38 protein-coding genes and 2 pseudogenes (1 of these 40 cut by a window edge) are annotated in these 57,671 nt (G+C 58.3%); 20 read left to right on the forward strand and 20 right to left on the reverse strand.

All coding sequences use genetic code 11. From position 1 onward, the window contains the following. Nucleotides 1-466 precede the first annotated feature (466 nt). A complete protein-coding gene (locus tag IPK17_RS08320; protein WP_343417223.1) occupies nt 467-4,789 on the reverse strand; it encodes a flippase in 4,323 nt (1,440 codons plus the stop codon). A gap of 216 nt (nt 4,790-5,005) precedes the next feature. On the opposite strand from IPK17_RS08320, the gene IPK17_RS08325 reads away from it, so the two are divergent. Then, nucleotides 5,006-6,067 (forward strand): M42 family metallopeptidase, encoded by a 1,062-nt coding sequence (locus tag IPK17_RS08325; RefSeq protein ID WP_343417224.1) that lies wholly within the window; start codon nt 5,006-5,008, stop codon nt 6,065-6,067. 139 nt (nt 6,068-6,206) lie between these two features. Here the strand turns inward: IPK17_RS08325 and fbp are convergent, their stop codons facing one another. Together fbp and aroE are read right to left on the reverse strand one after the other, a co-directional pair. Beyond that, a complete protein-coding gene (gene fbp, locus IPK17_RS08330; protein WP_343417225.1) occupies nt 6,207-7,268 on the reverse strand; it encodes a class 1 fructose-bisphosphatase in 1,062 nt (353 codons plus the stop codon). Nucleotides 7,269-7,673: 405 nt separating this feature from the next. Beyond that, nucleotides 7,674-8,525: a shikimate dehydrogenase gene (gene aroE, locus IPK17_RS08335; RefSeq protein WP_343417226.1), complete on the reverse strand. Its 852-nt coding sequence runs from the start codon at nt 8,523-8,525 to the stop codon at nt 7,674-7,676. A gap of 281 nt (nt 8,526-8,806) precedes the next feature. Here aroE and IPK17_RS08340 point away from each other — a divergent pair, with 281 nt between their 5' ends. From IPK17_RS08340 to IPK17_RS08350, 3 genes are all read left to right on the forward strand, one after another. Then, nucleotides 8,807-9,526, forward strand: a complete 720-nt coding sequence (locus IPK17_RS08340) for an ABC transporter ATP-binding protein (RefSeq protein ID WP_343417227.1) — start codon at nt 8,807-8,809, stop codon at nt 9,524-9,526. After that, nucleotides 9,523-9,981, forward strand: a complete 459-nt coding sequence (locus IPK17_RS08345; protein WP_343417228.1) for a HEAT repeat domain-containing protein — start codon at nt 9,523-9,525, stop codon at nt 9,979-9,981. Before IPK17_RS08340 ends, IPK17_RS08345 begins: the two co-directional genes overlap by 4 nt. A gap of 499 nt (nt 9,982-10,480) precedes the next feature. After that, nucleotides 10,481-12,895, forward strand: coding sequence for an FtsX-like permease family protein (locus IPK17_RS08350; RefSeq protein ID WP_343417229.1), 2,415 nt, complete (start codon nt 10,481-10,483; stop codon nt 12,893-12,895). A 342-nt stretch (nt 12,896-13,237) separates the two neighbouring features. On the opposite strand, the pseudogene IPK17_RS08360 reads toward IPK17_RS08350, so the two are convergent. The 5 genes and pseudogenes from IPK17_RS08360 to IPK17_RS08380 form a co-directional block, all read right to left on the reverse strand. Next, nucleotides 13,238-13,862, reverse strand: a pseudogene (locus tag IPK17_RS08360) (DsbA family oxidoreductase). An 89-nt stretch (nt 13,863-13,951) separates the two neighbouring features. After that, nucleotides 13,952-14,467 carry a dehydroquinate synthase/iron-containing alcohol dehydrogenase family protein gene (locus IPK17_RS08365; protein WP_343417294.1) on the reverse strand — a complete coding sequence of 172 codons (516 nt, stop codon included), beginning with the start codon at nt 14,465-14,467 and terminating at the stop codon, nt 13,952-13,954. After that, a pseudogene (locus tag IPK17_RS08370) lies at nt 14,373-15,095 on the reverse strand (iron-containing alcohol dehydrogenase); the annotation flags it as partial. The pseudogene IPK17_RS08370 and the gene IPK17_RS08365, both read right to left, overlap by 95 nt. Nucleotides 15,096-15,812: 717 nt before the next feature. After that, entirely contained in the window at nt 15,813-17,255 is a 1,443-nt protein-coding gene (locus tag IPK17_RS08375; RefSeq protein WP_343417232.1) for a DUF4139 domain-containing protein, read from the reverse strand. A 320-nt stretch (nt 17,256-17,575) separates the two neighbouring features. Next, complete coding sequence (locus tag IPK17_RS08380) at nt 17,576-19,012, reverse strand: DUF4139 domain-containing protein (RefSeq protein WP_343417233.1); 1,437 nt, start codon at nt 19,010-19,012, stop codon at nt 17,576-17,578. A 203-nt stretch (nt 19,013-19,215) separates the two neighbouring features. On the opposite strand from IPK17_RS08380, the gene IPK17_RS08385 reads away from it, so the two are divergent. Then, nucleotides 19,216-19,485, forward strand: coding sequence for a hypothetical protein (locus IPK17_RS08385; protein WP_343417234.1), 270 nt, complete (start codon nt 19,216-19,218; stop codon nt 19,483-19,485). Between the two features lie 25 nt (nt 19,486-19,510). On the opposite strand, the gene IPK17_RS08390 is transcribed toward IPK17_RS08385, so the two are convergent. Beyond that, the gene (locus IPK17_RS08390; RefSeq protein WP_343417235.1) at nt 19,511-20,725 is read right to left on the reverse strand and encodes an aminotransferase class V-fold PLP-dependent enzyme; all 1,215 of its coding nucleotides are present in this window, start codon (nt 20,723-20,725) and stop codon (nt 19,511-19,513) included. Nucleotides 20,726-21,086: 361 nt separating this feature from the next. Here IPK17_RS08390 and IPK17_RS08395 point away from each other — a divergent pair, with 361 nt between their 5' ends. Next, complete coding sequence (locus IPK17_RS08395) at nt 21,087-24,656, forward strand: CBM96 family carbohydrate-binding protein (RefSeq protein ID WP_343417236.1); 3,570 nt, start codon at nt 21,087-21,089, stop codon at nt 24,654-24,656. 88 nt (nt 24,657-24,744) lie between these two features. Here IPK17_RS08395 and IPK17_RS08400 read toward each other — a convergent pair whose 3' ends face one another. After that, complete coding sequence (locus IPK17_RS08400) at nt 24,745-25,509, reverse strand: hypothetical protein (protein ID WP_343417237.1); 765 nt, start codon at nt 25,507-25,509, stop codon at nt 24,745-24,747. 485 nt (nt 25,510-25,994) lie between these two features. Between IPK17_RS08400 and IPK17_RS08405 the strand changes: the two genes are divergently transcribed. From IPK17_RS08405 to IPK17_RS08430, 6 genes are all read left to right on the forward strand, one after another. Continuing rightward, nucleotides 25,995-28,295 carry a glycosyltransferase gene (locus tag IPK17_RS08405; RefSeq protein WP_343417238.1) on the forward strand — a complete coding sequence of 767 codons (2,301 nt, stop codon included), beginning with the start codon at nt 25,995-25,997 and terminating at the stop codon, nt 28,293-28,295. A gap of 118 nt (nt 28,296-28,413) precedes the next feature. Next, on the forward strand, nt 28,414-30,027 hold the full coding sequence (locus IPK17_RS08410; protein WP_343417239.1) for an ArnT family glycosyltransferase: 1,614 nt from the start codon (nt 28,414-28,416) through the stop codon (nt 30,025-30,027). A 77-nt stretch (nt 30,028-30,104) separates the two neighbouring features. Beyond that, on the forward strand, nt 30,105-31,427 hold the full coding sequence (locus IPK17_RS08415; RefSeq protein ID WP_343417240.1) for an alkaline phosphatase family protein: 1,323 nt from the start codon (nt 30,105-30,107) through the stop codon (nt 31,425-31,427). Further along, nucleotides 31,424-33,070 carry a hypothetical protein gene (locus IPK17_RS08420; protein WP_343417241.1) on the forward strand — a complete coding sequence of 549 codons (1,647 nt, stop codon included), beginning with the start codon at nt 31,424-31,426 and terminating at the stop codon, nt 33,068-33,070. The genes IPK17_RS08415 and IPK17_RS08420 overlap by 4 nt, the downstream gene beginning before the upstream one ends. An 84-nt stretch (nt 33,071-33,154) precedes the next feature. Next, a complete protein-coding gene (locus IPK17_RS08425) occupies nt 33,155-34,291 on the forward strand; it encodes an endo-1,3-alpha-glucanase family glycosylhydrolase (protein ID WP_343417242.1) in 1,137 nt (378 codons plus the stop codon). Between the two features lie 44 nt (nt 34,292-34,335). Beyond that, a complete protein-coding gene (locus tag IPK17_RS08430) occupies nt 34,336-35,487 on the forward strand; it encodes a DUF3179 domain-containing (seleno)protein (RefSeq protein WP_343417243.1) in 1,152 nt (383 codons plus the stop codon). On the opposite strand, the gene IPK17_RS08435 is transcribed toward IPK17_RS08430, so the two are convergent. Beyond that, complete coding sequence (locus tag IPK17_RS08435; RefSeq protein ID WP_343417244.1) at nt 35,484-38,714, reverse strand: winged helix-turn-helix domain-containing protein; 3,231 nt, start codon at nt 38,712-38,714, stop codon at nt 35,484-35,486. The genes IPK17_RS08430 and IPK17_RS08435 overlap by 4 nt on opposite strands. A 542-nt stretch (nt 38,715-39,256) precedes the next feature. On the opposite strand from IPK17_RS08435, the gene IPK17_RS08440 reads away from it, so the two are divergent. Then, nucleotides 39,257-39,763 carry an FHA domain-containing protein gene (locus IPK17_RS08440; protein WP_343417245.1) on the forward strand — a complete coding sequence of 169 codons (507 nt, stop codon included), beginning with the start codon at nt 39,257-39,259 and terminating at the stop codon, nt 39,761-39,763. 64 nt (nt 39,764-39,827) lie between these two features. Here IPK17_RS08440 and IPK17_RS08445 read toward each other — a convergent pair whose 3' ends face one another. The 5 genes from IPK17_RS08445 to IPK17_RS08465 all read right to left on the reverse strand — a co-directional run bounded on the left by IPK17_RS08445 (nt 39,828) and on the right by IPK17_RS08465 (nt 46,006). Further along, complete coding sequence (locus IPK17_RS08445) at nt 39,828-40,664, reverse strand: pentapeptide repeat-containing protein (RefSeq protein WP_343417295.1); 837 nt, start codon at nt 40,662-40,664, stop codon at nt 39,828-39,830. A 1,799-nt stretch (nt 40,665-42,463) separates the two neighbouring features. Continuing rightward, entirely contained in the window at nt 42,464-43,657 is a 1,194-nt protein-coding gene (locus IPK17_RS08450) for a vitamin K epoxide reductase family protein (RefSeq protein ID WP_343417246.1), read from the reverse strand. An 82-nt stretch (nt 43,658-43,739) separates the two neighbouring features. Next, nucleotides 43,740-44,138, reverse strand: a complete 399-nt coding sequence (locus IPK17_RS08455; RefSeq protein WP_343417247.1) for a NifB/NifX family molybdenum-iron cluster-binding protein — start codon at nt 44,136-44,138, stop codon at nt 43,740-43,742. Between the two features lie 134 nt (nt 44,139-44,272). Further along, the gene (locus IPK17_RS08460; RefSeq protein ID WP_343417248.1) at nt 44,273-45,418 is read right to left on the reverse strand and encodes an SH3 domain-containing protein; all 1,146 of its coding nucleotides are present in this window, start codon (nt 45,416-45,418) and stop codon (nt 44,273-44,275) included. A 15-nt stretch (nt 45,419-45,433) separates the two neighbouring features. Beyond that, the gene (locus IPK17_RS08465; protein ID WP_343417249.1) at nt 45,434-46,006 is read right to left on the reverse strand and encodes a helix-turn-helix domain-containing protein; all 573 of its coding nucleotides are present in this window, start codon (nt 46,004-46,006) and stop codon (nt 45,434-45,436) included. 743 nt (nt 46,007-46,749) lie between these two features. Here IPK17_RS08465 and IPK17_RS08470 point away from each other — a divergent pair. After that, a protein-coding gene (locus tag IPK17_RS08470) for an IS5 family transposase (RefSeq protein ID WP_343417250.1) occupies nt 46,750-47,546 on the forward strand; the annotation gives its coding sequence in 2 pieces (ribosomal slippage) (nt 46,750-47,107 and nt 47,107-47,546; 798 coding nt in all). A gap of 191 nt (nt 47,547-47,737) precedes the next feature. Here the strand turns inward: IPK17_RS08470 and IPK17_RS08475 are convergent. Together IPK17_RS08475 and IPK17_RS08480 are read right to left on the reverse strand one after the other, a co-directional pair. Then, the gene (locus IPK17_RS08475) at nt 47,738-48,187 is read right to left on the reverse strand and encodes a hypothetical protein (protein ID WP_343417251.1); all 450 of its coding nucleotides are present in this window, start codon (nt 48,185-48,187) and stop codon (nt 47,738-47,740) included. Nucleotides 48,188-48,285: 98 nt separating this feature from the next. Further along, nucleotides 48,286-50,286, reverse strand: coding sequence for a glycoside hydrolase 5 family protein (locus tag IPK17_RS08480; RefSeq protein ID WP_343417252.1), 2,001 nt, complete (start codon nt 50,284-50,286; stop codon nt 48,286-48,288). A gap of 213 nt (nt 50,287-50,499) precedes the next feature. Between IPK17_RS08480 and IPK17_RS08485 the strand changes: the two genes are divergently transcribed. From IPK17_RS08485 to IPK17_RS08495, 3 genes are all read left to right on the forward strand, one after another. Continuing rightward, nucleotides 50,500-50,964: a hypothetical protein gene (locus IPK17_RS08485; RefSeq protein WP_343417253.1), complete on the forward strand. Its 465-nt coding sequence runs from the start codon at nt 50,500-50,502 to the stop codon at nt 50,962-50,964. A 506-nt stretch (nt 50,965-51,470) separates the two neighbouring features. Further along, nucleotides 51,471-52,337: a hypothetical protein gene (locus IPK17_RS08490; RefSeq protein WP_343417254.1), complete on the forward strand. Its 867-nt coding sequence runs from the start codon at nt 51,471-51,473 to the stop codon at nt 52,335-52,337. 7 nt (nt 52,338-52,344) lie between these two features. Next, on the forward strand, nt 52,345-53,592 hold the full coding sequence (locus IPK17_RS08495; RefSeq protein WP_343417255.1) for a sensor histidine kinase: 1,248 nt from the start codon (nt 52,345-52,347) through the stop codon (nt 53,590-53,592). A 59-nt stretch (nt 53,593-53,651) separates the two neighbouring features. On the opposite strand, the gene IPK17_RS08500 is transcribed toward IPK17_RS08495, so the two are convergent. After that, complete coding sequence (locus IPK17_RS08500; RefSeq protein WP_343417256.1) at nt 53,652-54,884, reverse strand: family 8 glycosyl hydrolase; 1,233 nt, start codon at nt 54,882-54,884, stop codon at nt 53,652-53,654. Between the two features lie 289 nt (nt 54,885-55,173). Here IPK17_RS08500 and IPK17_RS08505 point away from each other — a divergent pair, with 289 nt between their 5' ends. Next, nucleotides 55,174-55,479 carry a hypothetical protein gene (locus IPK17_RS08505; RefSeq protein ID WP_343417257.1) on the forward strand — a complete coding sequence of 102 codons (306 nt, stop codon included), beginning with the start codon at nt 55,174-55,176 and terminating at the stop codon, nt 55,477-55,479. A 144-nt stretch (nt 55,480-55,623) separates the two neighbouring features. On the opposite strand, the gene IPK17_RS08510 is transcribed toward IPK17_RS08505, so the two are convergent. Further along, nucleotides 55,624-56,820 (reverse strand): SH3 domain-containing protein, encoded by a 1,197-nt coding sequence (locus tag IPK17_RS08510; protein WP_343417258.1) that lies wholly within the window; start codon nt 56,818-56,820, stop codon nt 55,624-55,626. A 420-nt stretch (nt 56,821-57,240) separates the two neighbouring features. Between IPK17_RS08510 and IPK17_RS08515 the strand changes: the two genes are divergently transcribed. Together IPK17_RS08515 and IPK17_RS08520 are read left to right on the forward strand one after the other, a co-directional pair. Next, entirely contained in the window at nt 57,241-57,540 is a 300-nt protein-coding gene (locus tag IPK17_RS08515; protein ID WP_343417259.1) for a hypothetical protein, read from the forward strand. Then, nucleotides 57,506-57,671 carry the start of a hypothetical protein gene (locus IPK17_RS08520; RefSeq protein ID WP_343417260.1) on the forward strand. 269 nt of this gene lie beyond the right edge of the window, so only the first 166 of its 435 coding nucleotides appear in the window; its start codon is at nt 57,506-57,508; its stop codon lies beyond the right edge, outside the window. Before IPK17_RS08515 ends, IPK17_RS08520 begins: the two co-directional genes overlap by 35 nt.

Below are 57,671 nucleotides of genomic sequence, written 5' to 3' on the forward strand. Positions count from 1 at the left end.
ACGGCGTCCGTTTTTGATTCCGACCCCACCCCGAATTCGGGGCGGGGAAACAACAGCACTTGCCAAACCGAACCGGTCTTCGTAGGGACGCAATGATGCAGTTTAACTAATGATCGCGGATATTGGCTGTAGGGGCGACCCTATGTGGTCGCCCATGAACGGGTGGGGACACTGCCCCTCCCCTACATTCGGGATCTCCGTACTCATAAGTTAAATTGCATAATTGCGTCCGCCGTATTTCAAGATCATCTTCCCTCAGGCCTCACCCCCAGCCCCTCTCCTAGAGGAGAGGGGAGACGGGCGGGGTGATTAAGTCCCCTCGCCCTTGGGAGAAGGGATTTAGGGGTGAGGCTAGACAAAATGCCAATTCTGAAACGGCCTCATGCCTTGTCCCTACAAGAACCTCTGTCATCACGTAACTACGCGCTTTCTGGACACGCGCTTTATCGCGTCCACCGGGGTGAGGTTACGAAAACCGCCGCCGCAGCCGCGCGGGGATGAGCGGCAGGAGCCGCGTTATCTCGTCGGCGTTGAGCGGACGCAGCACGATCAGCACCACCAGATACGCCAGCCCGCCCACCACCAGCGCCACCAGCGGCATAGTCGACCACAGCAGCCCCGTCACCAGCGCCATCACCAGCGCGGCGACGATGGGTCGCCAGAGCATGTCCAGCCAGTTCAGCCGCCCGACCGCGCCTTGCAGCAGCAGCGCGAACGGCACGAGCAGCACGGCTTCGCTGGCAATCGTGGTCAGCGCGGCGGCGCGGTAGCCGAATGGCGGAATCAGGATCAGGTTGGCGATGATGTTGAAGCCCACGCCGAGGACAAACGCGGTCGTGATGCGCTTCTGCAAATCCAGCGCTATCAGCACGTACTGCGTCAGGCTGTTCATCCAGCCGATGGGGATGCTCCAGATCATCAACTGCGTGGCGATGGCGCCATCGGGCAGATACTGCGCGCCGCCGAGCACGCCCGCGAGGAACTCCGCCGCGAACGTGAAGATCACGGCTGTGGGCAGCGCGACGCTCACCAGCAGCTTGATCGCCAGCGTGTACATACGTTTGAGCGACGCGCGATCCTCGTGCGCCTGCCGCGACATGACCGGGAGCAGCGCCTGCGTGAAGAACGACGGGATCACGTTGAGCGCCGACACCCACTTATACGCGACGCTGTACTGCCCGACCATCGTCGGGTTGTGGATCGCCTCGATCAGCACCACGTCGATCTGAAAGAAGATCGTCGCGAGAAAGTGGTTGAACATGAGCGGGTAGCTTGCGCCCAGCATCCGGCGCATGAGCGGCGGCTCGACGCGGCGCGTCATGCCCGCGTACATGGCGCGCCCATTCCACGCGAGGATCGCCAGCGTGATCACGTTGGTGGCGATGCTCACGCCCGCTAAACCGATGATCCCCCAGCCGAGCAGCAGCGCCACCAGCCCGAACACCGATTTGCAGATCGTCGCGACCGTCGCCACCGCCGCCGGGACTTCCGCGCGTTCGAACGCGTAGTAGAGCGAGGTCAAGCCCGTGCTCAGGCTGTTGGGCAGCAGGCCGATGTACAGCAGGCCGATGGCGACGACCGCGCTCATATCCAACGGCGGGCTGACCGTGCTCTGGCGCACGCCGAGGAAGCCGAGCAGCAGCGGCACGCCGAGCAGCGCCAGGCCGATGCGCAGCGCGCTCGTGTTGAAGAACAGGTAGCCCGCCTTCGACCGATCCCGCGCGACTTCGCGCGTCAGGTACAGGTTCAAGCCGAAGTTGGTGAAGATGTCGAACCAGATGAAGATCACGCCCGCGTAGAAGTACAACCCGGCGTCATTCGGGCCGAGAATGCGCAGCATGACCAGCGCGAAGGCCATGTCGATGCCGCGGTTGAACAGGTTGAGCAGAATCGGCGCGAGGCTGTTGCGGGCGATCCGCTGCACGCCTGATCCTTCGGACTCGCCGACGAAGCGCCGCCACAAGCCGATGCCCCCGATCAGCAGCAGGATGATCGCGCTGATGAAGGTGGCGAACAGCCCGATCTGGAAGCTGGCCGGGCTGTAGACGAGGCGGATCGTCCACGCGCCTTCGGACAGACGAACGAAGGGCAGCGCGTTCAGAAGAATCTCAACGGGGACGGCGTTTTCGGCGTTTTCGTCTGCACCCTGTGGACGAATGTAGGCGCGCCAACCGGGATCATAACTCTGGCTGATGACGAGCCATGACGGCTGATTCTGCGTCACATCAAGGAACAACTCACGCCCGGTATCGCTCGTGATCTCGACCGGGGTGTACCGGCGTTCCTGCACAAGCGGTTCAAAGCTGGTGCGCGGAAGCTCCCGCAGGAGATAAGCGCGCGGCAAAGCGTCGCCGTTCTCCCAGATGCGCACGGCGTCGTCTTCATACGCCAGCGTAAAGCCGGGGATCGTGCTCATGTCGGTCTGCTTGTAAGTGACGATGTAGCGCACATTAAGCAGATCGAGGTACGGCGAAGTCAACGCCTGCCCGGGATCAAACCAATCGCTGTAGGCCGTGTAGATCGGCGCGACGCGGTTATAGTCGCGCTGCACCTGCGGCGCGATCAGCTCCATGAAGTCCATGTAGGTCTTCGGGATGATGCTCTCGTAGCCGCGCACATCGTCCAGCCCATAGCGCAGCGTCATGTTGGCGTTCAGCAGATGCGACACCGCGTTGGTCGGGTCTTCGTAGGTGGTGTAGCGCCAGTCGCCCGGCTGCGCTTGCAGCCATTCGATGGCGGGCGGCGTGAAGTCGAGCCACGCCGGATCGCTCGCCGGGTTGAAGCCCCACGACGCGATCATGAGGTCAGCGGCGATGAAGAGGACGGCGAAAAGTTCAATAGGGCGGACAAACCTCACCCCTCGTTCCCCTCTCCTAGAGGAGAGGGGAGGCAGAGAGTCGCTTTGTAAGTCCCCTCGCCCTTGGGAGAGGGGATTTAGGGGTGAGGTTGATTTGGGGGTGAGGTTGTCTTCACTCAGTCCTTGAACCTCAGTCCTCAGTCCTGAGTTGTGGCGCTTTGCGCCCAACGCAAACACCGCCCCTGCGCCGACCAGCATGACCGCCAAAACGAGCACATTGACGAACTGCACGCTGAAGAACATGCGCGTGTCGCTGAAGGCCTTCGGCGCTTCCGCCAGCCCCCGCCACAGCGAGTCGAGCGCGGGTTCGATTTGCGGGTAGACGATGCGGCTGAGCAGCAGCCCTGCGCCAGTCAGCACGCCGAGCGCCAGCAGCGCGATCCCGACGCGCCGCGCCCATTTCGCCGCGACTCCGCTCAGCAGATCGTCCAACCCGAAACCCGCCAGCACGGCGACGCACAGCGTCAGCGCGAACACCCAGCGGAACGGCGAATGCAGTTGGCTGATGCCGGGGAAGCCGTAATACAGCAGCGCATACGTCGGCAGGCCGAACATGAACGTCAGCGCCACCAGCGCGAGCAGCGCGAAAGGCAGGACTGAGGGCTGAGGACTGAGGACTGAGCTGCTCCGGAGCGTGGATTCATCAGCAATAGCTGAGGAACCCGCGGACCGTTTTTGCCTCAGTCCTTGAACCTCAGTCCTCAGTCCTCTGCGACTCAGATGCCCTGCTCGGGTGATCACGGAGAAGGCCGCCAGCGCCAGCGGCAGAATGCCGACGTACAACGCGCTTTCGACGTAGTTCTTCAAGCCCCAGTCAATGCGCGTGAGCCGTTCCCCCGCCGCGCTGATCACGTCCTGCGCGGTCAGATCGACGTATTGATTGCTGAACACGTCGACGTAGCCATGCTGTGCGGGACTCCCGTAGAAGTTCGGCAGCAGGAACTGAATCACGTCGCGGGTTGGGTGCGCCCAATCGAGCACCTGCTGAAAGGACGCCGCCTCCGAGCGGAAATTGCCGCTGGCGGCCTCAAACGTCGGGATGAACTGCACCGCGCCCACCGCCACGCCGAGGATCACCATGCCGAGCAGCAGCAGCCCGCGCCCAACCACCAGACGGGCTCTTTCGTAGGGACGCGATTTATCGCGTCCGCTTGTTTTAGCCTCGCCCTCGTCGGGCTCTTGAAGCCCCTCTCCCTTGGGAGAGGGGTTGGGGGTGAGGTAGAGCCACAGCAGCCGCGCCGCCGCGTAATACGCCGCGATGATCAGCGTGTAGTAGGTGATCTCCACATGTCCGGCGAGGATTTCGCAGCCGAGCGCGACCGCGCCGACGATCAGCGCGAAGATCGGGCGTTTGCCGCGCACAATCCACTCGATCATCCACAGAATCAGCGGCAGCCACGCCGCCGCCGCGATGATCATCGGGAACACGGCGCTGATCACGAAGAAGGCGCTCAACTGGTAGATCACGCCCGCCGCCGCGCCGCCCGTCCGCCCCATGCCGAGGCCGAAGCGCGCAAACCCGTACATGAAGGCGCCCGCCAGCCACAACTGGATCACCGTGAACCAGCCGTAAGCAACGCTCAGCGGCAGCACATAGTAGAGCACGCTGAACGGGTACAGTGTCGACTGCTGCCCCGCGGCGAAGAAGGCGATCCCGCTGAACTGGTGCGGATTCCACAGCGGCACTTCGCCGAGCGCGAAGCTCTCGCGGATGAACGCTTTCCACTGCATGTTTTGCAGGACGAGGTCGGAGAGTAAATGGTTATGCGGCACGGCGGGCACGCCCAGTTGTTCCCGGTAAGCCGCGTAGGGTTCATACTGATACAGATTTTCGGCGGGGAGCAGAGTCCGCCCGCCGACCGTCTGCGCCCAGAACATAATGAGCGGAAGCGCAAACAACAACCCGATAATCGCGAGATCACGACGACGCATAGCACCATCTCTTTGATCGAATAGGCGCGGCTACTATACTCTCCAACATTGGATCTGTCTATTGCACACCCCACCCCCGGCCCCTCCCCGAATTCAGGGAGGGGAGCCAGCGGCTCGCTCGTCACAGCGACCGGTTGACATGTGGCGAACCTGTTTGCGCCCTCCCCCGAATTCGGGGGAGGGGTGGGGAGGGGGTCGAATAAGGAGTTCTCGCCCATGTCCCAACTCACCACCCCGCTCAATCCGTCGATTGAGTTTCTCGTCGGCTTGCTGAACACGCCCAGCCCGACCGGGTACTATCACGAAGCCATCGCCTATGTGCGCCGCGCGTTCGAGGCGCTCCACATCCCCAACCTGACCTTCCACGAGACGACCAAAGGCGCGCTCGTCGCCCACTGGCAGGGCACGTCTTCGACTGCCCCGCGCGGCGTGACCGGGCACGTCGATACGCTCGGCCTGATGGTCAAAGACATCAAGGGGAGCGGTCGGCTCAAAATGACGCAGTTGGGCGGCTTCATGTGGCAGGCCGTCGAATTTGAGGGCGTGACCATCCGCACGCACGACGACCGCCGCTATCGGGGAACGGTGCTGCCGTCAAATCCGTCGACGCACGTCAACAAGAACATCCGCACCAGCCCGCGCGACGAAGACACGATGGAAGTCCGCATCGACGCGAAAACCTTCAGCGCGGCGGACACGCGGGCGCTCGGCATCGACGTCGGCGATTTCATCTTCCTCGATCCGCGCGTGGAAATCACCGAGACGGGCTTCATCCGTTCGCGGCATCTGGACGATAAATCGGGGGTGGCGGTGATCTACGGGGCGTTGATCGCGCTGCGTGACGCCGGGCTTCAGCCCGCGCAGGATACGACCTTCCTGATCGCCAATTACGAAGAAGTCGGGCACGGTGGATCGGCGGGCTTCCCCGACGGCCTCGCCGAACTCCTGACCATCGATATGGCGGCCATCGGCGAAGGCCAGAATTCGACCGAATACGACGTGACGATCTGCGTCAAAGACAGCTCGGGGCCGTATCACTTTTTGATGAACAACAAGCTGCGCCGCATCGCCGCCGAATACGGCATCCCGTACCGGACGGACATCTACCCGTTTTACGGCTCGGATGGGTCGGCCTATTGGCGCGCGGGGGGTACGGCGCGCGTCGGCTTGATCGGGCCGGGCGTCGAGGCGTCGCACGCCTACGAGCGCATGCACACGGACGCGCTCACCCACAGCATCGATCTGCTGGCGCGCTATCTGCTCGATAGCGAGGACTGAGAACTGACAGGACTGAGGACTGAGGTCGGCTTTTGCGAATCAGTCCTCAGTTGTGTTTCTGGTGAGTCAGCACCCTCATAGGACAGGTTTGTCCTTGACTCAGTCCTCTTTACCTCAGTCCTCTCCTCAGTCCTCGCTTTTACGCCTCGACCGCCGCTTGTTCGCGGTAAGCGCGATACTCGTCGACCCACGCCTGATCGTGCTGGCGGATGAAGTGTTCGGCTCGCTCCACCAGTGAGCGATTGCCGATGAACAACGGCGTGCGCTGATGCAGTTTGTGCGGCTGCACGTCGAGGATATTGCCGATGCCGTCCGATCCATAGCCGCCCGCATTCTGCGCGATGAAGGCCAGCGCCTGCGCTTCCATCAACAGGCGAATTTTGCCCTGCGGTTTGCTCATTTCGTGCGGGTAGTAGTACACGCCGCCTTGCAGTAGATTCCGGTGAAAGTCGGCGATCATCGAGCCGATGTAGCGCGCCGAGTAGGGCGCGTGACCTTCACCGTCGATGCCTTGCAGCCACTTGGTATAGCGCCGCACGCCGTACGTCCACTGCTTCTCGTAGCCCTGATTGCACGAGTAGAACTTGGGCGGCTCGGGGATGCGAATGTCATCATGGCTGAGCAGAAACTCGCCGACGCTCGGGTCGAGCGTGAAGCCATGCACGCCGTCGCCGGTCGTGTAGATCATCATCGTGCTCGATCCGTAAATCATGTAGCCCGCGGCGACCAGCCGCTTGCCCGGTTGGAGCACATCGGCGAGCGTCCCGGTTTCGCCTTTGGTGATCTTGCGGTGGATGGCGAAGATCGTCCCAACGGACACATTCACATCGATGTTGGATGAGCCGTCCAGCGGGTCGAACAGCAGGACGTAATTGCCTTTGCCGTAGTGCGCCGGGATTTGCAGGATGTCTTCGTGCTCTTCGCTCGCCATCGCGCACAGGCGGTTGGTGTGGTCGTTGAGCTTGAAGATCATGCTGTCCGCGTACACGTCGAGCTTTTGCTGATCTTCCCCGTAGATGTTGGTCGTGCCCGCCGCGCCCTGAATGCTGGAGTTCAAGCCGGCGCGCCGCGTCTCCGCCGCGATCATCTTGCCCGCCAGCGCCAGATCGTAGAGCAGCGCTGTCAGCTCACCCGTCGCCTGTGGGAAGCGTTTCTGCTTCTCGAAAATGTGCCGCTCAATGGTGACGATTTTTGAGGACATGACCACCGCTCCGTGCTTAGGGGAAGGACATGCTTCAATCATAGGTGAGGTGCCGAGGGGACACAAATATTTCTGTGCAGAAATGTGCGCCGTTGATCGGGGATATGTTCCCTCTCCTCTAGGTTGAGGACAGGATACTTTCTGCAATCGAACCATTGTAGGGACGCGCTTCTGCGCGTCCGTGGTTACCGGACGGCCAGAAGGCCGTCCCTACAAGTTGTCGTTTAGGGGAAGTCTGTCTCGAAATCTTGAAACTGTCCTGCCGTGAACCTTTAGGAGAGGCGTGAGGTTGAGCTTTTCAGCAGCGCGCCGTAAAGGCGATGGCCGAAAATTCTCGTGTAGGGGCGCACGGCCGTGCGCCCCTACGGTCATCGATCGCGCAATGCTTTGTTTTTGAGAGACCGCCTACACCCCAAACTCTTTCTCCAACGCCGCCTTCATAACGCCTTCGTCCGCTTGGACACCCGTCCACATCTCGAACCCAATCGATCCCTGATACACCAGCATCGCCAGCCCGTTGATCGTGCGCAGACCGCGCCCCTGCGCCAGCTTGATCAGCGGCGTGTTCGGCGGGTTAGGGATCACGTCGCACACCAGCAGATCGCCGCGCGCCCCGTCGAGACGCACGTCGGGCATGGCGTCGACATCCGGGTACAGCCCAATCGACGTGGCGTTGACCAGCACATCCACATCGCCGCCGACCGCATACGTGCTCGTCCAATCGACCAACCGCGCGTTTGCCTGCACATTCTGCTGCAGATGCGCCACCAGGCCCGCGCCGCGCTCGTGACTGCGGTTGACGACGATCAGCTCGGACGCGCCCGCCAGCGCCAGTTCCACCGTGATCGCCCGCGCCGCGCCGCCCGCGCCGAGGATCACGACGCGCTTGCCCGCCGGGTCGAGCTGTTCGCGCAGCCCACGCATGAAGCCTTTGCCGTCGGTGTTCTCGCCGATCAGCTTGTCCCCGACGCGGCAGATCGTGTTGACCGCGCCGATCAGTTTGGCGTCCGGTGCGACCTCGTCCAGCAGGGAGATCACCGCGACCTTGTGCGGAATCGTGCAGTTGATGCCGCGAAAGCCCAGCGCGCGCAGTCCCTGCATGGCCGTCGGCAAATCCTCCGGCTTGACCTCAATTGTCAGGTAGCGCCAGAACAACCCCGCCGCCGCGAACGCCGCGTTCTGCATCACGCAGGTGGGGTTTTCTGCCACCGGAAACCCGAACACGCCGACCAGTTCTTCTTTGTAATTAACTGCCATTCCGAGTCCTTTCTTCAATGCAGGCTGAATTTACATATTTTTCAGAGCTTAGGATGATCATGCCCGTTCTCAGGCAATTTGTGTATGAACGACATGCTTTTTTCGTAATATTTATGCATTTGGGCTCCTCGTTTTCAGTGTATATTAAGAAAGGGACACACGAATACGCCTTATTTATCATAGTTGCCTCATGTAGATCGATTACTGTTGTGGATGAGTGAAATTATTCGCAAACCGATCTGTTTAATTCGTGTTGTCGCCGGTATAATTGGTGAGTACGTATGAACGGGAAACCTGCCCGATCCATGGTTCAGATTCGCGGCCTCAGCAAGGGGTATGCTGAAGGCGGTGGTGCGCACCGTATCCTCTCTGACGTTGATCTGGACATTGCAGAGGGTGAGTTTTTCGTCCTGCTTGGAAAAAGCGGGAGCGGGAAAAGTACGCTGTTGAACCTCATGAGTGGAATCGATCAGGCGGATCACGGATCCGTCGTCATCGATGGCACAAATATCACGCAGTTGGACGAACGGCGCTTGACGCTGTTTCGACGCGACCACATTGGTATCATCTTTCAGTTCTTCAACCTGATCCCAACCTTAACCGTCCTCGAAAATATCACCTTGCCCGCTGAACTGCGCGGTGGCAATGCCCAAGCGCGCGCGCTCGAACTGTTGGAGCGCGTCGGCCTGCGCGACCGGGCGGACAGCTATCCAGATCGCCTGAGCGGCGGTGAGCAGCAGCGTGTCGCCATTGCGCGGGCGCTGGCGCAGGACCCGGCCATCATCATTGCCGACGAGCCCACGGGGAACCTAGACGAAGAGACAGGTCAGCAGATTTTGGGACTTCTGCTAGAATTGACGAGAGACGTTGGTCGTACGTTGATCATGGCAACCCATAACCCTGAGATCGTCCCGCTTGCAGATCGTGTTTGCCGCATTCACGATAGTAAGCTAGTGATCACCTTGCGGGATTCGCAACCGGTGAAGGAGCTATTTCTATGACTGACCCTGACCCGAATATCATCAAGCAAATTCTCGCAGAGCTGCGCGACACCAACAAAGAACGTCGCCGCACTGCTGTGATGAAATTGGGGATGCTTGGCGGAGATGAAGCAGTCCGCACCTTGATCATGGTCATCGGCAACCGCCATGAAGACCTGATCGTTCGGGGACGCGCCGCCCTCATGCTGGGCAAAATTGGCGATACCCGCGCCGTAGAACCGCTCATCCGCGCGCTCGACACGCCCGGATTTCAAATCACCCTCAACGCGGTCGAAGCCCTCGGCAAGTTGGGCGACCGCCGCGCTATCGAACCGCTGAAGCGGTTTTTATCCACCGATCATGAGAAGTACCGCGAAGCCGCGCAGGTCGCGTTGAACAAGCTCGGCTACGAGGCCGACGACGACCGCTACCTCGACGAAGAACCCGTCCCGGTGCGCCGCCCGCAGAATTTCTAGTCTTCTCATCTTTTGCGCCCCCACTGCTAAGGATCAACGTCTACAGTGGGGGCGTTTTGATTCATAGGACTGAGGACTGAGATAAAAGGACTGGGTCGAAAGTTCGATAGTCGTTTTGGAAGTAGCCAAATAGAGGGTGTCTAAAAAGCGCACAGTTATCTGGATGAGAGCGGTTTTTGTAGGGACAAGGCATGAGGGTGTTGAAAAAGGTCAGATTCCGACCCCACCCCCGGCCCCTCCCCGAATTCAGGGAGGGGAGCCAACAGCGCTTGCCAAGCCGAATAGATCTTCGTAGGGACGCAATTCATTGCGTCCGCTGACGAAAGGCTACAAGAGATGCTTTTTAAACACTCTCATGCCTGCGTCCCTACAGGTGATAACCTTGTTAGACACCCTCTATATCGCGTCCGCAGAACGAGGTAGTTGCCGGTAATCCGAATCCATTCGACAAAACTCAGTCCTCAGTCCTTCGCCCTCAGTCCTGATAAGGTTCGCTCTTATGCGTCTTCCCATTATCCTCCGACTGGCTGGCCGCTACGTGCGCCGCCGTTTGCTGCAAAGCGCCCTGTTCGTAATCGGTGTCGCGTTGGGCGTGGCCGTCGTCATCGCCATCGACCTCGCCAATAACTCCGCCAGCCGGGCTTTTGGCCTGAGCACGGAGAGCATTACGGACCCATTCGCGGAACCGCCGTTCCGCTCCTACCTGACCGATGTGCGCGTGCAGGGCGAAGCATCGACCGCGTTTGAAGGACTCGCCGCCTTTATTGCCGAACCGAACACGGTGCTGATCTCGTCGCGCCTGGCGGAACGCTACGGCATCGCCGCCGGGGATACGATCACCGTGCAGCCCGCCGCCGAGCAGATCGCCATGCGCGTGGTCGGCCTGCTCGAAGCGCCGGACGCCGCCAGCGCCGAAGCCCTCGACAACCTGCTGCTGACCGACATCGCCACCGCGCAGGAAATCGTCGGGCGACCGGGTACGATCAGCCGCGTCGATCTCATCCTGCCCGACGGCTACGATCTCGCTCCCATCCGCGCGCTGCTGCCCACCGGGGCGACTATCACCACGCCCATCGATCAGCAAAGCGCGCTCGGCCAGATGACCGACGCCTTCGAACTCAACCTGCAAGCGCTGAGTCTGCTGGCGCTCGTCGTCGGCGTCTTCCTGATCTACAACACGGTCTCGTTCAGCGTCGTGCAGCGCCGCCCGGTGCTCGGCATTCTGCGCTCCATCGGCGCGACCCGCCGCCAGATTTTCGGCCTCATCCTGAGTGAAGCGCTGCTGCTCGGCTTCGTCGGCACGATCTTCGGCCTCGGTCTGGGCATCATCTTCGGGCGCTTGACCGTCGGCCTCGTCGCGCAGACCATCAGCGATCTGTATTTCGCCGTTGACGTGCAGCGCGTGGCGGTCGATCCGTTCACGCTGCTCAAGGGCGCGGCGATTGGCTTGGGCGTGAGCCTCGTCTCGGCGCTCGTGCCCTCCATTGACGCGACTTCCACGCCGCCCGCCGGGTCGATGCGCCGTTCCACGCTCGAAGAACGCGCCCGCCGCCTCATCCTCCCGATCACGCTGGGCGCGACCGCGCTCATTGTGCTCGGCGCACTGCTGCTGCAACTGCCGACCAATTCGCTCTTCATCAGCTTTGGCGCGCTCTTCGCGGTGATCGTCGGCGGCGCGCTGTTCACGCCCGTGCTGCTGGTGGCCGGCATGCAGATCGCTACGCCGATCACGGGGCGTTTGTTCGGCGTGGTCGGGCGCATGTCACCGCGCGCCGTGTCGCGCTCGCTCAGCCGCACCTCGGTCGCCGTCGCCGCGCTGACCGTCGCCGTGAGCGTGATCGTCGGCGTGAGCGTGATGATCGGCTCGTTCCGCAATACCGTATCCGATTGGCTGGATACCACGCTCGGCGCGGATATTTACATCTCGCCGCCGCAGGTGACGGCGGTGCGCGCCACCGCCGATGTCGATCCGGCGGTCGGCGCGGTGATCGCGCAGGTGGAAGGCGTGCGCACGGTGATCATGGGGCGCTCGGTCAATGTGACCGCGCCGGACTACCCCGATCTGCCGCCCGTCAATCTGAGCGTCGGCACCGCCGATGTCACAGGCGCATCCCGCGAATTTGTGTGGTCGGAGGTTGGCGTTGCCGACTACTTCACCGCGCTCGAAGCTGGGGACGTGGTCATGGTCAGTGAGCCGTTCGCCTTCCGGCGCGGCATCGATCAGCAGCGCAACTCGCTCACGCTGCTTACGGATCGCGGGGAGGTCACCTTCCGCGTGATCGGCGTGTACTACGACTACTCAACCGATCAGGGCGCGGTGCTCATGGCCGACAATGTCTATCGCCAGTACTACGACGATCCGTACGTCTCATCGCTGGCGGCCTTCATCGAGCCGGGACAGGACGTGAACGTCGTCGTGGATCGCGTCCGTACGGCGCTGGCCGGGTCGGAACTCATCACGCGCAGCAATCTGACGCTCCGCGCCAGCGTGTTCGAAGTCTTCGAGCGCACCTTCTCGATCACGAGCGCGCTGCAACTGCTGGCGGTGGTCGTGGCTTTCGTCGGCATTTTGAGCGCGCTCATGGCGCTGCAGTTGGAGCAGACGCGGCAGTATGGCGTCATGCGCGCCATCGGCATGACCGGACGCCAGTTGTGGAATTACACGCTGATTCAAACGGGCTTGATGGGCATCACGGCGGGGATTCTCGCCATGCCGATCGGCGTCGCGCTGGCGATCATCCTGATCTACGTGATCAATGTGCGCTCGTTCGGCTGGACGATGCAGCTCACGCTCAGCCCGCTGGAATTCGCGCTGAGTTTCGCGGTCGCGGTGCTGGCGGCGCTCGGCGCGGGCATCTACCCGGCGCGCCGCTTGAGCAAACTGGTCACCGCGCAGGCGCTGCGCAACGAGTGACCGCGGCGGCCTCTAATGCGATTGGTTTGGGGAAAATGGGTTTCGTAGGGACGCGCAACGGCGCGTCCGCCCGCAACCCGGCGGACGCCCCTACATAAAGACGGTGTTTCTCGTCGGGACGTAATTTATTGCGTCCGCTTTTAACAATCGAACCATTGTAGGGACGCGCTTCTGCGCGTCCGTGGTCGGCGGACGCGCAGAAGCGCGTCCCTACGAAGACGTATTCGGCTTGGCAGGCGCTGTTGGCTCCCCTCCCTGAATTCGGGGAGGGGCCGGGGGTGGGGTCGGAAGCTAACCTTTTTCAACACCTGCACGCCTCATCGCTGATCCACGCGCCTCAGCTTAACCGCCCTGACTGGCCTGCTGTAACACACGCACAATCCGTTCCGGCGGCTGCGCTCCGCTGAAGGCGTACTTCTGGTTGAGGATGAAGAAGGGCACACCCGTGATGCCGAGTTCATGCGCGTGTTCGGCTTCCGCCTCGACTTCGGCCTGTGTCTCATCGGTGAGCAGCCGCGCGCAGTGCCTCCCCATCCAATCCGGTCTCTGTCGCAATCGCGATCAGTGTGTCGAGATCGCCAATGTCGCGCCCGTCGCGGAAATAGGCGTCATACAGCGCGTCGATCACGGTTTCGCGCTGCTCCGCTGGCGCGAGCGCGATCAAACGGTGGGAGAGCAGCGAATTGGGTGAGCGCTCGATCTGGTCGAAGTTGAATTCCAACCCGACAGCCGCGCCCATGCGGGTTGGCCCGTCGAACACCTGGCTGAGCTGCCGCGGCTGAATGCCCATTTTGGCGCTCAGATACTCGCGGAAGTCATAACCCTCGGTGGGGACATCCGGGTTGAGGAAAAACGTGTGATAGTGAATCTCCGCGTCGCCGCCCCACTGCGCCAGCGCCAACTGAAGATTTTTCTTGCCAATTCTGCACCACGGGCAGACAGTATCCTGATACACATCGATCCGCATCTACGTACACTCTCTCTAGGTCAACGCTAAAGCTCAGGCGCTCATTGTATAGAGGTATCGCTGCCTAGAGCAACGGCGGATTTAGGCGCCTACAGCGCCCGCGTCATGATTTCGGTCAGTTCGTCGTCAGTCAGCACGATGGGGTTGCCCTTCATGCTGCTGGCGTTCTTGCTCTTCTGCACGATTTCGGCGATGTGCGCTGGAGTCACGCCGTACTGGGCGAGGCCGGGAATCTCCAGCTCTTTCGCCAGTTCAGCCGCCCACACCGCCGCGTTGAATTCGAGATACTCCCCGCTGACCACCCGCGCGATATCGGCGTAGCGCGGCAAGACGAGGCTGTCGCGGTCGCGCTCCATCAGTGCGCGGATGTTCATCTCCATGACGAGCGGCAGCAGGCGCGCGCAGATCGCTCCATGCGGCGCGTCGAACATGCCGCCGAGCACACCCGGCGAAGCCGTGCACCGCCCCGAGCTTGGCATTCGCCAGCGACAGCCCGCCGAACAGACTGGCGAGCGCCATATGTTCGCGCGCCTGCGGGTCGCTCTCGTGATACGCCGGGCGGATGGCGCTCGCGCCGAGCAGAATGCCCTTGAAGGCGATTGCATCGGTGATGGGATTGGCGGCGTTCGATGTGTACGGCTCGATCACCTGCGTGATCGCGTCCATGCCCGTCGCGGCGGTGATGGCTTTCGGCAGTTGATAGGTCAGTTCGGGATCGACGAGCGCGACCTTCGGCAGCATCGACGGGCTGCGCAGGCTGACTTTCACTTTGTGCTCCGGCGAGGCGACGACCGCATTGCGCGTCACTTCTGCGCCCGTGCCCGCCGTCGTCGGCACGGCGATGTACGGCATCGACGGGTTGGCCAGCTTCTGCGCCTTGCCGATGACTTCCAGATAGTCGAAGATGTCGCCAGGGTTGGCCGCCAGCGCGGCAATCGCTTTGCCCGCGTCGATGGCACTGCCGCCGCCCATGCCGATCACAAACTGGGCGTCGGCCTCATGGTACTGGCGCACGCCCGCGCTGACGAGCGCGATATCCGGTTCGCTCACGACTTCAAACACGCTGTAGCTGATTTTCGCCGCATCCAGCCGATCCAGCAGGGGCTGCGCGCGCCCAACTGACGAGGTCACGACCAGCGCTCGCGCTCCGTATTCTGCTGCAATCCCGCCGATCTCGTTCAGCTTGCCCGCGCCAAACACGATGCGTGCCGCCGTTGCAAATTCAAAATTCATGCTAAATCCTTACCTACTTTATCTCGCTGCCGGGACGCGACAAACATGTCCGCAGAGCTTGGCGAAAGACAGAATTTCTCGAAAGGGGCTATTTGAAGCCGTCTAAAAGATCAGTTGTTTTCGCCTGTGTAGGGGAAAGCATGCCTTTCCCATATGTCAGACGCTGAATTGCACAATCCGGCAAAGCTCCTAACCCACTATTCTAAGCCAATGACCGTTTGTCAGCCAAAGGCCAAGGCAGGCCGGTAAGTGCGGAGAATGCCGTGAAACCGGGTTACCTGTCGGTCTTGGGCTTTTGCGGACGCGATTTATCGCGTCCCTACACAACCACACTTTTCTCGTAGGGACGCAATGATGCAGTTTAAGAAAACGATACGGATTACCCCTCACCCCCAACCCCTCTCCCACGCAAGCGGGGAGAGGGGAGAAAAGACGCTTTTGCTGGCTCCCCTCCCCGAATTCGGGGAGGGGCCGGGGGTGGGGTCGGTACTCCGCCTTCATAAGTTAAACTGCATAATCGCGTCCGCTGTCCCCAAAAAGACTCTATGCTACGGAGCGATTGGTCTGCCTTGGCCTGGTTTGTCGTATTTCGGACACTGCCTTAGATGAGAGATTCCCTACGGGCAAACCAGAGAGTAGGATTACTACTCTCTGATTATACAAAGTTTCAAAATCATGCTGCTTCAACAACGAGGCTCGTTCCTGCTGTAGCTACAGCTACTGCGGGAAGGTATACCGGACGGTGTACGCGATCACGGTTTCGCCTTGCGCGGGGACGGCGACGCGGTACTCAATTGTGTTCGCGTCGGTCTGCGTGTAGGGATGGGTTGAGCCCGTGATCGTCCAGTTCGACCAGCGGAACAGGTGCTCCGGCACGCGGATTTCCACCGAGCCTTCGTCCTTGCGGTTGCGCAGGTGAAGCTCGTAGGTCTCTTCCAGCACGGTCTGTGAAATGCGGTTGTAGTTTGTCTGAACGCGTTCGCCCACGAGGTCAAAGGCATTGCCGAGGTAGATCTGCACAGCTTCACCCTGCGGCGTGTGGTCGATCACGTTCTCGCCGATGAGCAGCGCTGCGCCGTCGACATCTTCCTGATACACGCGCACGCGCCCCGCCGGGAGATCCGCGCCCAGACCGCCGTCGGCCTCGGTTGTGAACTCCAGATAGGTCTGCACATCGGTGATGCCCCTGCTGCCATAGGACTGGTCGGCCATCATCGTGCCATAGAACCGGTAGCTCGACTCGTACACGTAGAAGGTATGCGCCGGGATACCCGCGCCGGTGATGAATTCAACCTGCTTGGTCTCGTTCGCGCCGACGGTCACCGGATGCGCGATTTCATACAATTGGTACTCGCTGAACTCCCGCTGCACCACGCCGCCGCCCCCGCCTGTAATTGGAAGCGCTGTTGGGGTTGGCGAGGGGCCAGGATATGGGGCGGCGATCGGTTCAATCCGGTTGACATCCCCGGCGATCAGCTTGACGAGCGCATCGGTGTAGCTCGTGCCGCTGTAGTTGGTCAGCGTGACCCACCCGTTGACATCCAGCGCCTGCTCGTCGCTTGCCAGCAGAAAGTTGTAGTCCGCCGTCCAGTTCATTCCGCTCGTCAGGTAGGTGAGCTGTAACTGCTGTTCGCCGCCCGTGGTGCTGTCGATCAACCAGCGCAGCGTCGGGCGCGTGATCAAACCGCCGGGCAGGTCGGGAAAGCGCAGGTCGCGCACGTTCGTTAGGCTGACGACGATCACTTGTCCATCGTCCTGCCGCAGAATGATCTCGCCACTGCGCCCGCTCAGCAACTGCCCGCTGTACTGCGTGCCGTCGGTTGCGATCACGGTGATCGTCTGGTCGAGGTAGCGTTGGAGCAAGGCGCTGCTGTCGACGAGATCGAATACATAGTTTTGTTCCAGAACACGGGTGCCAAACGGATCGGTCAGCGAGCGGAAGGTGACGGAGGTGGCATCGATGCCGGAGGCGACATCGGTGAAGTTGATAACATTCGTGCCATTCGTGAGGTTGAACGTGCGCCGATCCTGCACCAGCGCCGTCCCTTCGTTGTAAATCGTCAGCGCCACGCCATCACGCTGTCCGTCCCCTGCTTGTCCCTGCGCGAGGATCACGCTGCTGAGCAGCATGATCGCCAATAACAGCATCAGTTTCCGCATGGTAAGCCTCCTTGATCCAGATCGTGAGCGGATACAGGCTTAATCACGGTTATAACTCGGTATGCTGAGGAAAACGACTCCCCCTCTCCGCTCGGAGAGGGGGCCGGGGGGTGAGGCGAAAGCTGGCCTCACCCTGAATCTCGCTCGTAAACGAGAAGGTTTTGCTCCCCCTCTCCATTTGGAGAGGGGGCCGGGGGGTGAGGCGAAAGCTGGCCTCACCCTGAATCTCGCTCGTAAACGAGAAGGTTTTGCTCCCCCTCTCCATTTGGAGAGGGGGCCGGGGGGTGAGGCTGTCTTTCGCAGCGGGGGGTGAGGTTAGCCTATCGTGGGAACGTATACCGCACCGTGTACGTGATCACCGTTTCGCCCTGCGCCGGGACTTCCACACGATACTCAATCGTGTTCGAGTCGGTCTGCGTGTACGGGTGCGACGAGTTCAGAATCTCCCAGTTCGACCAGCGGAACAGGTGCTCCGGCACGCGGATTTCGACCGAGCCTTCGTCCTTGCGGTTACGCAGGTGAATCTCGTAGGTCTCTTCCAGCACGTTCGAGGCGATCAGGTTGTACGCCTTCTGGATGTGTTCGCCCACGAGGTCAAAGGCGTTGCCGAGGTAGATCTGCACGTCTTCGCCTTCCGGCGTGTGGTCGATGGTGTTCTCGCCGATCAGCAGCGCCGCGCCGTCGACATCTTCCTGATACACACGGATGCGCCCTGCCGGGAGATCCGCGCCCAAACCGCCGTCTTCATCCGTCGTGAATTCGAGGTAGTTCTGCACGTCGGTGATGCCCGTGCTGCCGTAGTACTGGTCGATCAGCACGCCGCCGTAGAAGGGCATGCTCGCATTGTACACGTAGAAGGTGTGCGCCGGAATCTCGGCGCCCGCCACGAATTCGACCTGCTTGGTCTCGTTCGCGCCGACCGTCACTGGGCGTCCGATCTCATACAGTTGGTACTCGTTGAAGCTGCGCTGCTCCACCGCGTCCGCGGCCGGGGCGGCTTGCGCTTCCATCCGCAGCATGCCATCCATCATGACTTCGGGTTCGGCGATGCGGTTGACATCCCCGGCGATCAGCTTGACCTGCGCGTCGGTGTAAGCCGTGCCGCTGTAGTTGGTCAGGGTGACCCAGCCGTTGAGATCAAGCGTGCTGTTATCGGTTGCCAGCAGCACGTTGTAATCCGCCGTCCAGTTGATGCCGCTCGTCAGGTAGGTGAGCTGCACCTGCTGGTCGCCCGTGGTCGCGCTGTTGATCAGCCAGCGCAGCGTCGGGCGCGTGATCAGTCCGCCGGGCAGGTCGGGGAAGCGCAGATCGCGCACGTTCGTCAGGCTGACGACGATCACCTGACCGTCATCCTCGCGCAGAATGATCTCGCCGTTGCGCCCGCTGAGGAGCTGCCCGGTGTACTGCGTGCCGTCGGTCGCAATCACATTGATCGTCTGGTCGAGGTAGCGCTGCAATAACGCGGTACTGTCCACGAGATCAAATACATAATTCTGTTCCAGCACGGTCGTCCCGGTTGGGTCGGTCAGAGAGCGGAACGTGACCGAGGTCGCGTCAATGCCGGACGCCACATCGGTGAAGTTGATGATATTCGTGCCTTCGGTCAAGCTGAAGGTGCGTCGATCCTGCACCAGCGCCGTCCCCTGATTGTAAATCGCCAATGCGACGCCATCGCGCTGCACGTCCCCCTCCTGTCCCTGAACCAGCATCACGCCCGACAGCAGCATGATCGCCAGCAGCACCACCAATTTACGCATGTTCAGCCTCCTTGATTGCCTTCAGTTAAAAGGGAAAAGTTGAAAGTGGCATTGATGACTGCTTTACTTTTAACTTTCTACTTTTAACTTTTGTCTCGTATCTTATCCTAAGACGCGCGTACTGCTCACTTTGTTCCATTTGCGCGGCGGTGTGGGTTGGGATACAACAGGCGATGTTCGGCATCGACATGAGGATTCATTGTATGAACACTTCCAGCCAGGTCGTCACCCTCTTGCAGCAGGCGATCAGCTTAACGGGGCAGGCGTCCCAAACCCTCGACAACTTGATTGTGGAACACGAATATCAGGACGTAGCCACGCTGATCACGGCGGCGGCGACCGCGCTGCTCGAAGCCTCCACCCATCTGATGCAGTCGCAGGATGAACCCGCGTGGGAGGCGCTCGAACGGGCGGAAGACCTGCTCGACGCCGTCTACGGCATCATCGACGGGGAAACGGACGAGGACAGCTAAACCCCTGGATAGTCTTCCTGCCCAGTTACGTCACGAATGAGCGGTTTTGGCTGTACGGTTGCCAACTGCCGTCTTCGATGACTGCGCCAATGGTCTCAATAGCTAGCCGCACTTCGTCATCCGTGTTGTAGAAGTGGGGCGCAATGCGAATCCCTGCTCCTTCACGGTAATCGATGACGATGTTTCGCGCCAGAACCGCGCGGCTGATGGCATACGAATTTGGCATGTTGAGAGTCACTGTACCTGCTCTCGTGTCTGATTCTCGCGGTGTATTGATCTGGTAGCCCGCCTGTTCCGCCAGTTCCATCAGCCTGCTCGTCTGGCGGATCGAGTTGGCGCGGATGTTGTCGACGCCCACCTGCGTGATCACATCGATGCCGGGTTGAATCGCATACAGCGAGGCGATCCCCGGCGTGCCGTTGGCGAGGCGGTACGCATCATCGCGCGGCACAAACTGATCCACATCGAAAGCGAACGGGCGCTGATGCGCGAACCACCCAGTCAGGCGCGGCTGGAGCGTCGGCAGCAGATCGGGGCGCACGTACATGAACACCCCGCCGGGGCCGCCGCACATCCATTTGAGCGTGCCGCCCACGTAGAAATCGACGTTGGCCGCCGTCACATCGACGGGGATGATGCCCACGCTGTGATAGCCGTTGAACAGCACCTGCGCGCCGACCTGCTGCGCTTTCGCCGTGATCGCCGCCATCGGCATGATGTAGGCGCTGCGGAAGAGCACATGACTGAGCGAGACAAGGCGCGTGCGCTCGTCAATCGCCGCCAGCAGTTCGTCGGTATCGATGGTGATGCCGTCGCGGCTGCGGATCATGACGACTTCCATGTGCGGTGGCAGGTTGCGCGTCACGCTGTACACGTCCGATGGAAAGTCCTGATCGCAGATCACGACCTTAGTGCGCCGCGAGTCGCTGAAATCGAGCGCGTTGATCAGAATGCTGTTGGCGATGCTGGCGTTCTCGTGGACGAGTACGCTCCCGGTGGGCGCGCCCAGCAGCGGCGCGATCTTATCGCCGACCGCGCGCTTGAGTTCCCACCACGTCGGGTTGTCTTCATAAGCCTGACCCCACGCGCGCACGCCGAGCGTCGCCCACGTATCCGCGAATTCGTGCAGCTTGGCGTAGACGGCGCGCGGCATCGCGCCAAGTGAGTTAGAAATCAGATAGGTGCATTGGTTGAGGATTGGAAATTCATCGCGCCATTGTAAGATACGAAGTTGACTCATGGATAATCCTTCTAATGGAAGCATAACACGCTCTAGGGATCATCTTCTCCGGCTTGACCTCCTTCGAAAGAGACCTGAGTATTAGGTTTACCACATGAGGTGAAGGTCAACCAGTTGGGTTGTATGCACCGAAAGCGTCGAGGGTGTATGGATGCATACTACCTAATTATGCTTTCCGCATTTAAACTCAGAGTCACCTTCTGAAAGCTATCTGCAAGATCTTGATGTCATTATATAAATGGGTGCAACTGTATCTTGTGATTTTCACAGGAACAGCTGTGTCCCATACGCTATACGAATTTGGATGAGCAGTTGCGAGAGCCTATCAATGGAAAATCGAAGACTACAGGTTATTGTCCTTTTGCTCTCTATCATCATTTGGTTGCGTCCGGTGACGCCCGCATTGGCGGACCCGTTCTGCAATTCATCGATGCCTTCGGGGGCGAGCTACATCGTCCAAATTTGTATTACTGCGCCGGCTAATAACGCCACGGTCAGCGGAACGATCCCCGTGACCCTAACTGCGACGATCACAGGCAGTTCGACGGGTATTGCGAACCTGATAACCTACTTAAACGGTGCGTATCTACTCTCGGAATTTGCGGCTCCGTACAGTTTCAATCTCCCAACAAATCAGTTTGTCGACGGCAGCTACACACTTGGTGTTCTGGCGGACATGCGGGATGGCAGAGCGACGGCGCTCACCAACATCAACCTGACCTTCAGTAACGGTGTTACGACCCCGCCGGTCAACTCCAATACCTTTACGATTCACACGCCAAGTCCAGCAGCGGGTCAACCGTTGATCGTCGCCGCCACGGGCGACGGCGCCAGTGGGGAATGGCCGCAAGTCACCGATATGATCGAGAGCTGGGATCCTGACCTCTTCTTATACCTTGGTGACGTGTACGACAAAGGTACATATACCGAATTCCTTAACTGGTACGGCACCCCATCGACTTACTTCGGCCAACTGCGCGATGTCACCAATCCAATTGTGGGCAATCATGAGTACGAGAATGGTGCCGCACCGGGATACTTTAGTTATTGGGACAATATCCCGAACTACTATAGTTACAATGCGGGCGGTTGGCACTTTATCGCGCTCAACTCGACGAGTGAGTACAACCAGCTTATCCCTGGCAAAGCTGAGTACCAGTGGTTAGTGCAGGATCTACAAAACAACACTGCCGAATGTACGATTGTCTACATGCACCACCCAATCTTCAACAATGGCGACCAAGGTGTTTTCACCTTTATGGCTAACCTATGGCCGCTGCTTGCAAGCAATGGAGTGGATCTCGTCCTTGCCGGTCACGATCATACTTATCAGCGCTGGGCGGCTCTCGATGCTAACGGGAATGTGTCACCGAATGGCGCAGTGCATATTGTCGCCGGCGGTGGTGGGCATGGTATCCGGAATTTTGTGAACAACGCTTCCCGGATGCTGGTAGGTTACGACACATCTCCCTTTGCGCTTGGTTCGCTGCGCATGGAACTGAACGTACACGGTGCGAATCTCCAATATATCAACTACCAGGGTATTGTTCTGGATTCGAGTGCAATCGCCTGCAATGCGAATCTAGTGGACACCACGCCCCCGACTGCCCCCGTGAACTTGACGGCGACAAACGCTGGGTATGTCAACCTTAACTGGTCACCATCGTTTGATAATGTGGGGCTTCAGGGATACCGCATCTACCGTAATGGCGTCCAAATTGGGATTGCAAGCGCCGGTAGCCTGAATTACACCGACTTCTCCATACAGCTTGGCCAGACTTATACCTATACTGTCACAGCCACTGATCTTGCCGGTAATGAGTCCTCGCCCTCGAACTCGTCACAGATTACCACCCCGCTGACAGCAACTTTCACGCTCACTGCTGTGGCGGATGCTTACGTCACCAATCTTTCGGGGTCAAGCAACTCCAACTTTGGAAATAGCACAACGATCCGTACCGATCTGTCGCCCGATATCAACACGTATCTCCGCTTTATCGTGCCTAGCTTACCGGCGCCTGTTACCAGTGCGACTTTCAGAGTCTTCGCGAACAGCACTGCCCCGAGCGGCTTTACGTTACAGGCTACGAACGGGGGATGGACTGAAACTGGTATCACTTACAATAACGCGCCGGCGGCCGGGGCTGCCATCGGAAGCTCGTCGGCGACTTCGGGTACTTGGTCGACTATCGACGTCACCTCGGTCATTTCGGCATCCGGTGAAGTCAACTTCTTCATGAATGCCAACGCCGACACGAATATCAATTACAGCAGTCGCACAGGCGCCAATCCCCCGCAATTGGTCATTCAACTGTCGGCCAGCAATGCGCCTACCGCCACGCCCTCCAACACACCGACGGAGACCCCGACCGCGAGCGCTACGCCGACGGCCACATCATCTGCCACGCCAGCCAACTCACCGACGGCCACGTTGACTCCAACACCGGGGACGACACAGTCCACGCTGGGCCCGATTGCGGATGCTTACGTGAATCAGGCAAATGTGACGATGAATTACGGCGCGACTACGACTCTAAGAACTGATGCCGCGCCGTCCGTGCTTCGCAGCTACCTGCGGTTCGACACCTCTGGCATCAACGGAACAATCATTAATGCCACTTTGCGGATCTACGCAAATACGGGTTCGAATATCGGCTACCAGATTCAATCAACGACTGGCAATTGGACCGAATCGGGCGTGAATTACAGCAATTCTCCCGTACCTGGCACCTTGATTGGCTCATCCGGATCGGTTTCGGCCAATGGCTGGACAAGCGTGGATGTGACGTCTTACGTGACGGCATCAAGTAGCCTTAACTTCGCTCTGACGTCACTGGATAGCACGGCGATCAGCTATGGAAGCCGCGAAAGCGTAAATCCTCCACAGTTGGTGATTACGTTTGGCTCCGTTCAACCGACGGCGACCAATACTGCGACCGCGACTGCCACGGCGACGAATACGCCACTGCCACCAACCAATACCTTTACGCCGACTGCTACGCCGACTGCTACGGCTACGTCGTTTGGCCCGACGGCCACGCCAACGGATACAGCAACAGCGACCAATACGCCGCTCCCGCCAACACCTACGGCAACCGCTACGGCAACCAGTACGCCGACGGCCACGCTTAGCCCAACGCCGACCGCAACCAGCACAACCCCGGCGGCTCAGCAGACGATTACGATCAACGCTGTAGCAGATGCCTACGTAAGTGCTGCCAGTGCGGGGACGAATTTTGGGCAAGCGACGACATTGAACATTGATGGCTCGCCCCTCATCAGTTCGTATTTGAAGTTCACCGTGCCGCAGTTACCGGGCACAATCAGTAGTGTTATGCTGCAATTCTTTGCGCAGACTCCGGCTGGTCAGGGTTACGGCGTTCGCACATCAAGCAGTGCGTGGGATGAATTGACGATTACGTCCAATAATGCCCCTGCGGTCACGGGTACCGTGATCCAATCAGGGAGTGTGTCAGCTAATAGCTGGTCGACCGTCAATGTCAGCTCATTAGTGACAGGGGCAGGGGATGTCACTTTGGTGATAACGGCGAATAACAGTACGTTGGTTCGCTTCGGCAGCCGCGAATCAGCCAATGTTCCGCAACTCGTCATTGTGGTCAACGTGCCGCCGGCCACCGCTACGCCGACAGAAACGCCGACTGCGAGCGCTACGCCGACGGAGACCCCGACCGCGACCGCTACGCCGACGGAAACGCCGACTGCGAGCGCTACGCCGACGGAGACCCCGACCGCGAGCGCTACGCCGACGGAGACCCCGACCGCGACCGCAACACCGACGGAAACGCCGGTTCCGACCGCGACGCCGACGGAGACGCCGGTTCCGACCGCGACGCCGACGGAAACGCCGGTTCCGACCGCTACACCGACGGAGACGCCGACCGCGACGCCAACAGAAACACCGGCGACATGATGAACTGCTAGATCACTGAAAAGTTAGCCTAAATCGAACCGCCACTGCATCCCACAGTGGCGGTTTGGTTACAGCACAGGATCTATGCTTAGGGTGCGGCTGTGGCGATACCGGAACCGGAAAGAACTGTTTGACTCCACGTACCGGTTTGGCTGTCAAAAATAAAGTCGACTACAGATTCGTCATCGCTCAAAATGACTTCCAGATTACTGTAGGTGGGGAATCCCAGTGCTTCATCAAGTACAGTGACTACAGCGTCGAGCGTGGTTTCATTGAGCATACCGGGCTGTAATTTCATTTCAAGATAGACAATGGGCGCGCCATCGGGAGACTCGTCGACGTCGATCAGGAAGACTTGACGAGTTTGAGGCAGTTCTAGAAGCTGCTGAAGGATGGCGTCCTGTAAGCTGGACTCGGCTGGGTTTTCGACCACAGCCGTTGGCACGGGAGAAGCAATATTTGGCACAGGAGAAGCGATAGTTGGCACGGGAGAAGCAACCGCAACAGTTGCTTCTCCCGTGTTTGCGAGTGTCGAGACTGGCTGAAAGTCGTTATTCGAAGCCAAGGTAGGCAGCGTGATCGCTGGTCTTGCTGTTTCCCGACCTAGAATGAAGGCGGCAACTGCGAGCTCGACAGCTAGACCCGCGAGGATTACGGTCACAAGCAACGTTTTTCGGCCGCGCGCCGATTGCCGCCTCGTACGCTGATCGCGTTTCTGCTTTAGGACTTTAATCCGGGTGGCAACCGCCGGGTGATCCTGAAAAGGGCGCAGTACCGCGAGCGCTTCTGCGTACTGTTGCGTTTGAGTATGACGGTCAGCCAGCTTTAGCGCGCGTTTCAGTTCAGGTGTCATTTTCATTAATCCAGTTGGTAATTATCATTGCGTGCGTCTGCAAGTTCTATGAGCTTGAAAGATCTATAAATAAGGTAAAGGCAAGCAGTCGTCTAAGTGAGTATTTCTACCGTAACCCATGTGCTAATCAAACATCATTTTACAAACTTAGGATCTTGCACCGTATTTGTGCAAAGTGAATCGCAAACACTTTTGCAGCCCCAACGCTGGTTCAGAGCACACTTTGACTGCTGTTTGACGAATTCTTAATGAAAAACTGCGAGTTTTGAGCGGAAAACAGCTGTTCAAAACCGTCATTACAAAGTTTTAGCTTATTGTAAGCTGATTTCTTCATAATTTGGATTATCAATTTGGGTTATCGCTGTAACTCAGATTTCATTCCTTTTATCACACAATTCAAGACTTGCGCTGATAACCCAAGCCCTACTCCGTGCTTTCCGGTACGGAGCAACGACGACCGCACTTATGAGCAAAGGAAACACACAATGGACAACTTACAGAGGACTTCAACTCCCTTTGTCCAGCAATCGGTTCTGCCCCTTGCCGGACCCGTGTCCTTCTCAATTGTGGTCCCGACCCGCAATGAGTCGGGAAACATCGCAACACTACTGAAGCGCGTTGGAGCAGCTTGCAAGTCCCAATGCTCAGAAATCATCTTTGTCGATGACAGCACGGATAATACACCAGAGGTTATTCGGAAGTTGGCAGATCAAGAGACCGAAATTCAGGTTCGGTTGATTGCCCGCCCACCGGAGCGCCGCAACGGTTTGGGCAAAGCTGTGGTCGAAGGGCTGAAAGCTGCTCAAAACGACTATGTAGTCGTGATGGATGGTGATTTGCAGCATCCGCCGGAGGTGATTACGGGGCTGTTCGACCGCATCCAGAAACAGGATCTCGATGTGATGATCGCCAGTCGGCTGGCGCCGGGCGGCAGCACCGACGGGCTGAGTCTCTATCGTAAGTTCATTTCGTATAGTCTCGCTGTCGTGTCGCACATCGTCTTTCCGCAGAGCCTGCACAATGTAAGTGACCCGATGACTGGGTTTTTCCTCGTCAACCGGCGTCAGCTCAACCTCGATCAGCTTGAGCCGAACGGCTTCAAGATTCTGCTTGAGATCCTCTGCAAGCACCCTAAGCTCAAGGTTGACGAAATGCCGTTTGAATTTGGCGAACGGCTTTCGGGTGAAAGCAAGGCGAACAGTTCTGAGATGCTGCTGCTCTTCAAGCAGATTTTCCGCCTGCGCTTTGCCGCGGTCGCGCCGGTTCTGCAGTTCTTGGTCGTCGGTTTGACCGGCCTGGTCGTCAATACGGCCCTCATGGCATTGTTCACTGAGTACCTGCAGATTCACTATTTGGTCTCCGCGCTTCTGGCGACGCAGGGTTCAACCCTGTGGAACTTCCTGTGGACCGAAAAGTGGGTCTTTAAGCAGCGCACCGGGCTGCAAGCACCGTTGGTGCAGCGTATCAGTGTCTTCTTTGTCATCAACAATATTCTACTCGCGCTGCGCAGCCCCTTGCTCGCGGCGATGGTGTCGGGTCTCGCAGTTCATTACGTTGTGGCCAACGTCTCGACCCTCATGTTCATGACCGTTCTCCGTTATTTGCTGGCTGACAATCTCATTTGGCGTACTGAAAGGACAACAACAACCATGCCTAAGGCAAAACTGTGGTACTACGATATTCATGGCATTATGAAGGTGCGTTCGGAACAGCGTTTACCTGAATTGAAGTACTTCCTGACCGATAAGCCGGTCGAAAATCCGGACATCGACGTGATGATCGCGATGAACCCCACCGCGCATAAGGAGAAAGACTCCATCGTCTACGAGGAGATGTTCAAGGCGCTCGGTTTCAGCATCGTCATTAACCGCTCAGATACTGTCTCCAAAGTCTATGCATCACAATTGGTGAAGTTTTCCCCACATGTGTTGTATACTAATGTGGTCGAGCCGCTGATGCGCTGGGGCTTGGTGCGCAAGGGTTACGCACTGATGCACGGGGCGAGCATCTCCTTCGAAGGGCAGAGCCTGTTCATCACTGCGCAGACGGATACTGGCAAGACCACGACGATCCTGTATACGCTCCAGCATAATCCCGGAGAAGCGCTTTTCCTGTCTGACGATATGACGATTTTCAGCGAGAATGGTCAGGTCTTCAACTATCCGAAGCCGCTGACGATCAGCCAGCATACACTGCAAGCTGTCGGCGCTGCTCCCCTGCCGCTCAAGAAGCGCCTGTTCCTGAAGGTTCAGAGCCGCCTGCACTCGCGTGGTGGACGGCGTGTCGGTATGGCGATGAGCGAGAACGGCTTCCCGGCTGCCACCTTGAGCGCGATTGTGCAGGCCTTTGTCCCACCGCCCAAGTACATGGTGGATGAACTGGTGCCGGGGACGGAATATGCCAAGAGCGCGCAGCTCGCCCACATTGTACTCATCGAACGCGGGCCGGATATGGAAACGAATATCAATGATCTCGACAAGGCGAATATTCTCGTCGCCAACGCGGAAGATGCTTATGGCTTCCCGCCGTACCCGGCCATCGCCGATCAGTTGAGCAACTGGAAGGGTTCGGATCTGCATAAGGCTGAACGTGTCGTCGTCGAGTCGGCCATTGAGAACATTACCGCGACGCACCTGCGCAGCTCGAGCTATGGTTGGTACAAGCGCCTGCCGTATCTCGTCAAGCAGATGCAGACGAAGCCGATTATGAGCGACCAGGATCTCAATCGCCTGTTTCGTCCTGCCTTGACCGAGCAGGATGTCAAGTACACGGAAAGCGGTGATTAGTTCCGAGTAACCGCAGCGGACAACCCACAATGTGGGTTGTCCGCTGCTTTCACGCTTATTGACATCAGTCAAACATCTTAAAACGAAATTGTTGCGGATTGAGAGCGCACAAACGTACATGGCATCAGCCTCTAAAAGCTTCATCGACCTCGTTCTTCAGCGTTCCCTCGGTCCAGCAGTGACCGATCAAACTGTAGACCAGGGGCGCATTACTCAGCGAAAAATAGTGCTAGCGCATGTGGTGGCGCTGTCTATCGTCTTGATACTAGCCCTATTCATTCGTCTCGTTAACATCAATGCGTTGGGCTACAATAGCGCTGAAGCGGTCTATGCTGGTCAGGGCGCTTCGATCGCGCAGATTCCTGTCCTCTCCGAGATTTTCCCTGTCTTTCGCGCGCACCCTCTGCTTTTCCAGTTCCTTGTGGCGGTTTTTTTCAAAATCTTCGGCCCCTATGACTGGTTGGGACGTTTAGTCTCGGTCGCGATTGGCATTCTCACGGTTCTGATTCTGTATATTATGGGCTGTCGGCTCTATGGTCGTCGAGCCGGGTTCATTTCCGCGCTGCTGCTAGCTGTGATGCCCTATCACGTGGTCGTCACCCGCCAAGTTCTGCTAGATGGTTCCATGACGCTGTGCGCTACGCTCACGCTCTATCTCATGGTGCGCTATTACGAAACACAGCGTTCCTTATGGCTGGTAGCTGCTGGGGCAGGGATGGGACTGACTTTTCTGGCCAAAGAGACGGGCATTCTGATGGTCGGTTCGATCTATGCCTTCTTGGCCCTCTCGCCGGAAATTCGCATTCGTTTGCGGGATATCATCTTTTCGGTCGTGGCAATGGTGATTGTGATGAGCCCATTTCCACTTTCGATTCGATTCTCTGGGGCAACCAGCACGAGCACGGCTGGAAACTACATTATCTGGCAGCTTTTTCGCAGACCGAACCACACCGCCGACTTTTATCTTACGGTTGTGCCCCCTGCGATTGGCCTGCTGGTGATCGCCGCGGCCATTGTCGGGTTGATCCTGCTGCGCCGCTCTAGCGGTTGGCGCGAACGCTTGATGCTGACCTGGATCATTGTACCGATCGTCTTCTTTCAACTGTGGCCAACCAAAGGTTTTCAGTACCTGCTTCCCATCGCTGCGCCGATCATCCTGTTAGCGGCGCGTGCGCTCACACAACTGCCTCGACGCTCGTTTCGGCTCGGGAAGTTGAACCTCCCACAACCTATGATGGGTATGGCGATCGCTTTGGTGATTGCGGCCTCTTTGTTCATGACGAGTTGGGCGCAAATTCAGCCGACGCAGTCAGATACGTTTTTGGCGGGCTCGGGCGGCATCCCCGGTGGCCGAGAAATGGGCACTTGGATTCGTGAGAATGTTCCCGCGAATTCTTTGTTCATGACGATTGGACCGTCGATGGCGAACATTATCAAATGGTATGGCTATCACGATGCGCTCGGAATTTCGGTCAGCCCGAATCCGCTGCATCGTAATCCATCGTACGATCCGGTTCTGAACCCGGACTTTCAGTTACGAACCGGGGATTTGCAGTATATCGTTTGGGATTCCTTTTCGGCTTCTCGGTCAACCTTTTTCTCAGAAAAACTGCTATGGTACGTCGAACGTTATCATGGGCGTGTTGTCCACACGCAGACGGTTCAGGTGACCACCGCCGATGGAGAGATCATCGAAAAACCAGTCATCATAGTTTATGAGGTTCACCCGTAATGAAGTTTCAAGCCATGCGAATGTTTTCTATGCTGCGCCTGTTGGTTGTCTGCTTCCTCCTTCTGCTAGGAAATGGAGTGCACCTTCAGGCCCAAGATGATGAGCCGACGGCTGAACCACCGACCAATACGCCGATTAAGCACTTCCTCTTCTTGATGCAAGAGAATCACTCGTTTGACAACTACTTCGGTACGTACCCCGGGGCTAACGGCATCCCCGAAGGAACGTGTATGCCGTATGATCCCAACGATGAGTCGTTAGGCTGTGTAGAACCGTTTCGACTGGGCGAAAATGATGTCGAAATGGATGATCCGGATCACAGCGAAGAGACGCATGCGGTTCAATACAATGACGGGCTGATGAACGGTTTCGTCTATGCGTTGGAACGGCGTTCCCAGGATGGACGACTGGCGATGGGTTACTACGATGGCGAAACGTTATCGTATTACTGGAATATCGCTGACGAATACGTCCTGTTCGACAATTTCTTCAGTTCGGTGCATGGGGGTAGCTTCGACAACCACATGTACTGGGTTGCAGGGCAGACGGTGGTCGCCAACGCTAATGAAGATATGCAAGTTCTGCTCAACAACACGCCGACCATTTTCGACCGTCTGGAAGAACAGGGCATCAGCTGGAAGTTTTACGTCCAGAACTATGAACCCGGCTTGACGTATCGGACGGCAAGCCTGTATCCCATGAACCGCGCGTCACAGGTGATTTGGGTTCCCCTACTCAATATGGATCGCTTCCTGGATGATCCCGTGCTCAACAGCCGCATCGTCAATCTGGATGAGTATTACGACGATCTCGCCAATGGCACCCTCCCCAGTGTCGCGTTCTTGGTGCCTTCTGGCCCGAGCGAACATCCGCCGTCCAACGTCGTTTCAGGCGCGCGCTTTGTGCGGTCGCTCTTGCAGCGTTTGATTCAAAGCGACTATTGGGAATCTTCGGCGTTCCTGTGGAGCTACGATGATTGGGGCGGTTGGTACGATCACGTTCCCCCGCCGCGCGTCGACGAGTTCGGCTATGGATTCCGCGTTCCCGCGCTCTTGGTGAGTTCCTATGCCCGGCAGGGGCATATCGATAGCACGCTGACGGACTACACCTCGGCTTTGAAGTTCATTCAGGATAACTGGAATTTAGAACCGCTGGCCGATCGTGACGCGCAGGCCAATAGTATCGTCAGCGCTTTTGATTTCACCCAGCCACCGCGCGAAGCCGCTTTTGTTCCGTTTGAACGCGGCGAAGTCGAAACCGCGCCGAGTCCGCGGCGAGATGTGATCTTCATCTTCTACGGCATGGCGATCATCGCCACGGTCGTGGTCATTGTGCTAGCGCAGCTGCGTTCTCGAAAGACACAACCGACCGCTACAGACACACCCAGGGAGGAAGCATGATTCGACAAGTATTGCGCTTCATCGCTGTAAGCTTGGCACTGATGGTGGTGTTGGTCACTACGGTGCAGGCACAGGAGACACCGCTTTCCGCTTCCACGCTGTGGTTGACGCCGATTCTCGACCAGCAAGCAACGCTCGGGTTGGCGGTTGAGGCCGTATTGACGAGCGCTAGCGGCGACCCTTTAGCCGATATGACGCTGTCAGCCTATGTCGACGGCGAACTGCGTGCCTTCGTATTGACTGATGATAACGGCCATGCATTGATCGCGCTGGGCGGACGCATCCGCGCCGGAAGTCATACTATTCGCGTGGATTTCGCGGGAACATCGGATTATCAGGCGGTTTCCAGGCAAACGACGGTCAGTCTGGCTGAAGCTATTCCTCAGCTTGATGTGCGTGAGGCCCAAATCAACCCGCCTCGCTTGGTGATCCACCCGGCGGCCGCGGTTCCGGTTGGCCGTTCTATCGTCGTCGACATCCAGATCAGTAACGCGCTGGGACGTGCCTTGGGCAATCTGCCGCTGGTGGTCTATGTGGATGGTGTGCAGGTGCGGCGCGCGCGTACCGACGAAGATGGACTAGCCAGCATCGGCTTAGGGAATGAGTATAGTGTCGGTACGCATGACGTCCAAGTGGACTTTATCGGTACTGAGGCCTATGAACCGGTCAGTGCTACCCGGTCGGTAGTCATCAATCCGATTGAATTGACGATTCAAACCATTCCGCCGCTTCCGAATATGCCCTTTTCGTTCAATGGTTCGCTGCTGGAAACCGATACCGATGGAGTCGTCCGCACCTATGTATCGCAGCCCGGAACGTATCCCTTGGTCGCACTGCCCATCGAGAACAATCAGGTGGATGGGTCGACGCGAGCCGAATTCCAGCGCTGGTCAGACTCGGTTTTTACTGATGAACGGGAAGTCGAACTGACCAGTAATGAAGTTCTGCAGGCGGGATACACAGTTGAGCACCTGATCAGCATGACCTTCAATGATCTTGACAATCAGCCGGTGCAAGAAGATCGTGTTGATACCATCACACTGCGCAGCAGTGCGGGCGATCACCTGACTTTTGAAGATGGTCAGACCCGGTGGTTGCAGGCCACGCGCATCAATCGGCGGCGCGAAGGTTTGGAGGCGACTACGATCCAGTACTCAGTCGAGGAAGTAATCGTCGACGGATCAAATGTCGTGAACCGATATCAACAACGGTTCTATATCAATCCGAATGATGTCTGGGAAATTCAACTGCTGCTCTACCATGCTGTGATCCAGGCTCGTGACGCGCTGTTCAACTTTCCGGTTGGCACTGGTATCAATGTGACGCTGCCTTCCGGCGAAACGATTTGCTATCCGTACAATGCGGATAATCGACTGGAAATTGGCCCGATGGGTCGCGGGACCTACCAACTGCAGGTCGTTGGGGCCGCCGGTATGGCTTCGGTGACGCCGACCGCCCTCACCCGCAATCAGGTCGTGGATCTCAAGGTGCTAACGGTCGTAGATATGGCGGTCGGTGTGGTCGCCGGCTTGGTTGTCGGGTTTGGACTTTTGTTCTACGGTCGTCCATTTTTGCTGAAGCTGCCTCTGCGCATCGCTTCAAGTCAGGCGCGCCGCCTGCAAGCCCGGCGTAAACCGTCGTAAGCAATGCAGACGTTGGCAAAACTCCGGTTACCAGGTGTAGAACCACAAAGGGCAGTTAAGCATATGAGTATGAGGCATCAAGCATTGACCGCGTTGGCGCGACTACAAAAGATTGTCGCTGTGATAATGGCGCTGACCGTGTTGAACATTGGCCTCCCGATGGTGGCAGGGCAGTCACCGGAGCGTAGTCCAGTGCTTCAGGATGCCTCCATCGACCCGATCCCGATGATGGCGTATTACTACATCTGGTTTGATGTGACCTCCTGGAATCGCGCGAAATCCGATTATCCTGTGTTAGGTCGCTATAGCAGTGACGACCGCGCCATCATGGAACAGCATATCGAATGGGCGCAGGCTGCCGGCATTGATGGTTTCATTGTCAGCTGGAAGAGCACCTTTCAGTTGGATTCGCGGCTTGAGCTTTTAATCGAACTGGCGGACGCGCATGACTTTCGTCTCTGGATCATTTATCAGGGGCTCGATTTTGAACGGAACCCACTGCCCATCGAGCGCATCGAAAGCGATCTTGAATATTTCATTGAAGAATATTCCGCGCATCCGGCTTTCGCAACTTATGATCGGCCTGTGGTGATTTGGTCCGGAACGTGGGAGTTCAGCCGCGACGAGGTGAATGCCGTATCCAACCGAGTTCGTAACCGTCTGCTGCTGCTCGCGACTGAACGCAATCTGGACGGCTATAATCGTCTAGCCGATCTCATAGATGGCAACGCTTACTACTGGTCATCGGTCAATCCGGCGACCTATCCCCGTTATCAGGAAAAACTCGACGAAATGGGTGCGGCGATTCACGAGAATGGCGGATTATGGATTGCACCGGCCGCCCCAGGTTTCGACGCCCGTATGATCGGGGGGACGACGGTCGTCGAGCGCAATGATGGCGAAACGCTGCGCATCCAGCTCAACACAGCTTTGAACTCAAATCCCGATGCTATCGGACTCATCAGTTGGAATGAATTCAGCGAAAACACGCATGTCGAACCCAGTGAACTCTACGGCTCGCAGGCGCTGGATGTGCTGCGGGGACGTGAGTCCGCCGAAATTCCGTTGCCGCTGGACTTCGATTCGAGCGATCCGGGGACGACGAATGTATCAGACACGTATTCTTTGTCAGTTCTCGTAGGGCTCGGCCTGTTTATGCTGGCTTGCTTTGCGATTGTGATTTATCGTTGGGCAGTCACTAACACCAAAAAACAGGTATAGGCAGGCTAACCATGGAAATGCGCTCGAGAACCCTAGCTTTCTGTATGCTGCTGCTGATCGGACTGTTGTTAGCGCTGCCCGTATTGGCGCAAGAGCCGCCTGCGACGGAAATACCGCTCACTCCCATCATCGCTCTGGACGAGTTGATGGTCGATAGCTTTAGCAACTTCAGCAGTCGTCTGGTTCCGTATTCCCAGGTGACAGACGAAGTATTACGCAGCGCGCGCAACCGCCTGCGCCCGTTCTGCGCTCAAGCGCCTGTTTGTCTACCCGTAGCCTATGAGTCGGCAGCGAATGCGAGCACTTGGCTTCAGCCGGACAGCCTGGTCATTGGCTATAGTGACGCCAGCGGCCAAGCGTATGCTTATCCGTTGCAAATCATGCTGTTTCATGGCCTTGTGAATGATACTATCGGGAATGAACCGATCCTCGTTGTGTATAGTATGTATACCAACCATGCGTCAATCTATTCGCGGCGCAGCGACGGGCAAATCCTCGAATTTGGCAACTCCGGCATTTACTACAGCAGCATCCCGCTGATGTATGACTTGCAGACCGAGTCTCAGTGGCTGCAGTTGAACGGCCAACAGCTTGTTGGCAGCGTGCCGGGTCAACAGTTGGAACTGCTGCCGTTTGTAGTGATGCCGTGGCTTGATTGGCAAGCTATTCATCCGAACACCGTCAGTCTCGCCCGGCGCGCCAACTATGTGGATTATCGCAACAATCCGGCGGCCAATTATCGCACCAGCGTTAACCTCGGTCGCTTTGCCTTTCCGGTAACCCGTACCGTTCAGGCCGATCGTCAGCTGCGCTATGCGGATCAGGTCTATGTAGTGACTGTGGGTGATGAAACTGCGGTATTCCCCGTCAACGCGCTCGCCGATGGCATTACACCGGTTCGCATTGGTGACACCGATGTTCTGCTTTTGCGCCAGACGGTCGGTGGCGAACCCGTGCTCGCGAGTCATCTGCCTTTGCTGGAAGATGGTACGCCCGTCATGCTGGTCTATGATGAAGTCGCGGTCGAATGGTGGGATCGCGAGACCGGCACCGTGTTCGAAATCACCGGTCAGGCGATTAGCGGGCAATTTAGCGGGCAGCGCATCGTCAGCGTCCCTGCCACATCGATGTATTGGTTTGCTGCTTTGGCCGCTTACCCGAATCTCACACTTTACTCGGAAATCACCGCTCCCTAAGGCTCATGGAAGATGTAGCCCACCCCCTGCTGTGTATAGATATAGCGGGGGCTGTCTGCTGTGGGTTCCAGCTTGCCCCGTAAGCGGCTAACATTTACCCACAGATACTGTTTCTCATCTCGATACTCTGCCCCCCAAACACCAGTCAGAATCTCTTGGTATGTCAGCACCTGATCACGATGCATCACGAGCATTTTGAGAATTTCATACTGTTTTGCGGTCAGGTCGATCAACGTATTGCCCAGGTAGACGCGCCGGCGGGCGAGGTCGAGATACAGTTCGCCAATTTGCACGGGGGCGGCGGTTCGGGCATTGATGTCCTTGCGCTTGGCAATAGCTTTGATCTGCGCCAACACTTTATCGCGATCAAGGGGCACGGTGAGATATGCATCCGCTCCTTCCATGAGCGCTTGCACGCAGGCCGTCTCAAACTCCGGTAGCGCGATGACGATAATCGGCGTATTGCTCTGCGCGCGAATTGCCTGACACACAGCCGAGATATTCATGTGCGGGCTAGCGACTTCCAGCATCACTACATCCACATGCGTGAGTTTCAGTGTCCGGATCGTCCCCTGTAGCTCGGTTTCCATCATCAGTTCATTCGCGTTGGCGGTTAACACACTATACTGCTCAGCCAGCAAGTGTTTTTCAGACTCGAGAATGAGTACATCCAGACCATGAGTTGTGCTGGCCGCTTTGGCGGTCACCTCAAGCTGATCTCCGATCTCCTCATCTGTACCGCCAGTCGTCGGTACGATCATGTCGACGACTAAACCCCAACTGCGCCGTTGTTCGACGCGAATGCTGCCACCATGCCCCTCGATGATTTGGCGCGCCAAACTCATTGCGATCGTCACTGCGCGTTCGGTAAACGTTAACCCTTCTTGGGACAGATCGAAGACGGATGCCAATTGGGCGTCGTCAAGGTTGGCGGTTCGTTCGTGAAAATTGATCAGGATATGGTGATGCTCTGGAACAATATTGATTGTGATGGGGGCCTGACCATGACGATGATACAGGAAAAACCGGATGATGTTGTCCAGCGCTTGTGCCATATAGTTTGCATCAAGCTGTGCCGTCAGACGTGGGGGTTTCGCAACCACCGTGATCTGACCCCGATAGTTTGACATGATCCGCGAACTAAGACTGGCTTCGATAAAGGCAGTTGGATCGATTTCCTCAAGCTCTAGCTGGATGAGATTAGCATTAAACTTCTCAATCTCTAGGAGATTTTTCCAGAGTTGTATGCCTTGGTGCAAATTCTGCTCAGTGCGGCCGAGTTCGCGCAGATGCTGCTGTGGCTTTACGAGCGAATATCCCTCTGTCAGCAGACTCAACTGATGTTCGATCCCCAACATGTAGACGAGCAAATCTTCTTGCAGCCCGTTGCTGGCCGTCATCGCGAGCGCAGTCGACGCCACCGTCGATTGTTCTCGCCGGCGCAAATACCCGATCCATCCGACTTCAACCGGGCTCACTTCCAGCCGCGAGAATTCCACTGTAAAGGGGAACTCCAGTGTCGCATGCCACATCTCCAGCACGGGGTATTCGTCCTTCGAGGGCGAGGGCATAAGCATACGGTCGAGTGCGGCGGTCAACTGCTCGAATGTGCTATCTGGTGTTTCGGTGGTGTCGGCCAGTAGTCGGAGTAGTTTAATAAAGTTCTTCCCAACGATCTGGGATGGTGCTATACCCGACAACTCAGTGAACTGTGGATTACACAGATTGACCACGCCTTGCCCATCCACGAAGAAAATGCCTTCATGGATACTCCGGAGTACGCTTTCCAGGCGGCTCTGCTGTTCTTGCAGCGAGTGGATGATCATGTTGCGTTCGACGATCTGCCCTGCCGCGTGCATGATGCTTTCTAAGAAACTGAGGTCGTTGACGGCGAGCCGCTTCTCATCGAAGGTGGTAAAGAAAATACCACCGAGCAGTGTCGCGCCCACAATCGGAATCAACGTGAGGCTTTGCGCGCCCATCAGTTTGAGCAATGCGGCTAAGCGTGGTTGCGTCACGTCGCGCTCATGAAAGATGACTGGAGCCATCGTTGCGTCGAGCTCACCCATGACCTGATCCAACACCCCTTCGTCGAAGAGCTGCTGCATAAGCTCATCGATCTGGGAATCAGTGGAATAAACTGTCAACTCAAAGCTTTGCAACTGGGGATTCAACAACCAGATGACTACTTGCTTGATGTCCTTGATTTCGCTGACGCGATCATAGAGCGTAGTCAAGACTTCCTTAGCGGAGTCGAACTTCGACAAGGTTTGCCAAACGTGTACCAGTTGGCGGGTTGAATGAATATCAGACTCGCGATCGTAATTATGGCGCACATTGAAATAGGCTTTAGCCAAATGCGTCGCGATCAACTCATAGGGCGCCAGATCTTCTGTCGAGAAAAAATTACTCTTCGCGAACAGGGCGAGCGACCCCATGAGTTGACCATTGTGCCGCAGTGGGAGGATCAGTGCTGACTCTGGGTTATCGATGATCGGTATAGCTGAGTAGTAGGGGTGCTTCAATACATCCGGGATCAGCATAGAAACCCCGGATTGCAGAACTTGTGAGAGCGGATTGTACGGATGCACCTTTGCGCGGCTCTCATGGAAGCGTGGGCGATTATCCGCCGTGACTGTCCCGGCATACAGATTCAGCGTGTCATCTTGTTTGATGACGATAGCGGTGCCACATAATCCCAGATTTCGGCACAGGGCTTCAATGCTATCAGCAAGAAACACCATGGGATGCTCGGTCAATTGGAACTGCTGGGTGAGCATACTCACCGTGTGGACCATATGCGTACGCCGCTGTATAGCATCCAGTTTTGCTTTTTGGAGTTTGAGTACTTGTAGGCGATACGCGAAATTTTCTTCAGTAATGGATTCCATAACCAGGTCACTGACACCGGCTTCCAGTAGTTTCGTATGAAACTCCAGATCCCCAGGTCGGACAATCAGCGCGATGACTGTTTCTGGAGAGCGGAACCGAATTTCTTGAATGAGCGCGAGCAAGTCAGAATTGAGATCGACGGTGTCCAGCAGCACGATATCATATGACACTGCCACCAGTTGAGGGAATAGATCGAGTTCGCTTTGTATCCACTCAACTTCGCCCGAGCGTTCCAATACCTCACGCCAGACAAATGTTCGTTTGGACAATACCAGGAACTCTGCTGCAGATAGGAAGTTTGCAGCCGCCGCTGTTGCCGTGTAGTGCGTCACCATGCAGTTGTGTACCTTCAATGTGTCTCTAGTGCTTAACCGTGTGTCTCTGTGCGAGAATCGATTAAGACTCACTAGGCGTAAAGCGCTTAGTGAGTTGGTCGACGATATGTGATCCCGATGAACGACACTTAGACGAACTAACCCTTCACATTATTAACGCAATTTAACAGAAATCCCTGGTATAAATACTTAACCTTTGCTTTAGATTCGATTGATGTGGCATAATATGACAATTGTTACTCTAGACTCAAGTGTGATCAAGGATTTATGTCAAGAAATTGCAAGGTAATAAAAACACTTTAGTCAAGGTAAATCTAACAACAAAAATCCATGTGTCCATTTTAGCTTTCTGCAAACTGAACATGTCAAATTGTTCAATAGCAGTACAAACCTGAATATTTCCATACCTGTTCCACTGGATTCACTCGGTCGAACTATTCCCAGTTCACTACACCGCATGGCTCCAAGCAAGTCTGTGTGCAAAAACTGAAAATGAATGCTTGTCATTCGAAATAATACTTTGTAGATTTCAGAGAGGATGTATGATGCAAAGTACTAGTCGAGATGAAGATAACCAGAATAGCCATGAAATCCAACCGCCGCCATCCCAGGCTGCGTTGATCAATCTGCAGACGAAAGAGTTATCGCGTCTGAATGCTCAAAGGATGGATCCGATTGAACTTCCTGAGCCAAGAGGCGACCAACCGCCGTGGCGCATCTCACTGACGATCGTGGATACCAATATCCAGATTGCCTTTGAAGTGGCCGACTACGTGACACTAGGGCGCTTTTCACAGATTCCCAGTCGCGGCAAGGTTATAGACTTTTCGCCTTTCAACATTCACGATTACGGCGTATCCCGAATTCATGCGACTCTGCAACTGCAAAACAACCGCGTCACCATCTGTGACAATGGTAGCACCAATGGCACCTATTTGAACGGGAAGCGGCTCAAATCAAGTGCTAGTTATGTGCTCAATGAAGGGGATTATGTAGCGTTGGGCACACTACTGCTGCGGTTTGACTTGCTCTATCATCCGTGGAAGTAACCTGCCGAAAACTAAAACAGCCTAACAGGCGTCAGGCTGTTTTAGTAGAATTTGCGCTCAATCGTTATTTCCGGTTGATGTTGAAGAGTTTTTGAATCGGTGTCTTCGAGAAGAAGAGCTCAACGAGTGCTTGATCTCGCTGCGTGAACTGGCGCATATTGGTTTCGGGCGACCAGATCGAGCCATCGGGTAAAATGCAATGACGCAGATCTGCATTGGTCAGGACGGCATCGGTTAGCGTGGCATTGCGCAGATCGGCATGGCGTAGATTTGCAGCGCGCAAGTCGACGCCCGTGAGATTACAATCATTGAGTGACGCAGCGCGCAAATTTGCTCCAGACAGCTTGCTGCCGGAAAGATCCGAACTTCTGAAACTTGCGCCGTCCAAGTTAGCATTCTGAAGGTTGACGTTCCGCACAGTTGAATAGAGCAGGCTGGCGTAAGACAAGTTGACTCCACGCATACTCGTCTCACTCAACTGGACACCCTTAAACTTTGCGAGACTCAGATCGCTCTTATCGAGTTTCGCATGGGTGAGGTCAAGATCAGACAAATCCAACCCACTCATCGAAATGTTCGTCAGAAGGTCAAGCGCGACCATATCATCAATAATTGCCTGACGTTCCTGTAGTGAGTCAGTTCCGTACAGACGAGTCAGGTAATGCTTAGTGCTTCGAACTGTGACCGACTTCTGTTGCTGACGCTTCGTCATCCACCAAATCATGACGCAAATCTCCGCTGTCAATCCCAGAACGGCAATGGCGCGGGTGATGCCATCGCGAAACACGAACAGATCCCAAATGCCAACTACAGTCAACGTCGCAAAAATACCAATGTAGATGGGACGGACCTTGGAGCGAGATTTTGTATCCAACTCGACCAGTCTCTCCATAATTAGCATATTCACAGTTCTATTTCCTCACATTAGGAGTATAGCGAAGTCTACAAATAAGCAAACCCCTCAAAATCATGATAATTCATAAATCCATGATGAATCATGAAGGAATTAACGAAAAGGGATTAAATCCTGATTAAAGTAACGAGAACTAACTGTAAAAAGTCAGGTTGTTGAGCTATTAAGGGGATTGTAAACGGAAGTTTTAGGCCTCCGTTGTCACCATGCATCATTCAACTATTTCAGCCCTGCCATATTTGAGCGCCTCAAGCACAGCCGCCTAATGAACGTCAGTTAGCGCTAAGCTGCTTGTTGCTCCATTCGCATCTGCGCCCATATTGTGATCGCCCGCCAAACCGCTCAGGAGGAGACATGAGGGTGTTTAAAAAGGAAAAAATGGGGGGGGGGGGAAAAAAAGAAAAAAAATCCCCCGGGGTTGGGGGGGGGGGGGGGGGGGGGGGGGGGGGGGCCCCCCCCCCGGCGGGGGGGGGGGGGGGGGGGGGGGGGCCCGGGGGGGCCCCGGGGGGCCCCCGCCCGGCCGCGGGGGGGGGGGGGGGGGGGGGGGGGGGGGGGGGGCGGGGGGCCGGCCGGGGGGGGGGGGGGGGGGGGGGGGGGGGGGGGGGGGGGGGGGGCGCCCCCCCCCCCCCGGCGCCCCCGGCGCGGGGGCGGGGGGGGGGGGGGGGGCCCGGCCGCGGGGGGGGGGGGGGGCCCCGGGGGGGGGAGGGGGCGGGAAAGAGGGGGGAGGGGGGGGGGGGGGGGGGAGGGAGGGGGGGGGGGGGGGGGGGGGCGCCCGGGGGGGGGGGGGGGGGGGGGGGGGGGGGGGGCCCGCGCCCGGGGGGGGGCGCCGGGCGGGGGGGGGGGCCCTCCCCCCCCCCGCCGGGGGGGGGGGGGGGGGCGCGGGGCCCGGGGGGGGGGGGGGGGGGGGGGGGGGGGGGGGTGGGGGGGGGGGGGGGGCGGGGGGGGGGGGGGGGGGGGGGGGGGGGGGGGGGGGGGGGGGGGGGGGGGCGGGGGGCGGGCGGGGGCGCGGGGGGGGGGGGGGGGGGGGGGGGGGGGGGGGGGGGGGGGGGGGGGGGGGGGGGGCCCGCGCGGGGGGGGGGGGGGGGGGGGGGGGGGGGGGGGGGGGGGGGGGGGGGGGGGGGGGGGGGGGGGGGGGGGGGGGGCGGGGGGGGGGGGCTTTTTAAACACCCTCATGCCTCGTCCCTACACAGACGCACTTATCTGTCTCCCCTCCTCGAATTCGGGTTGAGGACAGGACACTTTTAACAATTGAGCCATTGTAGGGACGCGCTTCTGCGCGTCCGTGGTCAGCGGACGGCCAGAAGGCCGTCCCTACAAGGTGTCGCTTAAGGGAAGGCAGTCTCGAAACATTAAAACTGTCCTGCCGTGAAGAATTCGGGGGAGGGGTTCTGACAGGCTGTCAGGGGTAGGTTTTTAATTGTAGGGACGAGGCATGCCTCGTCCTCGGTAGAAAATCGCACCAGAACGGCTCCGCGTAACGCTTTGATTTTCCTCACTTATGGAAATAGATGACGGATGGGTTGCCCTCTCCAGAGAAAGACAGGACGAGGCATGCCTCGTCCCTACAGATTCTTTGGCGAAGGAACCCCAGGTTCCATTGGGAACCATGAAAAACCTACCCCTGTCAAGTTCTGTCAGGGGGTTAGGGTCGGATAGTAAAGGCGGATTTGTCAATCAAGTCGGGGGAGCAGCAATGGGGCTGTCGAGCAGGTAATCCCCCTTCGATCCATACCCGGCGAAGTGGACTACCTACCAGTGTGATCGTCTGCTCTATCTAGCCCCTGCTGCTAAACGCTCGCATGCCCTAATACCCGTTTAGGCCTTGGGGCATCCGCGAGCAGCCACAGCAGCAGCAGCATGATCAGGGCGGAGCTTAAGCACCACAGGCACGTCGCGCCGATGACGAAGGGTTCGAGAAACGTGAGGTAGGTCGAAAAGCCCACGCCGAACAGCGCCGTCGCCCGCAGCAGGCCGGTCGTGCGCATCTGCTGTCCCAGACCCCACAATAGTAGAATCGCCACATAACCCGCCATGCCGATGACGCCCATCGGAATTCCGAGGAGGCGCGCATACGGGCTTTGCTGCACGAGGTTACAGTTTCCCACCAAACCGCATGCGGCTTCGGCCTGTGTCAGTTCAATCGACGCGAGGTAGGCCGCGACGCCCAACCCCGCCAGCGCGATCAGCGGAATCCGCCAGTCGCGGCTCTGCCCAGTGGGATTGCGCTGCCCAACTTCAAGACCCAACAGCAGTGTGAAGACGCCCAGAATGCCCGCCGCTGCCGCTATGACGGTCAGTTCACCCGTGGAGCCGACGAGCAGCGAGGCCGAGATCCCGAAGCCGAGCAGCGTGATCGCGATGCAGGCCGGGCGGCGGTACTGCTGGACGAGCGTTGATTGTCCCGTTAGCGTCAGCCCCAGGCTGACGACCAGCAGCGCGAGGATCACCAGTGCCAGCCCATTCGCGATCGGGTCTGCGCCCATCCGCTCCAGCAGCGAGAGCGTCGGCGGGGTGCTCGCGACCGGCGGAACCGCGTCCGCCGCGGGCTGCTGCTCCTGAGCTGCGACCTGGTCAAAGCGGCTGGCGATGCCCGGTATCGCGGGGAAACCAATGCCGCCCGCCGCCCGACCTGCGCGGATGACCTCGGGGGCGCGCGCCGGAATGTCGAAAGACCCTACGAAAACATCGCCGCCGATGATGAGCATGGGTACGCCATTGGCCTCGATCTGCAGGGCGGACCGCGCCGCCTGCAGCAGCGTGTTGCCCTCGGTGGTGGTCACATTGACGAACAGGACGCGCAGACTGTCACCGAATTCCGCCCGAATGGTCGGCCAATCATTCTGAATCACTTGTTCGCAGTGGCGGCAGGTCGGCGAGTAGAAGAACACGCCGTAGACGACCCCCGCTTGCTGCGCGTGTCCAATTTGAACGGTGAACAATGTGCTGAGCACGAGCGCCCAGAACCATTTTCGCGAACGCATGCCGCACCTTCCTTCAGTGGCCTTATTCAGCGCTCAAGACCCGTGCTGCGAATGCGGTGACCTGACCTAAACGTAGGTCGCCTTAATCCAGTCGCTCCGGGTGATCGACGAGGGTGCCTGCGACATAGGCCGCGACGCCGTCCGCAATGAGGCGCACATCCGTGATGATGGGCTGCACGCCGATTCCGGTCAATCCTGTGTGCGCGCCGTACCCCATGCCGCGCGTGAGCACCGCCGTGCAGTCGCGAATCGGTGCGAACATGTTGGCGTGGCGGTCGGCTTCGTCGGCGTGATCGCCTTCGGGATGCAGATGTACGTGCCCGTGCTGCCCGTGCTGATGGATGGGCTTCGCGACTTGGTCGCGCTGCGTGACGGCGCCGTCTTCCACCGTATAGATCACATAGAACTGCGCGCGGCCAAAGTGCGCGCTGATCGTTTCGCCGTCATCCGTGACGACGGCGAGCTTAATAGCTTGCGTCATGGTTTCTCCCATCCTATCCATCCCAGCAGGATCGACGCCGGTGCGCGCTGCTGGGTAAGACCCATTTGACTACGGCGGGAGGTTCCGCCGTTCTGTCGTTCCGATGTTGTGCCGTTCCGCCGTCCGGTTGCTGTCTAGCTGTCAACGCAGTTGAACGACGCTTCGAAGGGTTCGCTGACGTTCCCCGCGGCGTCGGTCAGCGTGATCGACCACACCACCGGGCCGATGAAGCACGCCGGGCCGAGCGAGCACGTCGGATTCCACGCGATCATCCCGCTCACGTTGTCACCCTGCAGGATGGGCGGATTCTCATGCGTGCTGTCGCTCCACTCGCCATACGGCGCCGAGACCAGCTCGACATCCATCTGCACGATGGCGTCGCCGTCCCGGTTGACGAAATGCAGCGGGCACAGATTATCCGGCAGATTCGAGATCACGCGGCAGGCAGCCTGCCCGACGATGTACGGACCATCATCCGTCAGCCCCGCCAGCTCGTCGACCGCTTCCGGCAGCACATACAGTGGAAGATTCGCCACGTCCGCAGCCGCAAACGGCGCGATATGCATGGACGGCGATGAAGTCTCCTGCGCATTGAGCGCGATAAATGCCTGCATGCCCGTGTCCATCGCCACGCTCAAATCGCCGTCGGTGATGCGTGCATGTCCGGCCAGCACGGCAGCGGTCTGCGTGCCATCGGCCGTTAAACCGACGTACACCGTGCCGCCGATGACCATGTCAATGCCATTGACTTGTACGGGAACGGGATCTGCCGCCGCCGGAACCTGAAGCAGCACACCATGAAGACTATCGTCGCTACAGCTTGCCGCGTCCGCCGTGAGCTGCAGCGTCATGGCCTGCATCGCGGCATAGACCGGGGTATCGGCATTCGCCACGGGGAGCGTGACTTCGGCTGACAATTCCTCTAGGTAGTTCGCGGAAACCCAGCCGACTTGTCCATTTTCCAGCACCGTGCGCAGCCACTGTCCGGTGCAATTGCTGGCGTCCACGCGGATCGTTTGGCCGCTGGTGAGCGTACCCACCTGTGCAAAACCCGACCCTGGGCCGCTCAGGACATTTGCCTCCGCCGTCACCTGTGTGTCCGCCGCCTCCAGTGCGCTGGCCGCGTCCGCCACGTCGACGGACCCCACCGGCACCACCGTCAGCGTCGCTGCCTGAGTCTGCACGGTGATAACTTCCGGCAGCGTACAATCCTGAGCTTGAAGCAAGGTCGGCGCCGCAAACAGCAGCAGGGCTATGAGGAAGGCGAATACGAGTTTCATGATGCTTCCTTTCGGTCAGGTATGCAAATGGCCGGGACTGCCGTCTTGAATGTGAAAGACCAGCAAAATCACGGCGGGAAGATTGGACAGATTGCGAAAAACATGCGGCTGAACGGCCTCAAACAGCAAGCTGTCACCCGCCGTCAGCATGTAGACCTCATCGCTGATCTGATACTCCAGCGCCCCGGCGACGCAGTAGACAAGCTCCTGCCCGTGATGCGTGATCGTTGGGCTTCCTGTGCCGCTCCCCGGCGGCACCGTCACGAGAAACGGTTCGAGCTGCTGATTGTGCAGCCCGGTTCCCAAACTCTCGATATCCATGCCTTGCTGCTGGGCATGCACTCGCGACTCGCGCTTCACCATGACGGTCTTGCGCTTCTCCGTGGTGCGGAAGAACTCGGTGATGGGCACTTCGAGCGCGGTCGCTAACAGATGCAGCGAGGCGACCGTTGGCGAGTTTTCACCGTGTTCAATGCGATTGATGGCGTTGATCGACATGCCGCAGCGCTCGGCGAGCGCGCGTAGGGATAGACCTTGTTGGTCGCGCAAAGCGCGGATACGCTGTCCGACATCTGGGGGATGGGTCATGATGGCTCTATCAGGCATTCCTGCTCGGTCTGGGCTCAATCCTACCAACGTCATACAATTTAACTGTACAATGTACACTAAAAGTGTACAAAGTGATGAATGTAACTATTTCAATCTGTACGTGAGCGGAATGCCTTCACGTCAGGATCAACCGCATTGGCGCGTTCCCCTCACCCAAGCTATTGAGGACAGGGCACTTATAGTATGGAGAGCCGTTAAGACGCTCGCTTGAGGGAAAACGTGCTGTGTAGGGACGCGCAACGGCGCGTCCGTTTCGCGCCCAATCCGGCGGACGCCCCGTTGGGCGCTTCACGTTATGTGAACAGGTGACGGGGGTGAGGCTGATCGTCAGCTTTGGGCTGTTGCGGACGCGATTAAGAGGATGTCTAAAAAGCGCACAGTTATGTTGACGAGACAGGTTTTTGTAGGGACAAGGCATGCCTTGTCCTCTGTATCCTTCTCTAGAACTTAAGACGAGGCATGAGCCTATTTCACAATTGGTGAAAATACCCAACCTCACCCTGCTTGCTCCGCAAGCCGTCCCTCTCCCCACGGAGAGGGACACCACCAACCCGCCTAGCCCTTGCCCCTCGCCCTTTGGAGAGGGGCGGTTGAGCGCAGCGAAACGGGGTGAGGTTAGACAAAATGCCGATTCTGAAATGAGCTCATGCCTTGTCCTCTCTATCCTTCTCTAGAACTTAGGACGAGGCATGAGGGTGTTTAAAAAGTGATAAACTGGGGGCATGAGCGAAAAACGGAAAACATATCCCAGTGATTTGAGTGACGGGGAGTGGGCGCAAATCGAGGCCCTCATCCCTGCGGTGAAGCCCGGCGGACGTCCAGCCCGCTACGCGCGCCGTGAAGTCGTTAACGCCATCCTGTACGTGCTGCGGACAGGGGGAAGTTGGCGGATGCTGCCGCATGACTTTCCGCCTTGGGAAACCGTGTATGGTTACTTTCGTCGGTGGTGTCAGGCGGGCGTTTGGCACCAACTTCATGCGCAGTTACGCACGACATGGCGCACGGAAACCGGGCGGGATCCCTGTCCGAGTGCCGGGGCGCTCGACAGCCAAAGCGTGAAAACGACGGAAAAAGGGGGCGCAAAGGCTGGGACGGACACAAACATGTGAACGGGCGTAAGCGTCATCTGCTCGTGGATAGCCAAGGTCTGGTGCTCGGCGTGCATATCACCAGCGCCGCTGTCCGCGATGAGCACGGCGGTGCCTACCTACTCCGCAAAGTTAGGGCGTCTTACCCCCGTCTCGAGGTACTTTGGGTCGATGGTGGCTATGAAGGTTTGTTTCGCGCTTATGCATGGCACATCCAGGGGCTTGAGGTGCAGATGAGTATCCAGCAGAAAGCGCGGGCGTACGCTGTGACCTCCAAACGATGGGTCGTTGAGCGAACCTTCGCTTGGTTGGGACGGTACCGACGCCTGAGCAAGGATTACGAATACCTGTGTCAGACCAGTGAAAACTGGATTTATGTGGCGATGAGCCATCTCTTGGTCAGACGTTTGGCGCGCATGAGGGCTTTTTAAACACCCTCATGCCTCGTCCCTACAATTAAAAACCTACCCCAGTTAGCCCCCGGCCCCTCCCCGAATTCAGGGAGGGGAGCCAACAAGACTCGTCAAACCGAATTGGTTTTCGTAGGAATGCGATTGATCGTGTTCGCTGTGTTTAGCCTCACCCCTAAATCCCCGCGCCGGGGTTAGGGGGTGAGGTGTTTTTACATCTGCCGGAAGCTGACTTCCCACGGGCGGACGTTGTCGGTCGGGTCGATGTTGAGGACGAAGCGACCATTGGTTTCGACGCGAAACGCCTGCGATCCGCTCCCGGATTTGATGAGCAGTACCTGTTCTTCGGCGCTGTCGAGATCGATCAGCTTGAGGGCGACGGGCGCGGCCTCCGGAAACTGGTATTCGAGGCGGTAGACGCCCGCGTAGAGCGTCAGCGTGCCGCTGGCATAACTCCCCTTGCCGCTGTGGTGAAACGAACGCGCCTTTTCGCGCTCTTCCACACGGATCACTTTCTCCGCGCTGTTGGTGCGCACCGTACGCTTTGGCTTTTCCAGCATCGCGGCGCGGCGGCGCAGCGCGGGCACGATATACATGAACGTCACGGCGAAGATGATCAGCGCGACGAAGAACATCTCACCAAAGCCGACGACAAAACCCATAGCAGACTCCTGTTCTTAGCCTCACCCCCAGCCCCTCTCCGTTCGGAGAGGGGAGAACGACAGCGTTCTTAAGTCCCTTCGCCCTTGCGAGAAGGGATTTAGGGGTGAGGCTTAATTCTACTGGATCGTGGTGGCGGCTTGGGGGGCGAGTTCCGTATTAGCCGACCAGTTGCCTGCGAGATCGACTGCCCAGGCCGCAAATTCGACGCGCGAACCGCTCGACCCGGTATACGTCGCTTCGAGGCTGGTCGTTTGCTGCCACGGCTGCCATTCCCCGCCGTCGACGCGCACACCCACACGAGATATTCGGTGACGCCGCTGTTATCGGTCGCGCCCCAGCGCACGGTGAAGCTCGCCGGACTGGAGTTCGGCAGCGGGTCAACATAGGGGAGCGGAGCCTGGGTATCCAGCGCGGGATCGGTGGTCGGGCGGGCGGTGGGGGCAGGCGTGATGGTCGCCGCTTCGATCACGCTGATCGCGCCCGGTGTGGTGGTGAGCGGCGCGCGTGGTGCGCCCCCTTCGAGCATAACTCGCGTGGTGTCGGCGGGCAGGCCATTGTACGCCTCGACGAGGATCACGGGCTCGCCGCCGAGCGCGTTATCGGGCGTGGTGAGCGAGACGAGCTCGCCGCGTGTCGCGCCGTCCAGAGCAACACGATACAGCCCCTCCAGCGGGGTGATCGCCTGCTGGTCGCCGATGCGGTAGAGCATCGCGTTCGTGCTGCTGGCGGGCAGCATCACGGCAGTACGGTCGGCGGTGTCGTTCCACACGACGTAGATGCGCTGTCCAACGCCGTTGTTCGCCTGCTCAAAGATGAGCACAGTCGCGTTGTTTTCCAGATAAATCGGATCGAGCGCGACAAACGGGCGTGAGCCGAAAATCTGCGCCAGCAGATAGAACGCGCTCGCGGCGATCCGGGGCGTCCCCGGCTGCGGGTGCTGACGGAAGCACACGGAGCTGCGTTCGTTGCGGTAGAGGCCGTGCGCGTCGCCCCAACACGCCTGACCCGCCGTGCACAAACTGCCATCGTTCGGCGGGAAGTCAGTGCCGCCGGCCTGATTGCCGCAATCATCGTAGAGCTGATGGAAGAAGACGGCATCGACGCCCGCCGCCCACGCTAGAGTCGTGTTCTGGATGACGTAGATCGCCTGTTCAGCCTGCGTGCCGCGCCAGCGCCGTTCGGATGGCAGCAAGGCTGTCCACGTCGGACCGGGGTAGTCGTCCCACACGGGGACGCCGCTCTCGTTGAGCCAGATGGGACGCTCAAGGCTGTAGCGCGACAGTTCGAAGCGCACCTGCCCGATGAGCGTCACCGTGCGGCGGGCGCTGCTGTAGCTGTGCATGGCGATCTGATCAAAGTACCAGTTGTTCGAGCCGCGCGATGGGTCCTGCCCGATGGTGTCAAGCACCTGCCGCAGCCAGAAGGCGGTGTTCGCCTGCGCGAACGACAGCCCGCCGAACATGACCGTCGCGAATGGATCGGCGTGTTTGATCATCACGTAGCTGACGCGGAGCAGGCGGGCGTAGTCCTGCGGCGTGCCGCCCCAGAACATCGGCAAATCCGGCTCATTCCACACTTCCCATACGCTGACACCGCCGACCAGTTCCCAGTTCGGCTGGCTCGCGAGCACGCCGCCCGGCTTATAGCGTTGGACGGCGGCAAACACATACTGCGCCCACGGATTCGCCGGGTTGGGCGTTTTGCCCGCGCCCGGGTAGTCCGAGCCGTCGCTGAAGATCGGCTGGTAGAGGCCGCGCATCAACGCCCCCTGCCGCGCATGCCCCGGAACGCCCAGCAGAATGGCGTTGGTCTTGAGGCCGTGGCGAATGTCGTCGGTGACGACGCGGTCGAGCGCGTGCCAATCATAGTTCCCGGCGGTCGCCTCGACGTGATCCCAGTAGAAGGGGTAGCGATTCCAGCCCGCGCCGAGCAGGAGCGCGTTGCGGTAGCGCGTTTCATTGGCGGGTTGTTCGGCGGAACTGATAAAGGTAATGCCGAGGTACGGCGACCGAATGTAGCCGCTCTGCGCATGCACATGCGGCGCAGTGGTCAGGATCAGCAGCAGCGTGAGAAAGCAGACGAGGCGCAAGCGATTCATGGCTCAAGGATCTATGTGTCAACAACGTTGTTATTGTAACGTAGCGTAACACTTCCGTGCGTTGAAATTCACAGAAAATTCCGCTGGCGGGCGCGTACACTTTGGCAACATTTTTAGAAAGTCTTTTTACAACCTCCGGCATTTCCGGTAACAATTGATTCGTAGTCTGGGGATGTACGAGTTCGCCCAACGAGTTACAGGAGTTCCACTACCATGAAGAAACTTGCTCTGCTCCTCGCCCTGCTCACCCTGCTGATTGGGGCAGTCGTCCCCGCCTTCGCTCAGAGTTCGCGGACGCTCACGCTCACCGAAGCACAGGTCAACAGCGCTTACGCTGTGTCTAATCCGCGCAACCGCAATTTGTCGAACGTATTTGTCGACCTCCAGCCGGCTCAGGTGGTGCTGAACGCGACTTATACAACGCGTGTAGGGCGGGCGACCACTTCCTATCCCGTGTCGGCGACGATTGTGCCGAGCATCAGCAATGGGCGCGTGGTGTGGAATGTGACCAATATCACCGTGAACGCGCAGCCCGCCGCAACCTCACTCATCAGCCAGATCAACGCCAGCATCGACTCCTCTTGGCGGCGCTATGTCAATGCGAACGCGCCGACCGGGCGGGTGACCGCTGTGACGGTCACCGATGCCGATATCAGCTACACGTACACGGCGCGGTAACGCGGTAAGTGCGTCGAATTACGTGAAGTTGATTTCGAAGTGGAGTTTTACCGGGCTGCGGACGCGATAAAGAGGGTGTCCAATAAGCCCCTCAACCCCCGACCCCTTCTCCCACGCAAGCGGGGAGAAGGGGAGAAAAACTGTTTTTTGTCCCTCTCCCCGTTTACGTGGGAGAGGGACGGCTTGCGGAGCAAGCAGGGTGAGGGGTGTCGTGAAAACCCTTTTTAGACACCCTCTAAATCGCGCCCTACGGAAACACAGTCTGAGTGGAAGGATGCAATTCATTGCGTCCGCTGTCCCTAAACCGATTTCACGGCAGCATATGAGCCACCACTAAACCTTCTCCAGTTTGTCACCGCGCCTCGACACCTTCGAGGCGCGGTGCTTTTTTCCTCTTGGCATTCCCTGCCCCCGGCGGTCTTTTTCGTTTTAGATGCCGCTCTGATATAATGTTAGGCAGATCGTTAGTCCGTAATGCATTTCTGAATAGAATTACGGCGGGAGAAATGAACATAATTGTGAATCAGCTTCTCTCCACGCACACGACCCTGGGACTCCCAGTCGAGCAGGTCGCTTACTTACTGCAAAATGTGGCAACGAACCTGCCGATCGATGTGGCGTGCGTGTATGAGTACCACCCGGAGACCGGTCACTTGCATCTGCTGGTGCATCACGGCGTGACCGATCTGGTGGAAACCACCCGCGAGACGATTAACCGCATTTTCGAAGATTTTGCCGACCACGCACTCGTCAACCATGCGCCCAAGCTGCTCGGTGCTGACGAACTGTCCGGGACGCCGTTTCAGTCGGCTTTGCTGTTTCCGTTCGTCGTGGATGCTCAGGTGCGGGTCGTGCTGGCCCTGTGCTCAATGGACGGCGACGCCTATACACTGACACAGGCGGATCATCCGCTGCTGCACGTGATTCGCACGCTGCTTGAAAACCATTACACCGTGTCGCGGCTGGCGCAGGACTATGCCACTGCCGAATCGATCCTCAAAACGGCGCGGGCAATTGCCGATAATCCGTCCCCGCAGCATGTGGTCAATCTGCTGCGCGAAACGCTGTTCGACCCGCACATTTCCACCTGCGCTATGCTGATCTACGGTCCGCAGCGCGGCGACAGCCCCTTTGAGTATCTGGAAATACGTGGTACATGGTCGCGGCGGCTCAACGAGTTCGGCATCGCGACTGGAATCAAGCTGTATTTGAAGGATTATCCCGAACTGCTGGCGACGCTGGAGAAGTGCGGCGTGGTCCCGGTGCAAGTGCGCTCCAAGCTCGACCGCTTCGATCCGCTGACACGCAGTTTGCTGCGGGCGGAGCGCGTGCGCGCGCTGTCGCTGGTGGCGTTGGGCACGGGGCGCGCATAAGCTCGGCGTGCTGGCGCTAGGTACGGATAAACCGCATGATTTCACCGCGCACGAGCTCGACAATTACCGCACGGTCGGCGAATTCCTCGCGATCAGCGCGATGGCGCAGGTGCTGCGCAGCCAGCGCGATCGCGTGGAGCAGGCGCGCAGTGCCATGACCGAAGCGGTCACCGACGGTGTGCTGATGGTGCTGCCCGGCGGCGCGGGCGGGCATGTGCTCACCGTGAACAACCGCTTCCTGACGCTGTTCGGCATGCTGGAAGCCGACGCGACGGGCATTTCGCTGCTCGATTTGCTCAATGAGATGCAGGTTCCGGAAGGCGTACGCGCGGATCTGCGCCACGAATGGCAGAGCACGCCCGTGCACGACCCGGCGATCCACCGCGGTGAATTCAGCATGGTGCACACCGACGGCTACCCGATTGACACTGAGTGGTACAGCGCGCCCGTGTATCAGGACAAAACGGTGCTGGGGCGTATCTACATCTTCCATGATGTGACGCCGGAACGTACGGCGCAGCGCTTGCGCGCTAAGTTTCTCTCCGGCATTTCGCATGAACTGCGCACGCCGCTCACGGCGATTCGCGGATTCGCCGAGTTCATCCTCGAAGCGACGGGCGATCAACTGCCGGATCTGGCGCGGGAGTACACCGAGATCATCCTCAACAGCAGCAAGCATCTCAACCGCGTCTTCAACGACATGATCGAGATCACGCGGGCGGATGCGGGCGAGATGAAGCTCAATAAGAGTGATATCCATCTGCCGGATGTCATCATCGACGTGGTGGCGCGGCTGCAATTGCAGTACAAGGCGAAGAAGCAGAAGGTCATCATGGATCTCGACGACGATCTGCCTGCCGTCCACGCGGACATCGACCGGATGTCGCAGGTGGTGACGAATCTGCTCACCAACGCGATCAAGTATTCGCCGGAGAAGGGGAACATCTTTCTCTCAACCCGTCTCATCCGCGAGACGAGCGAGCTGCCGGAAGCCGCGCCGCACGATCTGCATTTGCCCGCCGTGCTGGTCACGGTGCGTGACGAGGGCAAAGGGTTAAATCACGAAGAAGCCGAGAAGGTGTTCATGCCCTTCTTCCGCACCGAGGACGCCAAGCGCGCCAAGATCGAAGGCGTGGGCTTGGGTCTCGCCGTGACCCGCAGCATCGTCGAGGTGCATCGTGGCAAGATCTGGACCGTGCCAACTGCGAAAGAAGCGGGCGGCGTGTTCATGTTCACCATTCCAACCGCGCGGTAAAACCTCGAATGCCTGTGACCGAGGCGTATACATCTGCGCCCCGGTCGGCTTGCCCCGGTCTAGGCGGGCGCATAGATACGGAAATTGCCACTGAGCTGCAGCAGCGCCATGAATTGCAGCAGACCATCGTAGTAGCGATAACGGCCGGTTGGCGTCGGCGTCTCCCAGAACTCCTCAATGAAATCCCACGCGATCACATCAGTCGAAGCAGGCGCGGCGGCGGCATTCATGGCGGTGTGGCCACCCGAGCGATGCTGATTGTTCACGGGCGTCCCGTCAATCTGAAATTGACTGGTGTAGCGGCCAATACCGAGATTGTGGAAGAAGCGGAGGTAGCGATTCGTCTGCTCGATCTGCCAGTCATCGGCGGCGAACCAGGTGGTGTCCAGGGCGATCATCATGCCAATGCGCCACGCGTCGGCGTAGTAGACCGCGCTGTAGCTGTCCCAGAGCATTGGTTCGCCCGCGAAAGTTGTGTAGTTGCTCATGAGACCCGTTTCGGGATGCGCGGCGGCGCGCCAATGAGCGCGAGCGGCGTCCGCGGCAGTCGTCCAAAAGTCGTTCTCCTGATCCGCCCAGCGTGCCCAGAGTTCATAGAAGTGCGGCGCTTGATATGAAGGATTGGTGAAACGGCTGACTGCGCCTTTTTGCGGCACAAACACGACGAGCTGGTTGTCGAGGTTGAAGAGGGTGGTCGCCTGCGGGGTATCCGCCGTGAGCATCGTCCGCAAAATCGAATTGGCTTCGGCCTGATAGTTGTAGATGCCGTCGCCGTTGCCCCAGCGCGCCGCGGCGAAGAACAAGGCTGTGACAAACCAGATCTCGCCATCCGAGGCCGGGTTCGGGTCGATGCACGAGCCGTCCGTCCGAGCGTGCCAGCAGAAATAGCCCGCCCATGCGCCCGCTTCGTGATACATGTAAGTGCGCGCCCATGTCCACAGCCGGTTGAATTCCGCTTGCTTGTCGAGCTGCACAGCGATCATCATGCCGTAGGACATGCCTTCCGAGCGAATATCCTGATTATTGATGTCTTCGATGTAGGCCATATTCGGCTCAACCGGGTAGTAGATGCGCTCCGTCGCGTCGTTCCCGTAGAATAACTGCTGGAACGTGCTCTCAATGCGCGCCTGAATTTCGGCTGTGGATAAGCCCCATTCTGCGAGCAGATTGGGATATTCCCCGGTGAAGAAAGCGCCTTCGGCGGGAGGACGAGGGGGTTCGGTGGGCTGGGCGGTGGTCGAACGGGTGGTGAGCAGCAGACTGAAGGCGAATAACAGACTGAATTTCAACATGGGTCTTGACCTCAAAAGTTTTTTGCAAACGCTTGTAATCGATCGGACTAGAGATTAGCTCAGTTTAGCGAAAACGGCTGTAGCTGCTGCGGATTTGAGGGAAGGTCGAGCGCAATTTGAGCAGCTAAATGGCTGGTCGGAAACGCGCCAATGCCTGATGGAATTGTGAAAGCTCTGTGAACGTTTTCATAAATTCGATAAATTTGTTGCCATTGCAACAAATTAGTACAACTTTTTTAGCCAGAATCCGTTTATACTAGAACCATCATGATTCACAGCAGGTGGCTTTATGCAGTCAATTTATGACGAACTCCAAACAGCGATGAACGCTGAACTCACACCCAAGGTGGTCGATCTGCTGGTTGACATTGCCGATCACTTGATCGACCGGGGTGAACGCGAACGTGCCGTCGAAATTCTGACTTTTGCGCTGATGTATCCGATGCGCTCGATCACCTTTGAAATCGCCGAAATGCGCTTCCGGGAACTCGAAGCCAGCATCTGCCCGCGCGTACTGCTCGATGCGCGCACGTTGGCGCAGGAACTGACGCTCGAGGATCTGGTCAAGTTGATCCTCGCTGAATTCGCGGAATAAAAACTTTCCCTTCGGGCAAAGTTGCGATCGCAGAGTGGGCCCAGTCGTTGAAAAACAACGGACGCGGTACTGCGCGTCCGGTTCAAAGTGTATGGTGTGATGGGCGTAGTCTAACACTGCGCCCATTTTGTTTGTCACTCGCGGTTAGCGCACCGTGAAACGGCAGGTGCCGGACTGCGACGGGTTGCTCGTGCCCGGGCCGAACTGAGCGAAACCATCGCTGATGGCGTTGTTCCACGTCACGCTGTAGGTGATCAGGTGGTCACCCACGGCCAGCGGTTCCGAGGAGGGCATGTACCAGAACACAATGTAGTGCCCCGCCGCATCGCGTCCAATGGACCCGGTAAACTGCCGCCAATTGGTATAGGGTTCCCCATCCAACGCCACCTGATAGACGGCATTGGCAATATGGTCGCGCACCTGCTGTTCGGTCGCCGCGTACCAGCTCCACCACACATCAACCGTCGAGCCGGTGCGGAGGTTGGTCGGCGCGGGTGAGCCAAAGGCACGATCATCGCAATAGGCGAGCACATCGACGCCCGTGCGCACGGAGCTATCGCCGCTGGGCGGGGCCACCGCTCCGGTCGGTGTAGCGGTGGGCAGCGGTCCACCCGTCGGCCCGCCGAGGAGCGCGCTGGTGGTCGGCGGGAGCGAACCGCCCCCGGCCAGCGCCGTCGCCGTCAGGTTGATCGCCTCGATGTTAGGCAGTTGGATGCCGGATGTGACCGTCGGCAGACCCGCCGTGGTTGTGCCGGGCAGCGTCGCTGTAACGACTGAGCGCGGCGGCGTCGGCGTGACCGTACCGCCGCCAAACAAGGCGGTCGGAAGCGGTGTGCCGAGGAACAGGCTGGTCAGGTTGGGACTGGGCGTTAGCGTCGGGAAGGGCGTCGGCGTCTCCTGAATGCGCACCAGCACGGCGGAAACCCAGCCTTCGGTGCCATCTTCGAGGCGCACATTGAACCAGTCGCCTTCGAGATTCGTGCCGAGCACTTCGAGGCGCGTTCCCGGGCGCAGCGCGGTGATCGCCGAGAACGTCACATCGGGACCCGTACGCAGGTTAATACTGTTGACCGACTGGACGCTGCCCATGATCGGCGGCGTCGCCGAGGGTGTAAAGGTTTCGGAGGGCGTCGGCGGAATCGTCGTGGGCGATTCGGTGAAGGTCGCTGTGGGCAGCGGTGTCCGTGAGGGAATCGGCGTGGCCGTGAACCGCGGCGTCATGCTGACGATGGGCGCGAGCGTGGCGGTGGGAGCAATCGCCGCTTCGCCGCCTCCCGTCGTGCCACCGCACCCGGCAACCAAGAGCATCAGCACGAAGAAGAGCCAGGATATATAGCGCATAACATCTCTACTCAAGACACGGACGCATCAAACTATGCAGAATAGCAGCAAACGGTCACGAACGCAAAAGCCTTGTGCATGGCGTTGGATCCCGGCAGCTTAGCGGAGGTTTGCGAAAGCACCACGGCGGCCGAGGGACTTCACGGTGACTGCTTCTGAAGACCGATTGACTTAGCTCACCCCCGAGTAATCAGGGGTTTTGCACGCGGGTTTAGGGGTTGTGCTGCGCACCCATGTTCGCCTGCGCAGGGCGAAAATCACGTTAAAAACATGGAGTTGTCACGAAACCTTAATGTCTTCTCCGACTTTAGCCCTTTGACAAGCGTCCCTAGAGGCCATTACACTGAAATTGTGGCAGTACCCGCGAGGTAGTGCCGCGTGCGTTTTTGCGATAAACGATCTCAGGAGCAAGTACCCACTATGAAGTATACGCGTTTCGCAGTTCTGTTCTGCCTTCTGGCGCTGCTCGTCGCGGTAGTTCCGGCGTTCGCCCAGGATGAGACGTTTGGTCTCAGCCCGGAAGATTTCGCCCTATTCTCGGCGGCTAACGCCAACAGCGCTGCTGCTCAGAGCCTCGCCTATGATTTCACGCTGGATCTGACGGTGGCTGGCATCGAAGACACCGAAGTGAGCGGCTCGATCAACGGCACGGGCGAACTTAGCACCGCGGATATGCAGTTTTCCATTGGCGACCACCGGCTCGCTGACGGCGAATGGTGAAGAAACCCCGACCATCGTCGAAGTGCGCGTGATCGGCGATATGGTGTATTTCAACATCGGCGAAGGCTGGCAGGGTTCGAAGCTGGAAGACCTCGCCGCGACGGCGGGTGGTGCGGCTGGCCTGCCCGTGA

Source organism: Candidatus Flexifilum breve, assembly GCF_016713355.1.

Coding starts and splice junctions, on each gene's coding strand:
- IPK17_RS08320 (WP_343417223.1), bottom strand. CDS start 4,789: ATGCGTCGTCGTGATCTCGCGATTATCGGGTTGTTGTTTGCGCTTCCG.
- IPK17_RS08325 (WP_343417224.1), top strand. CDS start 5,006: ATGTCCCAACTCACCACCCCGCTCAATCCGTCGATTGAGTTTCTCGTC.
- fbp (WP_343417225.1), bottom strand. CDS start 7,268: ATGTCCTCAAAAATCGTCACCATTGAGCGGCACATTTTCGAGAAGCAG.
- aroE (WP_343417226.1), bottom strand. CDS start 8,525: ATGGCAGTTAATTACAAAGAAGAACTGGTCGGCGTGTTCGGGTTTCCG.
- IPK17_RS08340 (WP_343417227.1), top strand. CDS start 8,807: ATGAACGGGAAACCTGCCCGATCCATGGTTCAGATTCGCGGCCTCAGC.
- IPK17_RS08345 (WP_343417228.1), top strand. CDS start 9,523: ATGACTGACCCTGACCCGAATATCATCAAGCAAATTCTCGCAGAGCTG.
- IPK17_RS08350 (WP_343417229.1), top strand. CDS start 10,481: ATGCGTCTTCCCATTATCCTCCGACTGGCTGGCCGCTACGTGCGCCGC.
- IPK17_RS08365 (WP_343417294.1), bottom strand. CDS start 14,467: ATGCAATCGCCTTCAAGGGCATTCTGCTCGGCGCGAGCGCCATCCGCC.
- IPK17_RS08375 (WP_343417232.1), bottom strand. CDS start 17,255: ATGCGGAAACTGATGCTGTTATTGGCGATCATGCTGCTCAGCAGCGTG.
- IPK17_RS08380 (WP_343417233.1), bottom strand. CDS start 19,012: ATGCGTAAATTGGTGGTGCTGCTGGCGATCATGCTGCTGTCGGGCGTG.
- IPK17_RS08385 (WP_343417234.1), top strand. CDS start 19,216: ATGAACACTTCCAGCCAGGTCGTCACCCTCTTGCAGCAGGCGATCAGC.
- IPK17_RS08390 (WP_343417235.1), bottom strand. CDS start 20,725: ATGAGTCAACTTCGTATCTTACAATGGCGCGATGAATTTCCAATCCTC.
- IPK17_RS08400 (WP_343417237.1), bottom strand. CDS start 25,509: ATGACACCTGAACTGAAACGCGCGCTAAAGCTGGCTGACCGTCATACT.
- IPK17_RS08405 (WP_343417238.1), top strand. CDS start 25,995: ATGGACAACTTACAGAGGACTTCAACTCCCTTTGTCCAGCAATCGGTT.
- IPK17_RS08410 (WP_343417239.1), top strand. CDS start 28,414: ATGGCATCAGCCTCTAAAAGCTTCATCGACCTCGTTCTTCAGCGTTCC.
- IPK17_RS08420 (WP_343417241.1), top strand. CDS start 31,424: ATGATTCGACAAGTATTGCGCTTCATCGCTGTAAGCTTGGCACTGATG.
- IPK17_RS08430 (WP_343417243.1), top strand. CDS start 34,336: ATGCTGCTGCTGATCGGACTGTTGTTAGCGCTGCCCGTATTGGCGCAA.
- IPK17_RS08435 (WP_343417244.1), bottom strand. CDS start 38,714: ATGGTGACGCACTACACGGCAACAGCGGCGGCTGCAAACTTCCTATCT.
- IPK17_RS08440 (WP_343417245.1), top strand. CDS start 39,257: ATGATGCAAAGTACTAGTCGAGATGAAGATAACCAGAATAGCCATGAA.
- IPK17_RS08445 (WP_343417295.1), bottom strand. CDS start 40,664: ATGCTAATTATGGAGAGACTGGTCGAGTTGGATACAAAATCTCGCTCC.
- IPK17_RS08450 (WP_343417246.1), bottom strand. CDS start 43,657: ATGCGTTCGCGAAAATGGTTCTGGGCGCTCGTGCTCAGCACATTGTTC.
- IPK17_RS08455 (WP_343417247.1), bottom strand. CDS start 44,138: ATGACGCAAGCTATTAAGCTCGCCGTCGTCACGGATGACGGCGAAACG.
- IPK17_RS08460 (WP_343417248.1), bottom strand. CDS start 45,418: ATGAAACTCGTATTCGCCTTCCTCATAGCCCTGCTGCTGTTTGCGGCG.
- IPK17_RS08465 (WP_343417249.1), bottom strand. CDS start 46,006: ATGACCCATCCCCCAGATGTCGGACAGCGTATCCGCGCTTTGCGCGAC.
- IPK17_RS08475 (WP_343417251.1), bottom strand. CDS start 48,187: ATGGGTTTTGTCGTCGGCTTTGGTGAGATGTTCTTCGTCGCGCTGATC.
- IPK17_RS08480 (WP_343417252.1), bottom strand. CDS start 50,286: ATGAATCGCTTGCGCCTCGTCTGCTTTCTCACGCTGCTGCTGATCCTG.
- IPK17_RS08485 (WP_343417253.1), top strand. CDS start 50,500: ATGAAGAAACTTGCTCTGCTCCTCGCCCTGCTCACCCTGCTGATTGGG.
- IPK17_RS08490 (WP_343417254.1), top strand. CDS start 51,471: ATGAACATAATTGTGAATCAGCTTCTCTCCACGCACACGACCCTGGGA.
- IPK17_RS08500 (WP_343417256.1), bottom strand. CDS start 54,884: ATGTTGAAATTCAGTCTGTTATTCGCCTTCAGTCTGCTGCTCACCACC.
- IPK17_RS08505 (WP_343417257.1), top strand. CDS start 55,174: ATGCAGTCAATTTATGACGAACTCCAAACAGCGATGAACGCTGAACTC.
- IPK17_RS08510 (WP_343417258.1), bottom strand. CDS start 56,820: ATGCGCTATATATCCTGGCTCTTCTTCGTGCTGATGCTCTTGGTTGCC.
- IPK17_RS08515 (WP_343417259.1), top strand. CDS start 57,241: ATGAAGTATACGCGTTTCGCAGTTCTGTTCTGCCTTCTGGCGCTGCTC.